Genomic DNA, 41,508 nt, shown 5'->3' with positions numbered 1-41,508 from the left:
CGGCGAAGACGGCAACTCCGAAGTCGAAGCCCGCGTCCGCGCCCAGGTCGCAGATCTCTGCAACCGCTTCCCCATCTACCCGAACCTGTAAACGTTTAAAAAGTAAAGAAAACGGCGCTCTTGAGGCGCCGTTTTTTGTTGTTTGAGCGACCGCTCCGACAAAAGAAGATCAGGTCAAGCGTCAGCTTGGCTGCCTTCTAAAGGTCAGATCAAATCGCGCCACCACAGAAAGACAAGCAGCAGCGCTGTCAGAGCCAACAGGTTGAAAGCCAGCCCCCCCAGCAATCCAAGGAACCAGCCCCACCTGCGATCCGCAAGATTGATGCTTCCCAGATGGTCCTGCACCACATCCGACGCCCTGACGAGCTTTGGGGTATCCAGAATCAACCGCATCTTTGGGTGCGATGCCATCGCCTCGGACCGGGCAAGCACCATGGCCTGCCGGTACACCCGGCGCGGCAGACGTCGTTTTGCCTTTCGAATGGATGCCTCTAGCGTCTTGTCACGCACGCCAAGCTTGGCACGCAGCAACGCCACTGTCTCAGCGATCCGGGTCTGAATGTCTGTGTCCTGCGGCATGGGCTCTCTCCTGCCGCAGCAATCTAGCCTGCGCCACAAAGACCTACAATGGGGCTGGTGATCCGCTGTAGGCGCTTGTATCACGCAAGCTATGCTGAACACGATTGTACATGGCGAACCCACCGCCCGCCCCCCGCTGGTCATAGCACACGGCCTTTACGGATCTGCTCGGAACTGGGGCGTCATTGCCAAAAGGCTTTCAGACGAACGGCAGGTTGTGGCGGTGGACATGCGCAACCATGCCTACAGCATGTGGGACCCGAGCCATGATTATCCCCATCTGGCACAGGATATCGCCGAAGTCATAGAACAGATCGGCGGCGTGGCGGATGTTCTTGGGCATTCCATGGGTGGAAAGGCTGCTATGACGCTGGCTCTGCGGCACAATGGGTTGGTGAACAAGCTGGTGGTCGCCGACATTGCGCCGGTTCAATACTCGCACAGCCAAATCCAGTTCATCGACGCCATGCGGGCTGTTGATTTTTCGCGCATCGCCCGCCGGTCGGACGCGGAGATGCAACTGGCCGAACAAGGTGTTGAGAAAGCGTTGCAAAGCTTTTTCACCCAATCGCTGGATATCAAGGGAAAACGATGGCTGCTTAATCTGGATGTTCTGGCAGCTGAGATGCCAAAGATCATGGGCTTCCCCAAGTTGGACGCCACATGGGATGGCCCCGCCCTGTTTCTGTCGGGCGCGGCATCGGATTATGTCCTGCCGGAACACCGCCCTGCAATCCGCTCTCTGTTTTCCGGCGCGCGTTTTGCCAAAATACCCGGAGCCGGGCATTGGCTGCACGCCGAAAAACCACGTGAGTTCGAAGCGGCAGTCCGGACATTCCTGAACGCCTGATCAGGCGCCCCTGTACAACCGCCGGGCCACAATCCAAGACACCGGAGCAGCGATCACAGCCCCGGCAATTGCTGCGCCGACAATTGCGCTGACAGAGACCAATCCAGCAGAAAGCACGGCGATTACGGCAGAACCTGAAATGGCAGTGGCGATCAGTGAATAAAGCATGGCGGCAAGGCGAAACATGGTCGGGTGTTCCTTATGGTGACTTCCGGCCAAACATGTCTCGATTCGAATGTGTTTTGCATTGATTTGCATCAGATGCGGATATCTGGCGCTTCATGAACCTGTGATTTCGTAACCACCGCTGACCCGATCCGCCAGCCCGCCAAGGATGTGGAGCGCGTGAAAACCCAAGTCTTGCGCCGTCAAAGGCACACACGCTCCCATTCACGTTTTTCCCAAAAGGATTGGCACGCGACTTGAGGTAGGTGAACCAACGGCCTTAGGCACCTAGGTTATTGCTCGCGAAACGCGCGCGACATGCTGTCCGACACAGGTTTGGCGATATAAGCTGCAAAAGTTCGTTCTTCGGTTTGGATCATAATTTCCGCAGGCATGCCGGGGGTCGGAACAAAGCCGCTCACCCGATGTAGTTCGTCCGGGGTAAGTGAGATGCGCGCCAGATACACCTCTTTTGGAACGCCAGCTGCCTCTTCAAGCAGCGCGTCGGCTGAAACATAAAAAACTTCTCCGTACAGAACCGGCGTTGTGCGCTGATTGAGCGCGATCAGGCGGACAGAGGCGGTCTGCCCGGTTACCACACTGTCAATCTCGGTGCGCGGGATTTGCGCCTCAATAATCAACGGCGCGTCGGCAGGCAGGATTTCGGCAATGGGTTCGCCCGTTTCGATTACGCCACCTGGCGTATGATAATGCAGGCGAACCACTGTCCCGGTCACAGGGGCCCGCACCACGGCCCGGTCCAGAACATTGCGGGCCTGACGGGATTTTTCGCGCACGCTTTCCAGATCAGCCTCGACCACGCCCAATTCATCCAGTGCTGCCTCGCGATAGGCGGATCGGGTGCGTGTAATCTGTTCCTGGTACTTTAAAAGCATCTGATTGATTTCAGCGGCCTCCGCCCGCAACCGGGCCTGCTGTCCCTCGGCTTCGGCCTGCACACGCCGGATCGTGTTCAATTCGCCCTTTCGAACCAGCCCTTTCTGGAAAAGCTGGTTCTTGGACTCGTATTCCTCCTGCAAGATTTCGGCACGTGTGGCCATGCTGTCCAATTGAGCCTCAAAGCCACTTGCCCGAATCTTCAACGCTTCCATGTTGCGTTCCAATAGCGCCACATCATTCAGCAAGGTCTTGCGCGACACATCAAAGCTGAGCATTTGACCGTCGAGAATGGCCATGACTTCCACGTCTTTGGAGGCCTCGACCAGATCTGGTGTAAAGACCAGACGATCCCGTTCCCCATATTCCGCCAGCAACCGCTCGGTCATCGCCTGCAAGCGCAGTTTGCGGATGAACAGCTCGCGCTCATTGGCCTGGGCCGAGGTCTGATCCAGCGTCATCAGCACCTGACCTGCCTGAACCGATTGCCCCTCAACAACCTTGATGTCTTCGATGATCCCGCCCTCAAGGTGCTGGACGATCTTGTTGCGTCCAGTGGCGACAAAACTGCCCTGCGCAATGACCGCCGCCGCCAGCGGGGCGCTGAAAGACCATACGCCAAAACCGCCGAAACAGACGACCAGCATAATAGTACCGATGACAATAAAACGGTTGATCGAGCGCGGAACTTCCGCATACCAGACGTCTGGTTCACCGGCAGAGTGCCTTACGGGTACGAGGTCATTCATGGTCAGCCCCCCTGTTGCCCTTCAATTCCAGTCCGTTTGCGCGGCCCGTTGATCTGCTTAAGAACCTGCTCCCGCTGCCCAAACAATGCGACGCGCCCATCGGTCAGCAACATGATCTTGTCGACCACGTTCAGCAGCGTCGGTTTCTGCGTAATGACGACCACGGTGATCTTGCTTTCACGCGCCTGTTCAATGGCGCGCCCCAAGGCTTTGTCCCCGGCGACGTCAAGGTTCGAGTTCGGCTCGTCCAATACCACCATTCGCGGGTTTCCAAAAAACGCCCGCGCCAGCGCAATGCGTTGTTTCTGTCCGCCCGATAAAGGCGATCCATCAGCGGCCACTACGGTCTCATACCCCTGCGGCAGGGTTGCGATCATGTTGTGTACATCAGCCAGAACAGCGGCATCGTGGATCTGTTCGTCCGTGGCGTCGGCCCGCATCCGGCCGATATTGTCCTTGATGGTTCCGGGGAACAACTGCACATCCTGTGGCAGATAACCAATGCTTTCGCCAAACTGGCGTGGGTCCCAGTTGCGGATATCCATCAGGTCCAGCCGCACACTTCCCGACGTGGGCAGAACGGACCCGACAAGGGTTTTGCCCAAGGTGGTTTTGCCCGCACCGGAATTGCCGATAATCGCCAGTGTTTCGCCGGGGGTGAGTGAGAAAGTAATCCCGTTCAGAACCACACGTTTGGTTCCGCCGGGGACATAAAGCAACCGCTCTACATCCAACCGGCCTTCCGGTCGCGGCAGGCGCAATTTCTCGTGTTGCAGAGCCGAGGTTGACAGCAGCGCCTTGATCCGCCCATAGGCCGCGCGCGTCAGAAGGTAACTGTTCCACCCTTCAATCGAACCTTCGATGGGCGCAAAGGCGCGCCCGGCAATGATCGAGGCCGCAATCACCATGCCGCCGGTAATCTCTCCCTGCAGTGCCAGAAATGCGCCCCATCCGAGAATGCCAATCTGTGTCAGCAGGCGAACTGCGCGTGAAATCGCCGCGAAGATCACGTTTCGATCCTGCGCGCGTACCTGCCAGGTTAGGGATTGGGCGGTGTCCCGCCCCCAGATCCGCACTGCTTCGGGGATCATGGCCAAGGCGTTGATAATCTGGCTGTTGCGCGACATGGAATCCAGATGCAGGTTTGCCATGGATTGCGCCCTGTTTGCCTCGGCAAAGGGTTTGGCTGTCATTTTCTGGTTGACCAGCGCAATCGTCATCAGGATCAGCGCCGTCACCACGACGATCAGGCCCAGTTGCGGGTGCACGAGAAAGATCATCAGAATAAAAAGCGGGGCAAATGGCACGTCCAGAAACGAAATCAAAGTGCCCGAGACCAGAAAACCGCGCAGCTGCTGCAAATCGCCGAGCGTCTGATATTCGCGCCCGTTTCCATGCAACGACGCGTGCGCAGCAGCACTAAGCACCGGTGCACCCAAACGAACGGCAACCTCGACGCCGGTTCGCATCAGCGTAAACCGCCGCACCGCATCAAAAGCAGACTGAAAAATCACGGCCCCGGCGACGATCGCCGTCAACATGATCAGCGTATCCAAGGATCGGCTGGTCAGAACCCTGTCACTGATCTGAAACAGATAGATCGGGATCGACAGGATCAGAATATTGGTGGCGCAGGTCAGCACCAGAACAAATGCCAGGTTACGCCGGATCGCCCGGATCGAATCCCGCAATGTGCGCTGGAAATCCTCGGGCGGGGTGCGCTTGTGAAAGGTTTGGGGTGGCCCGTTCCCGTCACCGCCGCCGGCTTTTGTCCGCAACAGTGGCTGGTTTGCCTTGGCCTCGATCGTTGCGCCCATGTGATCCGCGCCGGACGCGCGCGCAGAGGGGGTCTTGCGCGCTGTCGTTTCGTCTGCGGTTGCATGATCCGGGCCGTCAGCATCAGCCACCCCGTCACCACCGCCCGCAATGTCCTTGTCTTGCACGGGCTGCGGCGCCGCACACCGATGGGGAGGTTCAGCGCGCGGTAGTTCACATGAGTGTTTCTGGTCTTTGGCCTGTTTCAACACATCGTTTTCAACCGGCCGGTTTTGATCTGGTTCAGGCACTCGGAACTCCTGCGTCAGATGCAGTCGGGTTTTGGCACCTGTGGCCCGTTTTGCAGGATCTGCCCCTGCTTCGGGATTCTGACGCTTCAGACCCAACCCGCCTTGCCTGTCCAGCGGGCTGGATAAAGGATGGCGGTGCGACGAAAAAACAAACGACATGTAGAAACCTTTTGGTCACTCGGTAAAATCTTGGGGGGATCAGGCCAGCATGGTTTGCAGGCCGTCGTCAGGTGTAGTTGCATCAACAGCTGGGGTATTCAGTGCCAGGGCCGCATCCGGTTGCGCGACGGTCATGTCACCCATGATGGCGGCAATTGCCTCATTGGTCATCGCGGTAATCTCGTCGTTGTCCGGCATGTCGATCAGGCTGGCCTGATGCAGCAACAGATCGGAGTACGACCCGTCAGCTGCCATGACTGTCGAGTCCACACCCATCTTGGTCAGATGGGCAGTGTTCAGCATGGCATTGCTGCCCGCGACAACTTCGGCCCCGGCAGCATTCGGGCCCGACAGGTCAATGTCATCCTGATCCAGCATCATCGTGACCTGGTTGACGATGTTCACCTGCATAAGATCGCCGTCGATCTTGAGGACGCGCAACTGTTCCATCCCGGCGAACATCGGATCATTCAGAAGCGCGTCTTCCAACGCCTCCATGTCCATTTCCTGTATGGCCAGCGCGTCCGCCATATTCTGTTGCATATCCTGGTGAATGTCCTTGCCGATCGTTTTGACCGACGCGTCGTTCATGAGCAGGTTTTCATCACCGTCCATTATCGACGCGGGTACTCCACCGCTGATGATATCGTCATCCATAAGGGCCATGGACTGAATCAGCACATCGACTGAAATCATGTTTCCGCCGATCATGATCAGATCGTAATAGCTGCCCAACTGCACAATGTCGGCGACATTGTACATTTCGTTGTCGCCCAGCACGTAAAGCGTGGATGTGGCTGAAATTTCGGTCTGAATGTGATCGATATCGGTGGCATCAATACTCTGGCTGATGAAATTCGCGACCACCAGATCGCCGTGAACCCAGTCCACAACAACATATGCGGGCTGGCCGCCTGCTCCGTCGGCATCGTCCAGCCAGGCGGCCTCTTTGCCTTCGACTTCGATCACCGAAGACTGAACCAGGTTGGTACCGCTTCCGGCATTCATGGCACCCACGTCCCAGTCGGAAACAAGCGCGACCTGACTGATGACCGTCAGATTGATGGCCTGTCCGCCTACAACAATGTACGGAGCATCCACCCAACCAATTGTCGCAGACACTGCATTGATCGCCAGATTGCCACCGGTCACCACCAGATGCCCGTCGTCAAAATCGGGATCCTTGGACTGATCCCATTCGGCAGGCCACGGCGTTTCCGCTTCATCGCCAGTCGCCTCATCCGGCTGATGGAAAGCGGGCAGCAGGTCGGTCCATTCAGGTGCTTCGGCCATGTGCTCGCCATTGACGATCACACCCAAGGCATCATCGCCATGGAACTGATACACGGTGACGCCATCCACATCCCCGTTCATCGGGTTCAACATCTGTTCGGCCAGTGCCTCGACCATCTCGATTGACTGGTAATCCGCGAGTGAAAATGACGGGCTTGCTACGGCATGAAGTGACAACGCCATGTCCAGCATCTGCTCACCTTTCGCGATCAGAGCATCCGTGTCGCGAAATTCACCCTCGCCCACCGTATCGTTGTCACGCAGGAAAACCTTTTGCATGGTGTAACTTACCGCCGACCCCAACGGCACGTTTTTCGGCTGCAGAATGACAAGTGTAGGAGCGGATGACGGTCCAATCGTGTCGTCCGGGACAAAACGCTCGGAAACCGGCCCATCTCCACCAAGGATAATCACCGATTCATGTACAGGCCCCTTCGGCGCGTCTGGTAGCGGCAGGTTAGGTTGAGGTGGGGCAAAATTGTATGGGAGGAGTTTGTATTCGCCCACCGGGATATCAAGATCGGCCCTGATGTGGATCGCAGCAGGATCGTCCAGCCCGTCAATTTCTGCTTTTCGCCTCAGGGCGGTGAATTCGTCATACTGGTCCCGCAGCCGGGCCTGTTCGATCGTAAGTTCAAATGTTCCAACAAAATGCGCTATCGTTTCCGTAATTGCGTCAAGGGCCATGTCGGTCATCCTTTTTCACCCGCACCGGCCAGAATTTCCGCTTTGGGTTCAGTTGGGCCGGGGCCACTGCGCGCGGCCCCGGCATTTTCGAAAACAGCAAGGCCCGATAATGCGGGCCCCGCCTTATGACTTATGCGTCGTTGTCGTCGCTTGCGTAGGACGAGGTCATCGAGCCACCGACCATGGTCGTATCGACCGAGTTGCCAAGCACGTTGGCCCCCATGACGATCGACTGGTTAAAGGCCGAGGTGTCGACAACAGCCGCTGCCGAGGCATAGGACTCACCGCTCACGATGCCATCGCCACCGTTGTTCGAGCCCCAGCTGCCACCGTTGCCACCTGCGCCACCGTCACCTGAATAGGCACCGGCCGCGCTGCCGCCCGTGATGGTTCCACCCATGGTGTCACCGGACATGGCTGTGCCGGTCGAGTATCCGCTGGCTCCGCCATTTGCGGCGGACGCGCCGCCGGCACCACCGGCACCCGAGCTGGCCGCACCGGTCGCATCGCCCGACCCAGTCGATGTGGCATCGTTATCGGACATGCCCGAACCACCGTATCCGGCGATTGCTTCAGCAAGGCTGTCGGCGGCTCCGTTTGTATCGGCATCACCGAATACATCCGCCGCTCCGCCATCACCGGCGGTATTGGCTGCATCGGCAGATCCGGCACCGTTGCCCGAAGACGTGGATGTGGGCGTCGTTGTGCCGCCTGCTCCGCCGTCACCGTCTGCTGCAGACGTACCGGAGCCCGCTGCGTCCGCTGTGCCGTTGGCCGAATTGGATCCGCCATTACCACCGCTGCCATCCGTGTTCTGCGAATTGCTGGACGCACCGTTCACGTCACCTGGGCTTTGGTTGATGTCAGGCCCGCTTGCGGACTGGTCGCCAACACCCTGCGCATCCGAATCCGCGTCAGCGGTTCCACCGGAACCATCGCCGCCCGAACCGTCACCACCTGAGCCATCGCCACCAGAGCCATCGCCGCCCGAACCGTCGCCACCGGTTCCGTCACCGCCAGTTCCATCACCACCTTCGCCCGCTTCGGCATCAATCATGCCAAGCTCTTCCTGCAGGGCCATGATTGCAGCTTCGACCATCGCAGCAAATCCGCCTTCGCCGTCACCGCCAGTACCGTCACCGCCCGTGCCGTCGCCACCGGATCCTTCACCACCAGTCCCTTCGCCGCCCGAGCCTTCACCGCCGGTACCAGGTCCGCCAGTGCCGTCGGCCGAGCTGTCCGCGCCACTGTCAGCGCTGCCCTCTGCAGCGTTGCTGCCCGCGGTCGCATCATTGGCTTCGGTAGTGCTGTCACTGGAATTCGACGACGAACCGTCCGTCGAAGCGCTGCCGTCACCGCCGTCTGATCCTTCGGCGTCTACGTCATTGCCGGCCAGACCAAAGCCTGTGCCGCTCGAGTCGGAATCGCTGTCGCCGCCATCGGCGCTACCCGAGGCATTCGAGCCAGACAGACCAAGGCCCAGTCCCAGACCAAACGAATCTGCGCTTCCGCCGTTACCACCGGTTCCGTCACCGTCAACGCTTGAGCTGCCGTCGTTGTCAGCAGAAGACGAACTGTCAGCGTCGCCGCCGTCGCCGCCAGTGCTGTCACCGTCAGCCCCTGCGCCGGACAGGCCGACACCAATGCTGGCGTTATTTGCGTCACCGGTATCACCGCCTGCGCCGCCACTCGAATCCGCGTCGGCGCTGCCGGTATCGCCACCGGCACCAAACGCATGGCTGCCCAGCGTGGTCGAGTCTGCCGAACCACCATAGCTGGTACCACCGTCGCCCGAATCTCCACCGCTGGACTTGACGCCGATACCTTCTTCAGCGTTGGCGGTACCGCCATAGGCGCTACCATTCTGATAGAAACCGGAATTGTTCGAAACTGACGCCGATTCCAGCGTGTCGTCATCGCTCAGGCTGGCCACCTGACTGTTGACGGCCGCCATCGCGGTTCCCGCACCATCCATTGAGATATCGACATTCATGTCATCGCCAGGATCATAGTTCAGATCACGGCCTGCAGTTATTACGTCGCCAACCGACGCGTTATCTCCGAAGTCCAGATCAACCTGATCGTCATCACGCGGAATCCACTCTCCGCCACCAAAGTCGATATTGATCGCATTGCTGTTCGAATTGTCGTTGGTGTTATCTCCGGCATTGAGCGTCTGGTCCTGATCCTGACCTTGATCCTGATCCTGGCCCTGATCCTGACCTTGGTCCTGGCCTTGTTCCTGACCCTGATCCTGGCCTTGATTTTGGTCTTGGCCCTGATCGTTGGAGTTTTCGACATTCTGGTCCTGCTGCTGCTGTTGTGCAGTCAGATCAGCTTCAACAAACGCCTCATCAATCGGGATTTCAACATTTACCGGAGCTTCCAGGTTTTCGACATTAATTTCGTCGACGGTTGTTACGTTTGTATTATTCACATTACGTCTCATGACAAATTCCTATTTCTGGAACGCCAGACCGCCATTCATCTAAAAAGCGGCATCAGGCGAGATTGAAACAAAAATACCCGCGCAGCGCTTGAACGCGCTGAAAGCGGTCGGTGGAAGTTTCTAAATGGCCACCTCCTTTCCCGGCTAAGCCGAAAGCGCGACGGTTCATGAAGGTTGCTTAAATACGCAATGACCGGCGCGACAGGGACAGGCGCTTCGACAATTGAAGCCCAGCCATGTTCGCAGCGACGCACGCCCACGCCTAGCTAGTCGAAAGTTTTGAGGTAGTTACATCATTGTTTTTATTACTTTCTTTTAGAACGCGCCTAAATTTGCGCACACCTGCCCCGCATGACCTACCCATAAAAAGTCGCAACAAAATAATTCAATTGTTTCCGCTGGTTGCACAAAAATCCAAGCGGAAACCTAACCGAAAGTTCTATGGTACGGGCTATGGAAGCACTCCTCCCGGTTGTGGAAAACCATGCTTTCGAGTATAATAAAAGTTAATTACCTATTTGATTAGTTAACTATTTCAGACCACCAGAATTCAAATAAGCAATTTTTGGTTGACCCTGTTTGCGAGGGAATGTGATGAGTGCGTCATTGATAGATGAAACTGCCAATCAGGATCTTTATTCAGAAGATTTTTCGGTTGTCTTTATTGGAAAAGAATTATTCTACTCCAATCAGACCCTAAGAAGCGTTCAAACTGAATTCGGAGTTCGCGCCCGGCGGTTTGAAACCCTCGAAACCATGAACAGCCATGCGCCCGGTTGCAGCAAGATCGTTGTTGTTGATCAGATGATGCTTGAAGACCTGCTGGCGCGCCCAATGGCCTATACCAAAAGTACCGGATCCGGCTGTCTTGCCTTTGCCTATCGCAAAGAAGAATCAGCCCGGCATATGTTTGAATCCTGGGATCGCGCGCAGTTCGGCGAAGTTGGATTTCTGCCGATGAATGTGGCGCCCGATGCTTGGCGTGCCATCCTCAGACTGCTGATGCATGAAGAATTGTACCTGCCCAGTTTTCTTGCCGATTGCGTCGCCTTTCCAGGCCAGCACACTCGGGACATCCCGGACCGACCAGTGACAAGTGCCACATATGGTGGCGACCAGCAGTCGCGGTACCTGAAGCTGACGCGTCGCGAAAAGCAGGTCCTGCAACTTGTCTCGCAGGGCAAAAGCAACAAGTTGATTGCGACCAAGTTGGGAATTACGGAACATACGGTCAAGCTGCATATGCACAACGTGGTTGGCAAGATCGGTGTCAGCAACCGCACCGCAGCCGCACATTTCTATTACGAGGTTGCGCCGCACGAGGCGCAGCAATCCGCCCTTGACTGACACGTTCGAAGCCCGGTTCGATCGCCTGATCCTTCTGGTTGGCAGGCTGAACTATATGTGGACCAACACCGAAAGCCTGCTGATCCACCTGATCGCGGGCCTTTCCGGAACGTCGAAAGACGTGGCCGTCATTATTTTCCTGACCTTGAACACAACCCGCGCGCGTATTGATCTGGTCGAACGGCTTGCCAAGATGGAGGGAAGACCCGCGCAGGTTCGTGACCCGATCCTCGAACGCACGCAACGGCTCAGCAAGCTTTCTGGCATTCGAAACAAGTATAACCACTGCATCTATTCATTCGATCAGGAAAGCGGAAACCCGAAAACAATTCTGATGCGGATTTCTGACCGTAAGACCGATATCAGACTGGGGCGCTCGGACACGGTAGATGATGATGCGCTTCGCGAAATCGAGACAGTCGTCAATCAGTTGTCAGCCGCGAACAAGGACATCTGGAGGCTGATCCGGGGATTGGGGTATCCGGTATAGTCCTGGTCATGAATATGACGCCATGACGACGTAGGCTGCGCTTCACAGCATTTGCGGTCCCGAAGACACGCAACCCGGGCAGCGGATTGTTCCTTTCGAAAGTGCCTGGTGCGGGCGGTGGGCACCATGTTGCGTTGCAACATGTTGCATTCTGTCCGACCTAGCCAATCACTGCTGCAAAATGCGACCAAGGATTGTAGCACACTGTTGCAGAATGTCGCAAAGCATAGCGGCGCAAGTGTGGGGCAGAATGTGGGGCAGGCATGGCAAGAGGCATAAACAGACTATCCGCAACTCAGGTAAAGAATGCTGCTCCCGGTTCAACTATACAGGACGGCGGCGGGTTGTTTCTCAAAAAATCGCAGAACGGCGGTCGCTGGTTCTATCGGTTCCAGATCAACGGCAAGCGCCGGGATATGGGGATCGGATCTTTCCCAGACATGCCCCTGTCTGATGCGCGCAAAGAACGGTCGAAGTGGGCCGCTTATGCGGAGCGCGGCGAAGATCCGATTGCGGAACGTGAGCGCCAGCGTCTTGAAGCTGAAAGCAGTCAGAACGACCCGACATTTGAGGACATGGCGCAGATCGTGTTTGAGGGGCGTAAGGAGCGACTGCGCGGCGACGGTGAGCGCGGGCGCTGGTTCTCGCCTCTAAGGTTGCACGTTATACCGAAGATTGGAAAACGCCGCATCAGCACCCTGACCGCGCGTGACATTCACGACGCACTGAAACCAATCTGGCGGACGAAACACGAAACAGCAGACAAGGCGATGTATCGGACGCGCATGGTACTGCGTCAGGCGAAACTTATGGGCTGCGATGCAGATCCGTTCGTCTGTGAAGCGGCCCGTCACATGCTAGGGTATGTGGACCGGGCTCAAAATCCGCTGCCCGCGACACCATGACAGGAGATACCAGACCTCTATTCGCAGCTGAACCAACATCACCCCTCTTACCTGGCTCTGCGCTTCACGATCCTGACGGCGGCGCGCGGGATGCCGGTTCGCGGGGCTCGATTCGATGAGATTGACGGCGATGTGTGGACGGTCCCAAAAGAGCGCATGAAGGGCCAACGGGGCAAGGTTCAGGATTTCCGCATCCCACTATCGACCGAGGCCATGAACGTGGTTGAGATATGCCGCGAATTGCGCCGCAACGACTTCCTGTTTCCAAGCCCGAGGATGAACAAAGGCGTCAGTGACGTTGCCATGGCGAAGGTACTGAACCACCTGAATGAAGAGGGTCGCACACACGGCTTTCGGTCGTGGTTCAGGATGTGGATTCAGGATACGAAGCCGCCAGCTTTGAGGTCGCGGAAACCGCTCTTGCCCATATTGTCGGCAATAAGGTCGAGCGGTCCTATGCGCGCTCAGATCTGCTGGATAAGCGACGCGTCCTCATGAAGAAATGGGCCGATTTCGTAACCCAGACCGAAAGCAAGATATTGCAGCTTCGCGGTTAGATAGGCAGCGGCTCGGTTCGTTTACGACACAAATTTTGTGTACTCTGGGGGCAAGATCTGAAAACAAGCATATATTCAACTGCATCTTCAACCTCGCCATAACCCTTGCTAATAGGATACATCAGATTTCCTAAATCCACGCAAAATACCCGTACATTGTGTTCGCATGTTACTCATCGTTCAAGCTTAGTTTTCTTATGTTTGGTAGAGAGTGATAGTGTTGGTCGGTTTAGTCCTGCTGACCCGTCACATAAGGCCGAAATCGAATGTCTCCTTCGGGCTGTGATCGACCTGCTACGCTAGCGAACGGTTGGAGTCCGTGCAATGACCGCAATGGGCTCAAAGCAGCCGCACCTGAGATCATTTCAACTGGCTGTCCTTCGACCCCCGCCGATTGACGCCGCCACGTGCCTTGAACGCGCCATCGCGTTCCTGCTGGCACTCAAGGCACAGCTTCACGCCCGGCAAAGCAACGCGGCGTTTTTCAGGGATCGGCTCTTCGCATTCGGCGCAATGAGTCAGGCTTTCACCTACAGGCCGCTTTTGCGCCTGCATCCGCGCCAGCTCATCCGAAATCGACGCTTCGATCTGTTCGTTTACTGCGCCGTCGCGCGCCCAGCCTCCGGCCATGGGTCATCTCCTGCTAAACGTACGCAAAAGGATAGCCGAGCCCGCGCGCAAAAGGCAAGTTACAGCGAAACTGCACCCGCGAACACACGATCAATCATCTCTTGCGTCCCCCGAGAAAACTCCAGCGGACAGGGATACTCCACCCCTTCCCGGACCGAGCGGCAGAAGGCCTCAACCTGAAGCTTGTAATGGTCTGCGCCGGGGAACCGGGTGACCAGCACCTCAAGCCCCGGGCGATGCAACTCGACCCGGGCTTCACCAAACACACGCGCATTAAACGGTGTTGTCAGGCGGATCAGGCCGTTTTCCCCGTGAAACACCATTTCCTGATGGGGATGCATCCGAATGGACGCGTAGCTTGAGTAGGTAAAACCGGGGAACTGCGCGCGAATTTCGGTGAAGATGTCGATTTCATCCTGCCAACGGATGGCTGACTGTATCGCCACAGGTTCCTGCCCCGTAGCAAACCGGGCGCCGCCGATCACGTAAACACCGATGTCACGCAATCCGCCGCCGCCCGTTTCAGCACGGTTTCGAATATTCTGGGTATCTGCCCGATTGTCGAAGCTGAACGCCCCGGTTACATGCACCAGATTTCCGATTGCGCCATCCGCAATCAGTTTGCGTGCCAACTGCCATTGGGGGTGGTGCACGATCATATACGCCTCGGCAGCAAGCAGGCCGCTTTCGTCGCGCTTTTGGATCAATGCGTCAAACTCATCCGCCTTCATTGTCATCGGCTTTTCGCAGAGCACATGTTTGCCGGCATCCAGCGCTTTCAGGCTCCACTCCAAATGAAGGTGGTTCGGCAGTGGAATGTAGACCGCGTCGATACCGGGGTCTGCCAACAGCGCATCATAGCTGTCGAACATGTTCAGGTCGGGACAGAAAGACAAAAAAGGTTCAGCCTTTACCGCATCCGACGTCGCCAGCGCAGCCAATCGCGCCCCGTTGGAGGCATGTATCGCCGGTGCCATGTATTCCCGCGCGAATTTCGCGGCTCCCAACACGCCAAACTGAACCGGTTTTTGCATAACGCTCTCCATAGATGTTCGAACCCCAAAGGGTTCGTTCCCCTGCGAGGTCCGCAGGATCGACCTGTCACACCGTCATCGAAATGAAACGCGTCTTTGCCGTACCATAGCTTTGGCCCTGCGGCCATTCTTTTGGCTTCACAGTCTGGATAGCGGCCGTACGCGTTCAGCAGGTAATGATCTGTCAGGACGCGCCGGGCATGTGCGCGAAGAGGAGGTTTCTTCGCACAAGTGTAAAAACCAGCCCGCAGCTATTGCAGGCTGGTATTGTGGTCAGCTGACACCCAGCATCCCTTTTTCACGTGCCAGATCCCGCATTTTCCTTTGCAGTTTCTCGAACGCGCGAACTTCGATCTGTCGGATCCGCTCGCGGCTGACATTGTACTGCGTGCTAAGGTCCTCCAGCGTAACCGGTTGATCCAGCAACCGGCGCTGGGTCAGGATGTCCTTTTCACGGTCGTTCAACACGTCCAGCGCCGCAGCAAGCAACTCGCGACGCGCTTCCAGCTCATCGCGCGCCTCATAATCTCCGGCCTGGTCGGCGTCTTCATCCTCAAGCCAGTCCTGCCATTGCATCGTGCCTTCGCCTTCGGACCCGACCGTGGCGTTCAGAGACGCGTCCCCGCCGGACATGCGGCGGTTCATGCTGATCACTTCCTCTTCGGTCACACCCAGATCATTGGCGATTTGCGCGACATTTTCTGGACGCAAGTCGCCCTCTTCCAGGGCGCCGATGCGCGCCTTGGCTTTGCGCAGGTTAAAGAACAGCTTTTTCTGCGCCGAGGTTGTGCCCAGTTTAACCAGCGACCACGACCGCAGGATATATTCCTGAATCGAGGCGCGAATCCACCACATGGCATATGTGGCCAGACGGAAGCCTTTTTCAGGGTCAAAACGTTTGACCGCCTGCATCAGGCCCACATTGGCTTCGGAAATTACTTCGGCTTGCGGCAAACCGTAGCCGCGATATCCCATGGCAATCTTGGCCGCCAGCCGCAGGTGCGATGTCACCATCTTATGCGCGGCTTCTGTGTCCTGCTCTTCGACCCAGCGCTTGGCCAGCATATATTCTTCTTCCGGCTCAAGCAGGGGAAACTTGCGAATCTCCTGCATATAGCGGTTCAGGCCGCCCTCGGGCGTCGGCGCGGGGAGATTTGCGTAATTTGCCATTATGATGTCCCTCCGACAAATGTTTAAGTCTTTAACATAGGATATGGGTAAAGAACCCATCCTGTTCAAGAGGTGCTGCTAACAGTCTGAAATTAATCTTTCATGAAGGAAAGATAAGAAACTCTTACTCACAGGACTTTGCTTATTGTGTCAGCGGCGCGCGAAGCGCGGCAATCAGGTTCTCCATGTCTTGCGGCAGTTCGGCCTCAAACCGCAGGTGTTCGCCCGTCACCGGGTGCTCGAACCCCAATACGGCGGCGTGAAGCGCCTGCCGGGGAAAGTCGTACACGCATTCGGCAGCGGCGGGCGTAAACGCCTTGGTGGCCAGTTTCCGCTTGCCACCATAGATCGGGTCCCCGACAAGCCCATGCCCGGCATGGGTCATATGAACACGGATCTGGTGCGTTCGCCCGGTCTCGAGCCAGCATTCGATCAGAGCTAGACCAGCAGGCGTGCCAAATGTTTCAACTACTCGCGTGCGTGTCACCGCGTGACGCCCGCCATGAAACAACACCGCCTGCCTTTGACGGTCGGTCTTGTGCCGCGCAAGCTGGGTGGTTACACGCATGATGTTGCCCGGCTCAAAGCTCACCCCTTTGACGCCGCGCAGACGGGGATCACTTGCATCCGGAACCCCATAACACACAGCGCGGTAATAGCGTTCGACACTATGTGCTGCGAATTGTTCGGCCAGCCCGTGATGTGCGGCGTCTGATTTGGCGACCACCAGAAGACCGCTGGTTTCCTTATCGATCCGGTGAACGATACCGGGGCGCTTCACCCCCCCAACACCTGACAAAGCCTCACCGCAATGGTGTAGCAAAGCGTTGACCAGCGTACCCCCGGGCGAGCCTGGCGCGGGGTGCACCACCATGCCTGCTGGCTTGTTGACGACGATCACGTCTGCGTCTTCGAAAACAACCTCAAGCGGGATGTCTTCTGCACCGATGTGGCTGTCTTCAGCCTCGGCCACAGTTATGACGACCTGCGCCCCTTCGGACACTTTGGCCTTTGGGTCCTGCATCCGGGTCCCGTCGATCCGAACTGCGCCATCCTCGATCAGGCGCGCCAACCGCGTGCGCGACAGGTTTTCACCGTCTGGCACATCCCGCGAAAGCGCCTTATCAAGGCGAGGCGGCGGATCGGCCGCGATCTGAAACTCAATCTGGCGGGTGCCCATGACTGTCCCTTCCGAACCCCAAGAACCGCAGGAAACCCCGCAGCTGCGATTGCTGCGGCGGATGGTCATGCTGCTGACCGCGGTGATGATTGGCGGGGTTCTAGTGACATTCGCCCTGATTGTCATCCGCCTATCGGACCGCACACCCACCTTGCCGGATCAGATCGACTTACCCAATGGTGCGCGAGCACAGGCCCTGACCATCGGGTCCAACTGGTATGCGGTCGTGACCGACGACAATCGTGTCCTGATCTTTGACAAGACAACAGGAAAGCTGCGTCAGGAAATCGCCGTCGAGTAACCGGATCAGTTCGGGAACAGACGGGTACCGATCCAGGCCTCACCCATCTGCACATCCAGTTCGGGCGTACGCATCTTGCGTTTTCCGCCAAACGGGCAGAGCGTGATTTCGCCCAGATAAATCTTGTCGCCAATTACATAAAGGTCCACCCGCGCAAACTCGACACGTTGCCCGACGGCTTCGGCTATTGCGACCATATCGTCAAACACCTTTGGCTTGGGCTCGGTGTCATCGCTTGTCCGGAAATACAGCTCTTTCGGGATGAAGTTGAAATCCCGGTCGTGGATCATCTGCACATGTCCCCGAGAGCGGTCCCGGTCGACCTGAACAATCTGGACCTTTCCGGCGACAACCCAGAATTTCCAATCGATGATGTCCTGACCTTCAGCCGCCAGATCCTCTTCAAGGAAATAGCGCGTGTCGATCGTGGAATACCACCATTCTGCCGCCCAGAACCCGTGGGGAATGGGTTTATTGCTCCAATTGGCAAGCTTTTCCTGGGCCAGGTTGCGGTCTTCTGTGTTCATGGGCCAGGTGACCCTATGGTTTTGCCCCTGCCCGTTATTGCATTTGAGCCAATAGCTGCCCGGCTCGAGGTCGAGGTCTTCCGGCAACTCAGGCGAAGATGAGACCCAATAGCGCTTCACCGGTGTAACAAGGTTCCTGGCTGGTTCCGGGATATAGTTCTCCGCCGTCAATCTGTCTGCCGGCGACACTTCAGGCATCTCGCCAAACATCTTCATGACCAGGAGTTTTTCTGTAAGCGTCTTCGGCGCACTCAAGTCTGGCAAACGGCGGTGCGCTTCAGAAAACTTAAAGATAGATAGCATCAGCGCATTCAGACGCGCCGGGTCGTTGGCAAAGTGGTCCCAACCACGCAGAAAGCCGTCGCGCGACTGATCCTGTGCTCTGTAAAGACCAAGATTTTGGATTTTGTCCAACTCGAGCTGCGCGAATTTGAGGTACTCTTCGCGTTCGGATAACAAAGCAACGGACATCAATCCGCCAGTCGCTGCACTGATCTCTTCTTTCGTCGTCGTTAAGTCAGGAAGCACATCGGGGAAACTAACAGGCTTCGGCGCCCTTCTGCCGCCACGTGGCAGTGGTGCGTCGGTGGGTCTGATCCCCAAGCTGCGCAGCCTGCGGTCCAGGAATGAATAACGTTTTACACCCTTTGCAATCCACCAACGCATCCGCCGCCCCCATAGATGGACGGCTAGCGTTTCATCCTTGAGGTACTTATCGCGAAATTCCCGTGCATGAATGTCGTTCGCCTGACCCGTTTGCCGAAACGGCAAAGGGTAAAAGATCGGAGGTGGGCTGGCATGCCCTATCTCGCCATGATGCTGTAAAAACCATGTCATGACCTCTGGTCCATAAACACTGTGCGCCTGATCCGAGGCATGAGGCAACTCACCAGCCTTTTTCAGGCGTTCCAGCTTTTCGCGTTCCTCACCTTCTACCCACGGGCGGATCGGGAATGGATCAAGGCTGTATTCCGTATATGCCTTCAAAGCAGGGCTATCGGATGGCAACCGCATGATCGCGTTGCAAATCGTGGTGCGATTGAAGAAACCAAACACGTGATCCGCTTTCGGGACAGGCTTCAAAGCAACGACATCTGTGTCGCACCAGAGGAAATCGGTTTTTTGCATCAATTGCAGCCTGAAAATGTCAGACTGCGGGACCGGTGTTTTGAACTGGTTGTTCATGATGAACTGCTGCGGTTCGTGAATTTCGTTCGCCGAAACCAGTTCGATACCTTCGGGTACGTTTTCGACCTCGCCATAGTGGAACAGCACGACCCTGTGTCCGTTCGCAACAAAGGACAAAAGGCACATCTGTTCCAGAAAACTGAGAGGACCTTCCAGCCAGAGCATTCCGATTGTAGGAAGAGTGCTTTCCGCAGCCATATGCTGTTTCTCCGAGGGCAAGTCTTTCAGGACTCGGGCAGATTTTCGCTAGAGGACGGTTGAGTGTCCGCCGAAAGGCGCGCGTGCAATCCGCGGTCTTTTGCAACAAATTCAACAGCCGGCTTATTAAGAAGCGTCTGGTAAAGCGCATTGTACTCTGGCTGTTTGAGAAGGTCTTCGATCAACGCCTTGTGCCACAGGAATGCTTTTCGGTGCAGCCGTGCAAGCCGTTCGTCGGACTGAAATTCTGCCATCACCGCGTCAACGTCCTCCTTGTACCTGAGGATCGTCTCATCCGTCGCGCCACCCCGGTTCCAGCGGTCCCAGTATTCCGTTCCCAGCGTCTGCGAGGAGTGGTTGGCGCGCCCACGGCTGCGCTTGGCCAAATAGGCTTGTGTGGAGCGGACCGCGTAGTGATTGATCTGTGCAATCTCAAATCCAAAAGGCGGTGCAACATGGTTCCCAAAGGGTGCGGGTTCTTTCGCGTGCCCCCCGGGAACAGACCGGAATACACCTGCCTGAAACTCGGACTTGGGATGCGGGTTGTGCAACCCATAGCGGAGATAGACGTCGCCCTGCCGGAACAGGGATTTGACGAACCGGCGCCCCGCCCCGCCCTGCTCATACTCCAACTCACCATCGAAAAACCGCTGTGTCACCGGCGCGTCGCGCAGAATATGGCGACCGCTGTTTGAGAATATCTTCCATGGTATGGAAATGACGTCCACGCCCGGCGTCGCCTCGATCAGGTCGTCCACTTTGTGGTTTCCGACGTGAATATTCAGAAACTCATCCGCATCGCAGACATAGACCCATTTGGCTTCTTTCACGACGGGCAGACGGCGGGCCTGTCGCAGTGCTGATCTGTGAATCCCACCTGTGCCCACGCGGTTCCTGTGAAACTCAACATGACCCAGGGCCTCAAGGCGGCGCAGAATTTGGTTCGTACCGTCCGTGCAATCGTTGGTGTAAACAATGATCCTGTCGAAACCCAAAACTTTATGATGAGCCACCCATTCCAGAATGTACGGGCCCTCATTTTTCATCGCAGAGATGAGGATTTTTTCAGGCTTGTTCATCGCTGCCATTCACCCCAGACGCTTAGTCGCCCTGTTTCTTGCTGTCATCTTGCGGGGTGATTTTTTCAATAGCGATCTGCGCACCAGCAATTGCCCGGATACGCAATTCACGGGGGTGTTTGCCCAGAAACTCGTTGACGGCCCGGATCACTCCGTCGCCCCACCACCCCCGGCGGTGGTAATCATCAAACGCCATGATCCCACCCGATTTGATCTTGGGAAACAACGCCTCTAGGTCCGCAGTAACACCTTCGTAAGAATGATCCCCATCGACATAGGCAAATGAAATGCTCTCATCGTCAAAAAGCTTTAATGCTGGCACCGAGAAATCGCGAATAATGCCAACCTTGCCCTCCTCGATCTCTTTTTCGAAGGACGTGACGACCTTCTGGAAGATGGCTTCCATCTTTTCGTCTTCGGTCCTGCCAACAAACGCCGTTGTATGCGAATCCTCGCCAATATGTTTCCAGGGGTCGATCAGAAACAACTGACTGGGTTCAAGCAACTTCAGGATTGTCGGAGAAAACTCGCCCTGCCAGACACCGATCTCAACAGCCACCCCACCCTTGGGAAGGCGCGTCAGGAACGTACGTCGGATCGCATCTTTTGTATTCTTGCGTTTGGTTGCTTTGTCTGCGTTCGGTTTATTCTGGCTGCCGGGAAGAGCACCGATCACTCTGGGTTCGTTTGACATCTCGACCTCACTTGCAGACGGGTATTGATTTCTCGCGAAACCCGTTTTGTTTATTGGGCAATGGCTAACATGTCGTTGCTTCAAGAACCAGAAGCTATGTGTCGTTTTTGGAAAGTGGTGGCAACTTGTCGATACCAAGCCACGGAGGCTCGAGGCTTGTAACCCGATAGTCACTCGCTTTGCTCGCGAGAAAACGGTTAATCGCCGAAGACATACCGGAATAAGACCCTTTGCCCCGCCTGTAGGATGTAAAGGCGATGCTCCCGCCCGGAGCCAGAACCCTGTCGATCCGGTTCAACAGCTGCAACATGACACGCTCGGCCCGAACCCCGCGTATGATCACGACACCAACGCTTTGATCTTCAAACAGCTTCAGCATCAAAGGCGGCAGCGCCCGGTAGACCCTCAGACGCCCAGCGACGATCGGTTCTCGGAAGTACTCCAGCAATGCATAGAAGGTGCGATCCAGGGCCTGAAGTTTAGGATCTTGCGTTGTATCCTTGCAGGCGAACGTATCCCACGACAGCCCCCATGGCCCGATGATCGTCAATTGCGCAACTGCATCCAATGCAAGTATTTCTTCTACGATTTCGGTCTCGACATGCCCGATCAAAACCCAGTTCTTCTTGCCACTGATTGACCGCAAGAACCGCTGTCGCTGCTCTTTCGTTCTTTCAACCTCCGGAGACACTGGCGGCAGGAAAGATGAGTCCTTCGGATCGAACGGCAAGTCCACCTGTTTTGCATCAGTGATTAATGCATGCTGCGCCGCCGCTTCTTCGTACTCCATGGCCGTTCCCAGGGAATCCAGCCGGGTAAACCAGGGGTAGTTATTGGGTCTTGAGTTTTCAGATTTGGACATCTTGCCCAAACGCGTCCATTTCGCAACTTGCGCGAAAGAAACTTCGGGGTCTTTGTAGGTCTCCGCAACAAAGGAAAGATCGCCTTCTTCCATCACGCCCAGATCCAGCGCCTTTATATATCGCCCCCCGGCAAAATTCTTGTACCGAGTTATGAATCCCTGTGCGGCCTCTGTTTCACGTATCTCCGAGATACGGCGCTTGTGATAAGCAACAGCTTTTTCGTGCAAGTCTCCCAGAACACGATCCGCACGTAGATCATCATACGATTTTCCAAGGCGGTCCAATTTGGAAAGGATCGATAATTCTTCAACTTTGTTGAAGCAATGCATGTGCCAATAGGCTTGTCCCGTTGCCTCCATCTTGGGATGAAACGCGGTTGTGTTTACATCCCCCCGCAGCCGCTTCATCAGATAACTCTCGATGGATCGGACGGCATAGTGGTTCATCCTGAAAAACTGCTGCCCAAAGGCCGCGCCAGTAGTGGAATGGGACCAACCATTTCGCCGCATTGCAGGTGGCAAGGGATCTCCGTCACCATCAATCCATGCAAAGCTTTCGGCCTTACCGGCGATTGGGCCACGCGGACGGTGTGTGTTGATTGCTCGATAAGACCCGTTGTTTCTGACAAGCGATTTGAAGGCACGCACATTCTGCGGCGTCACCACCCCCAACTCTGCTGCAGATGTGAATTGTTCGATCACAAACTTGTCTTCAAACTCGACAATCCCATTGTGTCCGAACATCTGCCATATCGCGGCAAAGCCATCTGCATGTGGAAAGGTGCGAAACAGATCGTCCAGCGTACCGTCCCCAACACGGATATCGAGAAATTCGTCGACATCACAAACCAGAATCCACTCGGCTTCAGCGTACCAGGGATGTTCCATAGCGTTCGCATAGGCCGACGCCTGCGGCCCATGCTTCCAGGGACCGGGGTTATCGATATGCGCCAGAAAACCCAGTTCCTCGCATCTTTTCAAAATCGCGTCAGTGCCGTCGGAGCAGTCATTCGAGTTAACGATGAAATGCGTAAACCCGATCGAAAGGTAATACGCGATCCATTCAAGGATGAACGGCCCCTCGTCTTTCATCGTTGATATGACAAGTCTCATCGCACCTACCCGCAACTACGGCCCGCAAATTCAGGACGAAGGGAAAAATCGCATCATTGCAGAGGCATGGCGCGCTTCCCGACACCTGGCTTAGTTACGGGCCACGGATTTGCAATGCAAGTGAACAGACAAGAACGGCAAAGTCAGCTTCGCATAAGCTGATCCGCACTTCACAGGATACGAAAAGATCTGGTGCGGTCGAGAAGACTCGAACTTCCACGGGTGTTACCCCACAGCGACCTCAACGCTGCGCGTCTACCAATTCCGCCACGACCGCACTGCCTGTGACTTGGTAGAGCGGCGTATAGACGTTGGCGCACGCGATGTGAAGAGGCAAAAACACACTGGTTTAAAAACCTTCGCAGCAGTCCTATCTAAGTCGGTGATCAACACAGTTTCGATCTGACAGGAGCCGCAGATGACCTCGCCCGATACCCGCGCCATCATCCAAATCGATATCGTGTCAGACGTCGTGTGCCCGTGGTGCATAGTCGGGTTTCGCCAGCTTGACGTGGCATTGAAACAGCAGGGCATCCAGGCCCAAATTCGCTGGCACCCGTTCGAATTGAACCCGAACATGCCGCCTGAAGGGCAGAACCTGCGGGAACACATCACGGAGAAATATGGCTCGACCCCCGAACAGAGCCAGCAGGCACGTGACAGGCTAACGGCGATCGGCGCAGAACTGGGGTTCACCTTCAACTTTCACGAAGACAGTCGGATCGTGAATACATTCAAGGCGCATCAGTTGCTGGATTGGGCCGAAAGTCAGGGCCAGCAACACCAATTGAAGCTTGCGCTTTTCGACGCATATTTCACACGGCAACAGGATGTGTCCGACGTTGAGGCTCTGTTGCAGGCCGTCACGTCTGCCGGGCTGAACTCTGATGCCGCACGTCAGGTGCTTGAGACCGGCGAACACATCGCCTTGGTGCGAGAGAAACAGCAATTCTGGACCAGCAGGGGTATTTCAGGTGTGCCGTCCATGGTGTTTGGCGGAAAATACCTGCTGACCGGCGCGCAAGGGGTCGATACCTATTCCCGGGTGCTGCAACAGTGTTTGACCGAAGCGGCCTGACCCCTCTTCCCCTGCCCGTTATGGACGGATATGAGGCCGCCATGGAATGGAAAATCACCGATGGTCTGACCAGTTATGACGAAGCGACCGCCTTTATGGAGGCACGCGTCGCCGGGATTGCACGCGGCGAAGCGGAGGAGTGCATCTGGTTACTGGAACACCCGCCGCTTTATACGGCAGGCACGTCAGCTAAGGTAGAAGACCTGACCGATCCTGACCGCTTTCCGGTTTATGCAAGCAAACGGGGCGGCGAGTACACCTATCACGGCCCCGGTCAGCGTGTGGCCTATGTCATGCTGGATCTGAACAAGCGCGGGCGCGACGTGCGCCAATTCGTGAAGCAGTTGGAAAACTGGGTGATATCGGCACTTGCGGAATTCAACGTGCATGGCGAAATACGCGACGGGCGCGTTGGTGTCTGGGTGCGGCGCAACGACAAACCGCTGACGGTGACCGGCAAACCGGCAGAGGACAAGATCGCGGCAATTGGCCTGCGTTTACGCAAATGGGTTAGCTTTCACGGTATTTCGATCAATGTCGAACCGGATCTGGAGCATTTCTCGGGCATTGTTCCCTGCGGGATCAGCGAATATGGCGTGACTTCATTGGTGGATCTGGGGCTTCCGGTCACCATGAATGATCTCGATGCGGCCTTGAAGAAAACCTTCGAGGGCGTGTTTGGTGCCTCTGATTTCTGATTCTGCCTTGGCAGAGAATCAGCTTCCGCTGCGCTTGGATACAACAATATGCATGTGCGGAAGGCTCTGTTTCCGAAACACGTCGCAATTTACCAAGAACCATTCAGTTTTACGTTATTCTTTAGGCAAGTTTTAATTCTCTAGGATACACCGGTGTTGTTAACGAGTAATATGAAACTGCCAATCAAGAGTGAGTGGTATGTTAAACCGGTGATCAAGGGCTCGCCCTCGAAATCCGAGAAGTGTTTGGTTACGAGTCTGCCGTTCCGACCCCAAATCGGAACGGCAATTCATTTCCCTCCTTCACGCTGAAACCCGTGCTCAAGCCGCAATGGTCGGGGGCAGGCGATTTCTGCGCTTTCCAGCTATGGAGTCTCATGGCCTGTCCCAAGGAGGGGTTTCGGGTTTTCTTGTCTCCGGTCGCGGCGACATGCACGGGCGGATGCGGGTAATTGTCCGGATTGGCACCTCACAAACAGACATGAAGACATTGATTACAAAGAGATTTTTATCCTTTCAGCATGTTCGGCAATCAGGTCGAAATCACCCATCTTACCAGGTGGGCGCATCGACACTCCGTCATGACGCGGCAGGACGTGAAAATGCAGGTGGAAAACCTCCTGCCCGCCTGCGGTTTCGTTGAATTGTTGAATGGTTACACCCTCTGCGTCGAAGGCTTTCATCACCGCACGAGCCATCTTTTGAACGGTGTTCATGACCGCCTCCAGTTGGTCGGGCGTGGCATCCAGCACGTTTCGGCAGGGTGTTTTGGGGATCACCAGCAAATGCCCATCAGTGCGCGGCATGATGTCCATGAAGGCCAGTGTGTCGGCGTCTTCGTAAACTTTTGACGAAGGTATCTCGTCGCGCAGAATTTTGGCGAAGATGTTGTCGGGATCATAATCCATGGTTGGCCATCCGTTCCTTGAGGGGCTTTTGACCGAGTTGTGGTCCACCCGCCCCGCCGGGTCAAGCCGGGGGATTGAGCCCTGAAATGTGCAAATTGTACCGGGTTTTCAGTGGGGGTTGTACGTTTTGTACACTTGGATTTGGCATGAGATCACATCATCAGAGACAGATGCGGCACGTTCCCGACAGGTGAATTCTGCCTACGCAGCAGAGCACGGGTTTCACATTCCTTAACTCGGCTAAGACTGGTTAAGTTGTTGAATACTTCTTCCAGCTCAAGTCAAAGGTCCGCTGCGCGGACAAACCAGCCACTCGTATTGAAACGGTCTTGTCGGCGGCGACTGCCTGAAGAGAACGACGCTGTCGTTACCGACCCGGCTGCGGATTGCATTTACGACGAACTGGATCGAAAGGCCGTCGGTGTCATCCCGGTTTGGGACTTAAAGAATCGCGTGAAATGGGCCTTGTCCACATAACCCAACTTCGCGCCGATTTCAGCTGCGGTCCTGTCGCTGTTACGCAAAAGGTCTTCGGCAAGATCGATTTTTAGGCGCTTGATTTCGCGAGGCAGGGTCGTGCCATGATGCTTCAGGGCTTTGTGCAAACGATTAGTCTGAATACCCAGAAAACCCGCGATAGCGTCAGAGCTAAGATCTGGTTCATCAAGCTTGTCGCGCAAAATGGACCGCATGGCCGCAACGATCGTTACCTCGTCGTCAAGGGCTAGCCGTTTCGGCGGTGTGTTATCAGGCATCTTCGACACGTCCCGAAACAGCCAATCGACGGGAAAACTTAGCTGCATGCCAGGGTCAGGCATGAACCGGGTTTGGACACCGGCATAGTTTGGTGGCAGGCAGGCAATATAGCGGGTTTCCCATACAACCTCTGCGGGGTTCCATATGTCGCCGGCCACAGATTGCAACAGCCGGACATATATCGCCGCTCCGAAACCAGTGACTTGGACAGGGGCGACCGCGGGTTCCTGAAGTCGCGAGATCCGGTAGATCGCTCGTTCTGCCTCCACGATCAAGCTATGGCGCACAGAACTCGACTCTTGTGGGACAAGGCTTACAAAACTGGCAAGGAACTCGAACAGGGTGGTTGCTGATTGCAGGGACGTCGCGAAAGGAGGCCAGGCCTGCAGGTTGAACGCTTCGCCCACGCGAAGGCCGAGATACTTGTCGCCAGCCAGGTCCGATAACCCGTTCAAGAGCCCGAAGACGAGTTCGGAGTGGACATAAACGCCCGTGTCATTGATTTGATCGGCACTTAATCCAACCTTGTCCAGCGCCGGACGCGGGTGGATGCCGCGCTCTTCCAGGTAGTTCAGAAAGGGAGCCACCAGCGCGAGGCGAATGAAGCCTTCCCGGTGCAATTCGTAGTTGGTCTGAAGTGGCATTGGCGTCTCCTGAGGAAAGCCTAGCATGCATGGCTGAAAGAGTGTTGCCACTTTTAGGGTTAAGAATCGACTTTTTGGAATCGAAACTGGCAACCGGCTTGAACGCTTTCTCGTCTATCCTCTTTGGAATACGCCACAAAGGAGGCCAGAGTCATGCCCAGTTCAATCAAATCTGTTTTGCTCGCGACCGTTTTCGCTTTTTCCCCTGTCGTCGTCGCGCATGCGCAAGAGGGGCCACCACCGATCCTGTTCACAAATGTGGATGTGTTCGACGGGTTCGGCCCGGACCTGATCGAGGATGCCAACGTGCTCGTCGAGGGTAACGTCATCACGCAGGTCTCGACCGATCCGATCGAGGTAGAGGGCGCCTTCGTCATCGAAGCAACTGGAAAAGTGATGACGCCCGGTCTGATCGATATGCACCAACACGTGATGCTCAACGCGCCCGAAGGCACAGCAGCCTATCAGACCCGCTGGGACGGCGCGGCTGGTGGAGCAATTGCCATCCAATACATGAACGATCACATGCTGATGAAGGGGATCACGACGGTTCGGGACATCGCCGGCGATCCGCTGGATGTCGCCAAGGCCATCGATATGGGCCTCATTCGCGGACCGCGGGTATATTCCTCCGGTGGCGCCATTGGCCAGACTGGCGGTCACAGTGACTGGGCGGGAAGGAACGTACCGCCCCACATACTCGAAAACGGTTTGGATATGGCGCAGGCGACCGGCAACACTTGGGTGGTCGACGGAGTGGATGATGTTACGCTTGCTGCGCGTCTAAACTTGCGCCGGGGAGCGGCTTTTCTCAAGGTCATGGGCGGCGGAGGAGTTGCAAGCGAGTTCGATCCGCTCGAGATTCTTGGGCTCGCCGAGGACGAGGTTGCCCGGGCAGTCGAAATCGCACGTGACAACGGCACTTATGTGGCCGTGCATGCGTACCACGACGAAAGCTACGAGAGGCACCTGAGGCTCGGTACCCGCTCTTTCGAACATGGCTTCCTGATCTCCGAGGACATGGTGAAGAAAATGGTCGCAAAATACAATGAAACCAAGGACATTGTCTGGAGCTTCCAGTGCTTTATGAGCGTCAAGTCCTTCGGTAGCTATGATTCCATGCCGGCATTCTTCACACATGAACAGAAGCTCAAGGGCGTAGCGGCCGGCGAAGGCGTGCGCCGGATGTCCAAGTGGATGAATGAGTACGGCATGTTCATTGTGGGGGGGTCGGACATGTTCAGCCCTGGACTGGTCGAGAAGATCAAGGAGGACATCACCTGCAACGTCGATGCGGGTTTCAGCCCTGCGCAGGCCTTGAAGCACTGGACCGGCAACGCGGGGATCGTGCTCAAGTGGTCTGGTCCAAAAGACCCCTATCCGACCTATAACCTGGGCCAGATCGCGCCTGACAGCTATGCCGACATCCTGATCTGGGACGGCAACCCGCTTGAGGACATCAACCTGATCCTGGATGAGAGCAAGCTGCAACTCGTGATGAAGGATGGCCGCGCCTACAAGAACACCATGGTCGATACCGACAGCATTATGTACCGGCCAGCGGTTCGGGAACCGAAAACCTATCCGTAAGTCTTGAGACAAGCGCTGGGGCGACCTCTTAACGGGTTGCCCCGTCTGATCCTTCTTAGGCCTTGGGACCGCTCGACATGTGCCACTTAGATGTGTGCCTCTTCCGTGTCGTTTCAGTTTTCGCAGAGCATCAATGCGCTGCGACGACGCGAAATCGCCCAGGAAGTTGAAAGACAAAATCAAATCGCGGATAAACCAGCGCCCCGAGAAGTGATCCGCAGAGGAATCGCAATGACCATCCTTCGATCAATCGTGGCTGTTGCCGCCATGGTCCTTTTTCCGGACGTCTCGTCCGCGCAGGGACTATCTGGCCCATCATCTACCCAAGCGGATCTGGCCCCCGGCGACGGTCTGACCGATCCGCAGTTCCGCTCGGACTTTCCCCGCAATATCGCGCCCGGCTGGTTCGCCTGGAAAGAAGGTCTGGCCGAAGACGGTTTCAAGTTCAATCTCGATTACTTGTCTCTTGGACAATGGTCCAACGCAGACCTTGGTGAAGAAGAAACCGGAGGTGGTATCGCCCGCTTTTACGGCAGTTGGCAAGCAACGGAACAAGGCTCTTTGACCTTCAAGATTGAAAACCGTCATGCCTATGGCGCTGTTGCTCCGCAGTTCTTCGGGCTGGATGGCGGCGCTCTCTCAATCACCGGCACGGCGTTCAATGACAATGGCACGATGCTGACCAACCTATTTTGGACACAGCGGGCGCAGGACGGGTCGTGGACATTGCAATTCGGCCAGATTGACGTCACCGACTTTGTGGATGTCTATGGTTTGGTAAGCCCTTATTCCGGTTTTCAGAACCTCGCCTTCAACACCAATCCCACCATCAACGCGCCTAATCCGGGACTTGGGATCGCCGGAGGCCTAAAGCTCAACGACAACTTTTACCTCGTTGGCAGCGTCGCCGATGCAAATGCCGATCCTTCCTCACCCGATCTGGATGTGTTTAGCCATGGCGATCTCTTCAAGAGTATCGAGATCGGCTACACCAGTGGAATGGACCGCATCTATTTCGACAACATCCATCTCACGCTTTGGCATTCAGATGCCGCGGACGACGGCAGCCGACCTGAGGACTACGGTGCGGCGTTTTCCGCCGCTTGGTTTGTCGACAACAAATGGATGCCATTCGTGCGCGCCGGAAAATCAAAGGGCACCGCGGCTCTTTACGAAAACTCAGTCTCCATCGGTCTGGGCTACTATGGCCGCAATACAGATCTAGCTGGACTAGGGCTGAACTGGGCCGAGGCGAATGGCATTCCCGGCAGCCAGACAACGCTGGAAGCATTCTATCGCTTCTCGATTTCCCCTAACCTCCAGATCACACCGTCGGTCCAGCTCATCAACAATCCGCTGTTAAATCCGGGGCAGTCCAGCATCACGATCGTGGGTCTGCGTGCACGGGTTGTCTTCTAGCAGCTGATACGACTTTTGAGGATGGCCATTTCGTTGGGCGAGGAGCGGCCGCTTCGGGCTCGAGGCCGTCATCTGAGCGATTTTGTCGGATACTGAAGCGGTAGAAAGTGCCGAATGACCGGGTCGCGGACGAAGCTGCCGCAGACGCGACCTGACAGCGTGCTTTGCGGACTATTTTTGCAGTTCAATATTATGCTTCTGAAAGTCTGTCGTGGCGTTTGTATGCGGATAGGTTTGATCCGGCACAGATACCCCGAGGAACTCACAGAGCGGCTCCCATCCTGAGCCAAGTTCATACACTAGCAGACGGTCCGCCGGGATCACAGACTTCACCTCGGCAACATGCGCCTGGAAGTCTTTTATTGCGCGTTCCTCAGTGTCGAAGCGGTCGCCCAGGAAGACATCCACGAACTCCTGGATTTGACGCATATGTGCCGCCTCCGGCGGCATTTCGGTTTCGCGAAAAACCTTGATCGTCTTCGAGTAGGACGCGTACCAGTCCTCCGGATCACGAACCGACAGGATTACCTTCGCGTTCGGATAGCGTTCAGCCGACTCGCGCCAGAGATGGGCGCCAGGCCAGTCGACTTGGGACCGGTAGCCGTCGAAAAGCAGGTCGAGATCAAGTGGCGACCCACCACAAAAATAATCATGCCATGGACCCGCTTTCTCCGGATTATCCCGGATCTCATGCATGTGGTGGCAAGGTCCGAAGCCGAGAACCGCCAATGCTTCACGGAGGGAGTCCGTGCCAGTACGCCCGAAGCCGGCGCCAATAATTTCGAGAGCCATCAGATGAAATCCTTGCTGCGATGTGAAAGCTTTCCCCGAACTACAGTGCGGCCCGAAGTAGTCTCTGGCAATACCCCACATGATGTAAGTTGCCCGGTGCCCACCTGAACTGGATATTCACGGCGTCAAGGAAATGACCGCTCTGGGCTCGTAGTCGACCTCGGGTGCAGCGCGGCATTCTCATGGTCTGGGGTTCCACGCTGAGCAGAGACGACCCAAAGCGGACTGAAATGTTTTCGCAAAAAATGAAGTGCGGCTATAGACATTCTCTTGAGCGGTCTAACCCATCACTAAATGCATTCACCGCCATCGATAACCAAGGCTTGCCCCGTCATAAAAGCGGATTCATCTGAAGCTAAATAGACGATCCCATGGCCAATCTCTTCAACTGTCGCCCATCGACTCATAGGGATCGCCTGCTCGATGTAGCCTTGCAGTTTGGCACGACCACCCATCTGCTTTTCGAAGCCTGCATTGAAGGGGGTGTCTACAAATCCTGGACAAAGGGCATTGAAACGGATTGCGTGGACAGCGTAGTCGGCTGCCATCTGCCGGACCATCGCAACAGCTGCGTGCTTTGTAGTCGCATAGGCGATCATACCCCGGTCGTATTGAACCCCTGAATTGGAAGCAGTGACGATCACGCTGCCTCCACCTTGTGATTTCATATGGGGGACGGCTGCGCGCGCGGCAATGAAGTGAGCGCGGACATTCAATGCCCAAGAAGCATCCATTCCATCTGGTTCCACTTCTTCCAGCGTTCCTTCGATCTGCAACCCAGCATGAGAGTGCAACACGTCAAGCCGACCGAAGTTTTTTACTGCTTCGTCTATGGCTTTGGTAAGGGCATCGTCATCGGTCACATCAAGCTGTATGGCAGATGCTTGATTCCCCTCCGCAACGATCGCGGCCACAGTGGCTTCAGCAAGTGTTGCATCGCGATCCGTTACCACAACATGCGCACCCTCTTGTGCCATTGCCATTGAACCTGCCCGACCAATTCCTGATCCCGCGCCCGTCACGAGCGCGACTTTACCTGCAAGCCGCATTTCACTTGGCTCCTTTATTTAACTATTCGATTTTGAGGCGCCTCGGCGCAAAAGCAGTTGCGCTGCAACGAGCAACAAGAGCGACGCGCCCATAACCATAGCGCCGATGGCATTGATCTCGGGAGTTACGCCGCGCCGGATGGATGAGAATATGTAGATTGGCAGGGTTGTTTCTGAGCCAGCTACGAAGAACGCGATGATGAAATCATCAAATGAGAAAGTGAAGCTGAGCAGAAAGCCTGCCAAAATTGCCGGTGCTATCAACGGCAGCGTCACCTGCCGAAAGGTGCCCCAAGGCGTCGCAAAGAGGTCAGCCGAAGCTTCCATGAGGGCACGGTCCATACCCGATAGCCTTGCACGTACGATGATTATGACCAGCGCCATTGTGAACATGGTGTGTGCGGCGACAAGCGTGGGCATCCCCATGGAAAGTTGCGGGGGATTTGCTCCATCGGGCCATAGGCTCGCAAGAAGCGGGTTTAGCCAGCCGAATACGGTGACTAGGGCAATGAGTGTCGCGATACCGATGACGATACCTGGTATCATTATCGCAATATAAATCATCGCATCGAACAAAGTTCGGAGCCATCCCTTAACCCCTTGTAAAGCGATGGCCGCCATGGTTCCGAGTGTGGAGGCGAGGCAAGCAGTTATGAATGCCGCAAGCAGACTGGTCTCGAGCGCGTCCATAACAAATGGGTTGTTGAGCGCTTTGCCATACCATTGGGTCGAGAACCCCATGAACTGGCTTGCGTGTCGTCCGGCATTGAAGCTGAAAAGCGCGATGATGCCGATTGGAATATAGAGAAAAAGGTAGACGCAAATCGCGTATAAGCGCATCGGACCCTCACATCAGCGAGACATCTTCGCGCTGGCCACCCAGGCGCGAGATGAATTTCATGTAAATTGAGACAGTGACAAGCATTACGACAACCAGCGTCATTGCGACCGCCGATCCGTACGCCCAGTTTCGAGACTGCAGGAACAGGTCCACCAGCGCATTTCCGACGAAAAAGACCTTTCCGCCGCCCAAGATCGCTGGGATCAGAAACTCGCCCATCAGCAAGATGAAGACCAGCATGCAGCCTGTTGCGATACCAGGTACCGACAGAGGAAGTGTCACCTGACGGAACGTACGCCATGGGGTAGAGCCGAGATCAGCCGATGCTTCCAGAAGGCGTTTATCCAGTTTGTCCAAGCTTACAAAAATCGGGAAAACCATCAAAGGTAGATACCCATAGACAATCCCAACAAGCACAGCGAAGGGCGTATTTATCAGGCGGATATCATCGATGCCGATCGACTCCAGTAAAGCGGGCAAGCCACGCCCCCCAAGGATGAATATCCATGCGTATGACCGGATCAGGATCGATGTCCAGAACGGCACGATTACCAGGATCAACAGCGAAGTTCTCCACTTTGGTGAACAACGCACCGCAAGAAAGTAGGCGAGCGGATAGGCAATTACCAACGCAGCGATAGTCCCCAGAGGTGCAAGGATCAAAGTGTTCTTAAACGCCGTCCATCGCGCAGGAAGGTTGGCATATTGTTCCAAAGTGAACGCTGGAACATAGCCTCCGGCGGCACCCCGTTCGCCAAAGGAAAAGACGAAGACGACCAGCAGAGGAAGGGCAAGCATTACCAAAAGCCAAACTCCTGCCGGTGCCAGCAACAGTGCTTTTCTGCCTCGTTCGGTCATATTGTCCTCGTCTTTTCCGATATTGGCGGCCTTACCGCTTAGGCCGACTTGAAGCGGGCGAGCAACTCGGCACGGTTTGGATCGGTTAGCGTAGCCGCCGCGCCAAACTCGAGCGCATTCAGAAGGTCAGCTGCCGGATAAAGGATCGGATCTTCCAGCAATTCCTTCGGCAGCAACGCATTGGTGCGAGCATCAGCCGATGGATAGCCATGAGCGAGGACTTCTTTCGCATTAACTTCCGGGTTCAGCAGGAAGTCGATCAAGGCATAGGCGGCATCCAAATGGGGCGCGCCCTTCGGAATAGCGTAGTAGTCGGACCAGAGTTCACCGCCCTCAGCTCCCAGAACGTAGGCGATTTCAGGCATGTCGACATTCATCTGCTTGCCGTCACCTGTCCAGCACATCGTCATCCAAGCGTCACCGTTGCGCATCGGTGGCTGATAGTCAGACGAAATTGCAAACAGATGCGGCTTAGCATCCAGCAACAATTTCTCTGCATCGGCCAGTTCCTTCTCATCGACCGAGTTGAAGGAATAGCCAAAATACTTCAGGGCATTACCGATAGTGGTGAGTTGGTAATCGTGCACCATTGTCCGGCCTGAGTAACCCGCCATAGTCAGGTCCCAGAACTCTTTCCATGTGGTTGGAGTCGGAGCGCCATCAAGCTTGCTGGTATTCACTGCAAAGCCGGTCGTGCCCCAGTTTTTCGGCACCGCGTAAAGCTGGCCATCGACAGAACCAGCATCGGAAAAGCGCTGTTCGAATGAACCTGCGTCGTAGTTTGGCAGTTTGGACGTATCGAGCGGGATGATCAGATCTTCACCCACATACGTAGTGATCGTGTAATTGGTTGGAACGAACACGTCCCAGCCAGAGCCTCCGGCCTGCAACTTTGCCAACATCTCTTCGTTCGAGCCAAAAACATTGACCTGAACATGGGCGCCGGTGGCTTCCGTGAAGGCTTCGAAGTTCATCTCGTCATGGTAGTTCGGCCACGTGGCGAGGATCACTCGGTCGCCAATGTCTCCGGCAGCAAATGCCGGGCGTGGACGCAACCCAGGCATGGCCGTGCCCAGAACGGCCGTTGCCATCCCAAGACCTGTCACGCCCAAAAAATGTCGCCGGGTGACCGAACCCTTTTGGTACCGGCGAAGCTCTTCCATGAACTTTTGCTTGGAAATAGTCCCGTTATCATTGGTCATCGTGAACCTCTCTGTTGTTGGATTGCGGGAGTTGTTATTTTTCAAGGATCAGCAGTGCGCCTTCGCCCCATGAGACAAAGGCTTGCTCTCCTGCATTGAACGTCCCCTCGTTCAATTCCGCTTGCCTTGGCACAAGCACGTGGAAATCACCCAGTGCTTCGTTGCGCGCAAGGTATTCTGTGTGCTCCCCAAGGAAGATCCGATTTTGAATGGTAACTGGCAGAGCAATTTCAGCTGCGGGCAGCGCGCGTGTCAGCGTGATCTGTTCAGGACGGATACTGACGCACACTTCCTGTCCTGCATCTATTGGAATCTCCGGAGTTCCGTGCACCTTTTGGCCACTCGCTAAACGCACAGTGATTTGGTCGGCTACAGCGTCAGTTACAGTTGCATCAAAGAAATTCGAGGTGCCTACAAATCCAGCCACGTAACGGCTGCGGGGCATGTCATAGAGTTCGCGTGGGCTGCCTACCTGCACAATACTGCCACCTTCCATCACACAAATTCGGTCGGACATTGAAAGCGCTTCTTCTTGGTCGTGCGTGACGAGGACAAAAGTTATTCCCAGTTGTCGTTGCAGGTTCTGCAGTTCAAACTGCATTTCTTTTCGAAGCTTTCGATCCAGAGCAGCCATTGGTTCATCGAGCAGCAAAAGCTTGGGCTCGTTTACGATCGCACGCGCCAAAGCGACGCGTTGCTGCTGACCACCAGACATCTCCCAGATGCGACGTGGGCCAAACCCACCAAGACGGACAGTTTCCAGCGCCTGCTTAACCTTTGTCGCGATTGTTTGCTTGTCTATGCGTGGTCGTTGTTGGCGCAGGCCGTACGCGATGTTGTCGAACACGCTCAGGTGAGGAAAAAGAGCGTAGTGCTGAAACACCATGTTGACTGGGCGATGGTGCGCATCCAAGTCGTTGACGACTTCGCCATCGAGCAACACCTGACCTTCGGTTGGTTTCTCGAAACCTGCCAGCATTCTTAGTGCTGTGGTTTTGCCGCAACCAGATGGGCCCAAGAATGACAGAAACTCTCCTTTCCCAATGGAAAGATTCAGGTCTTTGGCAGCGACCACATTCCCGAAGGTCTTGGTCACTCCTCGGAGTTCCGCAATCGTCTGCATGGTGACCCTCATGTCAAAGCTCATATACTGCCGTTTTCCTTTTGCTTGATTTTTTGGCATTTACTGGCATACCACTCAAACAAGAAAAAAGTAACAATAACTCGGAATAACTGTATATACCACAATTAGAGTATAGAGGTTCTTTTCGAGAATCTGGAGCGGCGTGTGTACGATTGGATGGAAGAGGCCGGCAGGGTCGTGGAGAAGATCGGAACCCCAGAATTTCCATGTGCTTTGGCAGATGGCTTGCGGCAGGTCGCACCATTCGATTTTACAGTGGTGTTTGGCCATGTCGGAACCGAAGCACCGATAGACCTTCACGACGATTTTCCCAAAAGCAAACGGCGTATTTTTGTTGAGGATTACCAAGCGGGGCCCTACGTACTTGATCCATTTTTTTTGGCCGCGACAAAACCGATAACACCGGGTCTGTACCGCATGCGCGATATCGCACCGGACAGGTTCTATCAGGGCGAATACTATCGCAGCTATTACAAAAGGACTGGGTTAGCAGAGGAGATTGGCTACTTTATCGATATCCCAAGCACTGGGATGGTTGTGGTCTCGCTCATGCGATCAGTGAAGCCTTTTTCAGCCAAGGAAATTCGTCATTTGCACGCTCTATGGCCGCTCGTTCGGGCAGCCTGTTGCAAACATTGGAGTGACTTTCCAACGATGACCCGCGGCGCCGCAGCAAATGGCGTTAGTCGTCGCGTCGATCTTGCTTTCCAGGCATTTGGCGATGGCGTTCTGACGCCACGAGAAAGAGAAGTCGTTGAGTTCACGTTGAAGGGCCATTCGGCAGAAGCTGTCGGCACAATTCTCGGCATCTCTCCAGGCACAGTCCGCATCCACAGACGCAACATTTACGCGAAACTTAGGATCAACTCGCAGGGTGAGCTTTTTTCAAAGTTCATTGAAAAGGCACTTTAAAAGGTTCCTTGAACACCCACTTTGTCCGCATGGCCGCCGTCGGTTGATCGTGCAGCATCGGTCACTGGGGGCTCCGTGCTGCGGTTAGGGAAAATTTAGTGAATTTCTGCTGCGCGGACGAAGTCGACATTCACTTTTGCATAAAGATTACGACGGCGATTGCGCCAAAAATTCCACATCAAAAGCTTGCAGAAACAGGCTATCCCGAGCGCTCTCGCCTCAAGCTCAAGTGCGCGAGATTTCGGTTCATTCCGCTCCCAGAGCGAACGTGCCTAAAGATGAGCGTGAACAACCGAAAGCGCGTGATTGAGAGTGTTTACTGCGAACTCTCTTTGGCTGTCCGGATCATTTAGACGCAAACGTGCATCTTCCTGTTCTGCCTTGTAGCCCACTGGAAACTTATCACCTTCCAATACTGTTCCCCAAACCTGAATGTCCTTGATTGCCATGGGATCCACAGTCAATGGGTTGTCATCCAAAATAGTGAAGTTCGCTCGCTTGCCAGGTTCGATACTGCCAAGGTCCCGTTCAAGACGATGAGAATAGGCGGCGTTGATTGTCACTCCACGTAAGGCCTCTTCGACCGGGACCGTCTGATCCTGTCCTGCTACCCGACCGGAACTCGTCACGCGGTTCACCGCACACCACATTAGGAACAATGGATCACCGGGCGCCATCGGCATATCGGAATGCAGTGACCAGGAAATACCCGCTCGATCCAGATCACCAAGACGGACCATTTCATTGGCGCGTTCAGGACCAAGACCGGTTTTACTGTATTGATCCGCAAGTGCCGTCACGTAGTAGGGATTTGCGGAAACAATCGCGCCCAGACGTTTGATACGCATGACCTGATCGGGCGCACTCACAGCAAAGTGCACGATCACCGTTCTATGATCGAAACGAGGGTTTCTGCGCAAGTTCCGCTCTAAGGCGTTTAATACACGGTCCAACCCGGCGTCACCGTTGACGTGAATATGAACTTGGTAGCCCGCGTCCCAATAGGTTTGAAATGCACGCTCAAAGGCCGACAGGTCCATCATCCACTCGCCATGGTAATCGCCAAGCGGATCGTCCCTCAGTTGAATGGCAAGGGAATATATCGCACCGTCCGCAAAAAGCTTGACGCTGCCTTTGGACATACTGGTCTTGCCACCATACCAGTCGACAAGTGCTTCTGTCTGTTCGATCACATCTTCAGCATTGTCATATTTGGCGATCAGGCTTCTTCCATCTGGAATGAAGCTCCACCGGAACGGCATTGAGGGTGCGGAGAATACAGCGTTCACCGCATCCTGAACCGGGCGTGCCAGAATGCCGCCTGGCTCGTTGCCGTAGGTCACGCCCTTCGCATGCATGTAATCGCGCATGGTCTCCAAACCAGCGCGAAACTTTTCAGGGGTTGCCACGTATGGTGCAATCAAAGGCAGAACTGCAAACAAACCCTGTTCCCAGAAGTGTCCATGCTCAAAGCTGGATTGCATCTTTTCTGAGTCGGACCAGGCGTCCATGACCTCTTCGGTAACGCCCGCGGCCTCCATTGCAGCAGAATTCAGAATGAATTCGTGGCATGAGCGGGCCCACACAAAGATAGGGCGTTCGCTGCTGATCTGGTCAAGGTCCGACCGTGTCAGTGGACCATAAAATGCCGCGTGGTATCCCCATGTCATGACAGGGGTGTCCGGGTCTTGCTGACCATTAACAGCTTCGGACAACCGTGCCAGAAAGTCATCCTTGTCCACAACGGCGCGCGATATACCCTGTGGCAAGTCCCAGTCCTCTATCGAAAGAATGACGGACGAAAGGCTCAAGCCGCCCAAAACTGGGTGATCATGCTGGGCGATAAAGCCGGGAACGATGATAAGGTCGGCGAATGTGTCATCAACGGTGAAGGGCTGTTCACCAATCGCCTCTTGGACTTGCTCTCTAGTGCCGGTCGCCAAAATCCGACTGTTTACAACAGCAACGGCTTCGGCGCTTGGAAGGTCGGGATCAAGTGTGACGATCTCGCGAGCCGTAAAAATCGTGACTTCATCAAGATCGAGTATCGCTCCGCCAAGATCGGTCAGCGTGCCTTCTTGCCCGAACAATGTACTCGGAGCAACGAGGATCGTCGTGCTCGTCAGGAAGGACCTTATAAACGCCCGTCTGGAGTTGTTTCCCATGGTGGATGCCTCTCCCTAATGCACTTACTAACACAGAATACGCAGATGTCCGCAATTCGGACATCGATCGATTTTCCCAAAACAACCGCTCTGCGGACGGAGCCGCCTGATGCTGGCTCAGCGAAAATTGCTTTGAATGCTCGACGGTGTCACCGGATTGCTCGCGGCGGCGCAGCAGGATTTACCGAACGCAGACGTACAAATCACACAAATCGGCCGAGATCCAATCCGGACATTCGCTGCGCTCCTGTTCTACGTCTCACATGCGGACGAAGCGGACCTCACTTTTTTGAGGGCGCAGCGGGAGTTTTACGGGAAAAAACCAATTTCCTTTGAGCGCCATTGGGTGACATCGCCTTTACTGCGAGTTGCGTGGATTTTGTGAAGGTGCTCAGCTACTCTCCCGCTACAGGGGGGACACCAAATGAAGCGACGCCTAGCCGCCATACTTGCTGCCGACGTTGTCGGGTATTCCCGTCTCGTGGAAGCAGATGAGGAAGGCACGCTAGCAGCTCTGAGGTTGTTGCGGACACAAACAATCGAGCCGCTCATCGTGCATCACCATGGCCGTGTTGTGAAGCTCATGGGTGATGGTTTTCTCGTCGAGTTTGCAAGTGCTCTTGATGCGGTGAAGTGCGCCATTGGCTGGCAGGAAGGCATTACGGGGCAAGACGAGCGTTTCCCTCTGCAGTTTCGAATTGGGATAAATCTCGGCGATATCGTAATTGATGGGGACGACATTTTAGGCGACGGCGTGAACATAGCGGCGCGTCTGGAAGGTCTGGCGGAGCCGGGTGGTGTCGTAATTTCCAACGTTGTGCACCAGAGTGTGCATGGCAAACTCAATCTCGTATTTGAGAGTGGTGGCGCCCATACACTTAAGAACATTGAGACGCCGGTCACAATCTGGACGTGGGTCGGCAACGTTCCCAAGGCTGGTAATCAGACGCCTTTACTATCGTTACCGGACAAGCCGTCCATCGCGGTGCTGCCGTTCACCAATTTGAGTGGGGATGCGGATCAAGAGTATTTCTCCGACGGGATAACGGAAGATATCATTACTGAGTTGAGCCGCTTTAGGAACTTGTTCGTGATCGCGCGCCACTCCTCATTCACCTACAAGGACCGGAGTATCAAGGTGCAGGAAGTGGGAAGAGATCTCGGCGTCGAGTTTGTCGTTGAAGGGAGTGTCAGAAAAGCCGGGAGTCGCATCCGGGTGACTGCTCAGCTGGTTGAAGCATCGACTGGCAACCATCTCTGGGCTGAACGTTATGATCGAGACTTGGAAGATATTTTCGCCGTACAGGATGAACTCACGGAAAGCATTGTGTCTTGTCTGCCCGGGCGCATGGAAGACGCCGGAACGTCTCAGGCAAAGCGCAAACGCACCGCCAGTATGACAGCCTACGACCACCTGCTGTTGGGGCTAGAGCAGTTCAGACGATTTGCGCGGGAACAGAATGCCAAGGCGAGGGAGTATTTTGAAAAGGCAATCGAAATAGATCCCCTTTTTGCGCGCGCGCATGCCCTACTTGCCTCAACCTATGTCTGGGACATTATGGCCGAGTTCGGAGATGAACATTGGGATGAGGCATACCAGAGCATTCAGACGGCTCTGTCACTTGACCACGAAGACGCGTGGTCGCATGCGATTCTGGGATTTCTGCTATTTCTGCAGAGGGAGGATGAGGATGCGGCAGCGGAGTTTCAACGTGCCGTTACTTTAAATGCAAATGATGCTGATGTTGCAGCCTTCAGGGCTAACGTGTTGGTCTATTTGGGCCAATGGCCAGACGCCTTGGGTTCGATTTCGAGAGCGCTGCGTCTCAATCCTCACCCACCGCGATGGTACCACTGGTATCACGCTCTGGCTCTTTTTTCTGGCCACAAGTACGAGGAAGCACTCGGCGCAATAAGGAGAATTGGGCCACATTTTACACCTGCTCACGCCTATGCTGCAGCATGTCATGCGCACATAAACCAGATTGAAGATGCCAGATCGGAAATGTCGATCTTCGCAAACGCTATAGAAACATTTCCGAAGAGCCACGCTCAATGTCAGCAGCGGACGGCCTCACGCGTAGCTGCGGAGCGAGCTGCACGGTATAGGGTACCAGAGGACAGTGCGCACTTTCTGACCGGACTAAGAAAGGCAGGCTTCAGTGTTTAGGTGCCATTGATGCGACGCATTAAAAGAGTCCGGTTAACCCACAGAAACCACCCTAGAGGTTTAATCTTTGGGTCGGCTTGGCAACGCTTGCCCATCCGTCAAAAAGAATTGCC

Annotated in this window: 35 protein-coding genes and 1 tRNA gene; 12 read left to right on the top strand and 24 right to left on the bottom strand. The window is 55.4% G+C overall.

Going from position 1 to position 41,508, the window contains the following annotated elements; genetic code table 11:
- Positions 1 to 204: 204 nt before the first annotated feature.
- Entirely contained in the window at positions 205 to 579 is a 375-nt protein-coding gene (locus tag ACR0NZ_RS19260) for a hypothetical protein (protein ID WP_480521168.1), read from the bottom strand.
- Positions 580 to 670: 91 nt separating this feature from the next.
- Between ACR0NZ_RS19260 and ACR0NZ_RS19255 the strand changes: the two genes are divergently transcribed.
- Positions 671 to 1,429 carry an alpha/beta fold hydrolase gene (locus tag ACR0NZ_RS19255; protein ID WP_480521166.1) on the top strand — a complete coding sequence of 253 codons (759 nt, stop codon included), beginning with the start codon at positions 671 to 673 and terminating at the stop codon, positions 1,427 to 1,429.
- Here the strand turns inward: ACR0NZ_RS19255 and ACR0NZ_RS19250 are convergent, their stop codons facing one another.
- From ACR0NZ_RS19250 to ACR0NZ_RS19230, 5 genes are all read right to left on the bottom strand, one after another.
- Positions 1,430 to 1,615 (bottom strand): hypothetical protein, encoded by a 186-nt coding sequence (locus ACR0NZ_RS19250; RefSeq protein WP_480521164.1) that lies wholly within the window; start codon positions 1,613 to 1,615, stop codon positions 1,430 to 1,432. It abuts the gene before it with no gap.
- Positions 1,616 to 1,887: 272 nt separating this feature from the next.
- Positions 1,888 to 3,240, bottom strand: a complete 1,353-nt coding sequence (locus ACR0NZ_RS19245) for an HlyD family type I secretion periplasmic adaptor subunit (protein ID WP_480473560.1) — start codon at positions 3,238 to 3,240, stop codon at positions 1,888 to 1,890.
- Between the two features lie 2 nt (positions 3,241 to 3,242).
- Positions 3,243 to 5,465, bottom strand: a complete 2,223-nt coding sequence (locus tag ACR0NZ_RS19240; RefSeq protein ID WP_480521162.1) for a type I secretion system permease/ATPase — start codon at positions 5,463 to 5,465, stop codon at positions 3,243 to 3,245.
- 39 nt (positions 5,466 to 5,504) lie between these two features.
- Positions 5,505 to 7,445, bottom strand: a complete 1,941-nt coding sequence (locus tag ACR0NZ_RS19235) for a type I secretion protein (protein ID WP_480521160.1) — start codon at positions 7,443 to 7,445, stop codon at positions 5,505 to 5,507.
- 130 nt (positions 7,446 to 7,575) lie between these two features.
- Positions 7,576 to 9,882 (bottom strand): hypothetical protein, encoded by a 2,307-nt coding sequence (locus ACR0NZ_RS19230; protein ID WP_480521158.1) that lies wholly within the window; start codon positions 9,880 to 9,882, stop codon positions 7,576 to 7,578.
- A gap of 606 nt (positions 9,883 to 10,488) precedes the next feature.
- Between ACR0NZ_RS19230 and ACR0NZ_RS19225 the strand changes: the two genes are divergently transcribed.
- From ACR0NZ_RS19225 to ACR0NZ_RS19210, 4 genes are all read left to right on the top strand, one after another.
- Positions 10,489 to 11,241: a helix-turn-helix transcriptional regulator gene (locus tag ACR0NZ_RS19225; RefSeq protein ID WP_480521156.1), complete on the top strand. Its 753-nt coding sequence runs from the start codon at positions 10,489 to 10,491 to the stop codon at positions 11,239 to 11,241.
- Positions 11,234 to 11,731: a hypothetical protein gene (locus ACR0NZ_RS19220; protein WP_480521154.1), complete on the top strand. Its 498-nt coding sequence runs from the start codon at positions 11,234 to 11,236 to the stop codon at positions 11,729 to 11,731. The genes ACR0NZ_RS19225 and ACR0NZ_RS19220 overlap by 8 nt, the downstream gene beginning before the upstream one ends.
- Before the next feature lie 263 nt (positions 11,732 to 11,994).
- On the top strand, positions 11,995 to 12,636 hold the full coding sequence (locus tag ACR0NZ_RS19215) for a tyrosine-type recombinase/integrase (protein WP_480521152.1): 642 nt from the start codon (positions 11,995 to 11,997) through the stop codon (positions 12,634 to 12,636).
- 371 nt (positions 12,637 to 13,007) lie between these two features.
- The gene (locus ACR0NZ_RS19210; RefSeq protein WP_480521150.1) at positions 13,008 to 13,193 is read left to right on the top strand and encodes an integrase; all 186 of its coding nucleotides are present in this window, start codon (positions 13,008 to 13,010) and stop codon (positions 13,191 to 13,193) included.
- Positions 13,194 to 13,553: 360 nt separating this feature from the next.
- Here the strand turns inward: ACR0NZ_RS19210 and ACR0NZ_RS19205 are convergent, their stop codons facing one another.
- The 4 genes from ACR0NZ_RS19205 to ACR0NZ_RS19190 all read right to left on the bottom strand — a co-directional run bounded on the left by ACR0NZ_RS19205 (position 13,554) and on the right by ACR0NZ_RS19190 (position 17,207).
- Positions 13,554 to 13,823, bottom strand: a complete 270-nt coding sequence (locus ACR0NZ_RS19205; protein ID WP_480493401.1) for a DksA/TraR family C4-type zinc finger protein — start codon at positions 13,821 to 13,823, stop codon at positions 13,554 to 13,556.
- A gap of 59 nt (positions 13,824 to 13,882) precedes the next feature.
- Entirely contained in the window at positions 13,883 to 14,857 is a 975-nt protein-coding gene (locus ACR0NZ_RS19200; RefSeq protein WP_480521148.1) for a Gfo/Idh/MocA family protein, read from the bottom strand.
- Between the two features lie 273 nt (positions 14,858 to 15,130).
- Complete coding sequence (gene rpoH, locus ACR0NZ_RS19195; protein WP_480521146.1) at positions 15,131 to 16,027, bottom strand: RNA polymerase sigma factor RpoH; 897 nt, start codon at positions 16,025 to 16,027, stop codon at positions 15,131 to 15,133.
- Between the two features lie 142 nt (positions 16,028 to 16,169).
- The gene (locus ACR0NZ_RS19190; protein ID WP_480521144.1) at positions 16,170 to 17,207 is read right to left on the bottom strand and encodes an RluA family pseudouridine synthase; all 1,038 of its coding nucleotides are present in this window, start codon (positions 17,205 to 17,207) and stop codon (positions 16,170 to 16,172) included.
- Here ACR0NZ_RS19190 and ACR0NZ_RS19185 point away from each other — a divergent pair.
- Positions 17,206 to 17,508 (top strand): DUF6476 family protein, encoded by a 303-nt coding sequence (locus tag ACR0NZ_RS19185; RefSeq protein WP_480521142.1) that lies wholly within the window; start codon positions 17,206 to 17,208, stop codon positions 17,506 to 17,508. The genes ACR0NZ_RS19190 and ACR0NZ_RS19185 overlap by 2 nt on opposite strands.
- A gap of 5 nt (positions 17,509 to 17,513) precedes the next feature.
- Here ACR0NZ_RS19185 and ACR0NZ_RS19180 read toward each other — a convergent pair whose 3' ends face one another.
- The 5 genes from ACR0NZ_RS19180 to ACR0NZ_RS19160 form a co-directional block, all read right to left on the bottom strand.
- Positions 17,514 to 19,421, bottom strand: a complete 1,908-nt coding sequence (locus ACR0NZ_RS19180; RefSeq protein ID WP_480521140.1) for an ATP-grasp fold amidoligase family protein — start codon at positions 19,419 to 19,421, stop codon at positions 17,514 to 17,516.
- A gap of 26 nt (positions 19,422 to 19,447) precedes the next feature.
- Positions 19,448 to 20,500, bottom strand: a complete 1,053-nt coding sequence (locus ACR0NZ_RS19175; protein ID WP_480521138.1) for a glycosyltransferase family 2 protein — start codon at positions 20,498 to 20,500, stop codon at positions 19,448 to 19,450.
- A gap of 22 nt (positions 20,501 to 20,522) precedes the next feature.
- A complete protein-coding gene (locus ACR0NZ_RS19170) occupies positions 20,523 to 21,194 on the bottom strand; it encodes a class I SAM-dependent methyltransferase (protein ID WP_480521136.1) in 672 nt (223 codons plus the stop codon).
- Positions 21,195 to 21,288: 94 nt separating this feature from the next.
- Complete coding sequence (locus ACR0NZ_RS19165) at positions 21,289 to 23,169, bottom strand: glycosyltransferase family 2 protein (protein WP_480521134.1); 1,881 nt, start codon at positions 23,167 to 23,169, stop codon at positions 21,289 to 21,291.
- A gap of 190 nt (positions 23,170 to 23,359) precedes the next feature.
- Positions 23,360 to 23,446 (bottom strand) — tRNA-Leu (locus ACR0NZ_RS19160).
- 141 nt (positions 23,447 to 23,587) lie between these two features.
- Here ACR0NZ_RS19160 and ACR0NZ_RS19155 point away from each other — a divergent pair.
- Together ACR0NZ_RS19155 and lipB are read left to right on the top strand one after the other, a co-directional pair.
- Complete coding sequence (locus tag ACR0NZ_RS19155; protein ID WP_480521132.1) at positions 23,588 to 24,247, top strand: DsbA family oxidoreductase; 660 nt, start codon at positions 23,588 to 23,590, stop codon at positions 24,245 to 24,247.
- A gap of 41 nt (positions 24,248 to 24,288) precedes the next feature.
- The gene (lipB, locus tag ACR0NZ_RS19150) at positions 24,289 to 24,945 is read left to right on the top strand and encodes a lipoyl(octanoyl) transferase LipB (protein WP_480521130.1); all 657 of its coding nucleotides are present in this window, start codon (positions 24,289 to 24,291) and stop codon (positions 24,943 to 24,945) included.
- Between the two features lie 494 nt (positions 24,946 to 25,439).
- Here lipB and ACR0NZ_RS19145 read toward each other — a convergent pair whose 3' ends face one another.
- Together ACR0NZ_RS19145 and ACR0NZ_RS19140 are read right to left on the bottom strand one after the other, a co-directional pair.
- Complete coding sequence (locus tag ACR0NZ_RS19145) at positions 25,440 to 25,853, bottom strand: HIT family protein (RefSeq protein WP_480521128.1); 414 nt, start codon at positions 25,851 to 25,853, stop codon at positions 25,440 to 25,442.
- A 392-nt stretch (positions 25,854 to 26,245) separates the two neighbouring features.
- A complete protein-coding gene (locus ACR0NZ_RS19140; protein ID WP_480476176.1) occupies positions 26,246 to 27,346 on the bottom strand; it encodes an AraC family transcriptional regulator in 1,101 nt (366 codons plus the stop codon).
- A 60-nt stretch (positions 27,347 to 27,406) separates the two neighbouring features.
- On the opposite strand from ACR0NZ_RS19140, the gene ACR0NZ_RS19135 reads away from it, so the two are divergent.
- Both ACR0NZ_RS19135 and ACR0NZ_RS19130 read left to right on the top strand, forming a co-directional pair.
- A complete protein-coding gene (locus tag ACR0NZ_RS19135; protein ID WP_480521126.1) occupies positions 27,407 to 28,843 on the top strand; it encodes an amidohydrolase family protein in 1,437 nt (478 codons plus the stop codon).
- Between the two features lie 231 nt (positions 28,844 to 29,074).
- Positions 29,075 to 30,262: a carbohydrate porin gene (locus tag ACR0NZ_RS19130; protein WP_480476172.1), complete on the top strand. Its 1,188-nt coding sequence runs from the start codon at positions 29,075 to 29,077 to the stop codon at positions 30,260 to 30,262.
- 171 nt (positions 30,263 to 30,433) lie between these two features.
- Here ACR0NZ_RS19130 and ACR0NZ_RS19125 read toward each other — a convergent pair whose 3' ends face one another.
- From ACR0NZ_RS19125 to ACR0NZ_RS19100, 6 genes are all read right to left on the bottom strand, one after another.
- Positions 30,434 to 31,054, bottom strand: a complete 621-nt coding sequence (locus tag ACR0NZ_RS19125; protein WP_480521124.1) for a sulfotransferase family protein — start codon at positions 31,052 to 31,054, stop codon at positions 30,434 to 30,436.
- A gap of 290 nt (positions 31,055 to 31,344) precedes the next feature.
- Entirely contained in the window at positions 31,345 to 32,103 is a 759-nt protein-coding gene (locus ACR0NZ_RS19120) for an SDR family NAD(P)-dependent oxidoreductase (RefSeq protein ID WP_480521122.1), read from the bottom strand.
- An 18-nt stretch (positions 32,104 to 32,121) separates the two neighbouring features.
- Positions 32,122 to 32,943, bottom strand: coding sequence for an ABC transporter permease (locus ACR0NZ_RS19115; RefSeq protein ID WP_480521120.1), 822 nt, complete (start codon positions 32,941 to 32,943; stop codon positions 32,122 to 32,124).
- A 7-nt stretch (positions 32,944 to 32,950) separates the two neighbouring features.
- A complete protein-coding gene (locus ACR0NZ_RS19110; protein ID WP_480521118.1) occupies positions 32,951 to 33,802 on the bottom strand; it encodes an ABC transporter permease in 852 nt (283 codons plus the stop codon).
- Between the two features lie 38 nt (positions 33,803 to 33,840).
- Complete coding sequence (locus ACR0NZ_RS19105) at positions 33,841 to 35,004, bottom strand: ABC transporter substrate-binding protein (protein WP_480521116.1); 1,164 nt, start codon at positions 35,002 to 35,004, stop codon at positions 33,841 to 33,843.
- A 34-nt stretch (positions 35,005 to 35,038) separates the two neighbouring features.
- On the bottom strand, positions 35,039 to 36,127 hold the full coding sequence (locus ACR0NZ_RS19100) for an ABC transporter ATP-binding protein (RefSeq protein ID WP_480521114.1): 1,089 nt from the start codon (positions 36,125 to 36,127) through the stop codon (positions 35,039 to 35,041).
- Positions 36,128 to 36,292: 165 nt separating this feature from the next.
- Here ACR0NZ_RS19100 and ACR0NZ_RS19095 point away from each other — a divergent pair, with 165 nt between their 5' ends.
- Complete coding sequence (locus ACR0NZ_RS19095) at positions 36,293 to 37,060, top strand: helix-turn-helix transcriptional regulator (protein ID WP_348540160.1); 768 nt, start codon at positions 36,293 to 36,295, stop codon at positions 37,058 to 37,060.
- Positions 37,061 to 37,332: 272 nt separating this feature from the next.
- On the opposite strand, the gene ACR0NZ_RS19090 is transcribed toward ACR0NZ_RS19095, so the two are convergent.
- Positions 37,333 to 39,225, bottom strand: a complete 1,893-nt coding sequence (locus ACR0NZ_RS19090) for an amidohydrolase (protein WP_480521111.1) — start codon at positions 39,223 to 39,225, stop codon at positions 37,333 to 37,335.
- A 424-nt stretch (positions 39,226 to 39,649) separates the two neighbouring features.
- On the opposite strand from ACR0NZ_RS19090, the gene ACR0NZ_RS19085 reads away from it, so the two are divergent.
- Positions 39,650 to 41,395 carry an adenylate/guanylate cyclase domain-containing protein gene (locus tag ACR0NZ_RS19085; protein WP_480521109.1) on the top strand — a complete coding sequence of 582 codons (1,746 nt, stop codon included), beginning with the start codon at positions 39,650 to 39,652 and terminating at the stop codon, positions 41,393 to 41,395.
- Positions 41,396 to 41,508 lie beyond the last annotated feature (113 nt).

Source organism: Ruegeria sp. AE3, from assembly GCF_056542225.1.
The sequence above is the reverse complement of the archived record's forward strand: the minus strand, read 5'-3'. Positions and strand labels throughout refer to the sequence as shown.

What these genes read in the sequence shown, in the direction of transcription:
- ACR0NZ_RS19260 (WP_480521168.1), bottom strand. Translation starts at nt 579, where the DNA reads ATGCCGCAGGACACAGACATTCAGACCCGGATCGCTGAGACAGTGGCG.
- ACR0NZ_RS19255 (WP_480521166.1), top strand. Translation starts at nt 671, where the DNA reads ATGCTGAACACGATTGTACATGGCGAACCCACCGCCCGCCCCCCGCTG.
- ACR0NZ_RS19250 (WP_480521164.1), bottom strand. Translation starts at nt 1,615, where the DNA reads ATGTTTCGCCTTGCCGCCATGCTTTATTCACTGATCGCCACTGCCATT.
- ACR0NZ_RS19245 (WP_480473560.1), bottom strand. Translation starts at nt 3,240, where the DNA reads ATGAATGACCTCGTACCCGTAAGGCACTCTGCCGGTGAACCAGACGTC.
- ACR0NZ_RS19240 (WP_480521162.1), bottom strand. Translation starts at nt 5,465, where the DNA reads ATGTCGTTTGTTTTTTCGTCGCACCGCCATCCTTTATCCAGCCCGCTG.
- ACR0NZ_RS19235 (WP_480521160.1), bottom strand. Translation starts at nt 7,445, where the DNA reads ATGGCCCTTGACGCAATTACGGAAACGATAGCGCATTTTGTTGGAACA.
- ACR0NZ_RS19225 (WP_480521156.1), top strand. Translation starts at nt 10,489, where the DNA reads ATGAGTGCGTCATTGATAGATGAAACTGCCAATCAGGATCTTTATTCA.
- ACR0NZ_RS19215 (WP_480521152.1), top strand. Translation starts at nt 11,995, where the DNA reads ATGGCAAGAGGCATAAACAGACTATCCGCAACTCAGGTAAAGAATGCT.
- ACR0NZ_RS19205 (WP_480493401.1), bottom strand. Translation starts at nt 13,823, where the DNA reads ATGGCCGGAGGCTGGGCGCGCGACGGCGCAGTAAACGAACAGATCGAA.
- ACR0NZ_RS19200 (WP_480521148.1), bottom strand. Translation starts at nt 14,857, where the DNA reads ATGCAAAAACCGGTTCAGTTTGGCGTGTTGGGAGCCGCGAAATTCGCG.
- rpoH (WP_480521146.1), bottom strand. Translation starts at nt 16,027, where the DNA reads ATGGCAAATTACGCAAATCTCCCCGCGCCGACGCCCGAGGGCGGCCTG.
- ACR0NZ_RS19185 (WP_480521142.1), top strand. Translation starts at nt 17,206, where the DNA reads ATGACTGTCCCTTCCGAACCCCAAGAACCGCAGGAAACCCCGCAGCTG.
- ACR0NZ_RS19190 (WP_480521144.1), bottom strand. Translation starts at nt 17,207, where the DNA reads ATGGGCACCCGCCAGATTGAGTTTCAGATCGCGGCCGATCCGCCGCCT.
- ACR0NZ_RS19180 (WP_480521140.1), bottom strand. Translation starts at nt 19,421, where the DNA reads ATGGCTGCGGAAAGCACTCTTCCTACAATCGGAATGCTCTGGCTGGAA.
- ACR0NZ_RS19175 (WP_480521138.1), bottom strand. Translation starts at nt 20,500, where the DNA reads ATGAACAAGCCTGAAAAAATCCTCATCTCTGCGATGAAAAATGAGGGC.
- ACR0NZ_RS19170 (WP_480521136.1), bottom strand. Translation starts at nt 21,194, where the DNA reads ATGTCAAACGAACCCAGAGTGATCGGTGCTCTTCCCGGCAGCCAGAAT.
- ACR0NZ_RS19165 (WP_480521134.1), bottom strand. Translation starts at nt 23,169, where the DNA reads ATGAGACTTGTCATATCAACGATGAAAGACGAGGGGCCGTTCATCCTT.
- ACR0NZ_RS19155 (WP_480521132.1), top strand. Translation starts at nt 23,588, where the DNA reads ATGACCTCGCCCGATACCCGCGCCATCATCCAAATCGATATCGTGTCA.
- lipB (WP_480521130.1), top strand. Translation starts at nt 24,289, where the DNA reads ATGGAATGGAAAATCACCGATGGTCTGACCAGTTATGACGAAGCGACC.
- ACR0NZ_RS19145 (WP_480521128.1), bottom strand. Translation starts at nt 25,853, where the DNA reads ATGGATTATGATCCCGACAACATCTTCGCCAAAATTCTGCGCGACGAG.
- ACR0NZ_RS19135 (WP_480521126.1), top strand. Translation starts at nt 27,407, where the DNA reads ATGCCCAGTTCAATCAAATCTGTTTTGCTCGCGACCGTTTTCGCTTTT.
- ACR0NZ_RS19130 (WP_480476172.1), top strand. Translation starts at nt 29,075, where the DNA reads ATGACCATCCTTCGATCAATCGTGGCTGTTGCCGCCATGGTCCTTTTT.
- ACR0NZ_RS19125 (WP_480521124.1), bottom strand. Translation starts at nt 31,054, where the DNA reads ATGGCTCTCGAAATTATTGGCGCCGGCTTCGGGCGTACTGGCACGGAC.
- ACR0NZ_RS19120 (WP_480521122.1), bottom strand. Translation starts at nt 32,103, where the DNA reads ATGCGGCTTGCAGGTAAAGTCGCGCTCGTGACGGGCGCGGGATCAGGA.
- ACR0NZ_RS19115 (WP_480521120.1), bottom strand. Translation starts at nt 32,943, where the DNA reads ATGCGCTTATACGCGATTTGCGTCTACCTTTTTCTCTATATTCCAATC.
- ACR0NZ_RS19110 (WP_480521118.1), bottom strand. Translation starts at nt 33,802, where the DNA reads ATGACCGAACGAGGCAGAAAAGCACTGTTGCTGGCACCGGCAGGAGTT.
- ACR0NZ_RS19105 (WP_480521116.1), bottom strand. Translation starts at nt 35,004, where the DNA reads ATGACCAATGATAACGGGACTATTTCCAAGCAAAAGTTCATGGAAGAG.
- ACR0NZ_RS19100 (WP_480521114.1), bottom strand. Translation starts at nt 36,127, where the DNA reads ATGCAGACGATTGCGGAACTCCGAGGAGTGACCAAGACCTTCGGGAAT.
- ACR0NZ_RS19090 (WP_480521111.1), bottom strand. Translation starts at nt 39,225, where the DNA reads ATGGGAAACAACTCCAGACGGGCGTTTATAAGGTCCTTCCTGACGAGC.
- ACR0NZ_RS19085 (WP_480521109.1), top strand. Translation starts at nt 39,650, where the DNA reads ATGAAGCGACGCCTAGCCGCCATACTTGCTGCCGACGTTGTCGGGTAT.